The sequence below is a fragment of the Larkinella harenae genome (assembly GCF_054780515.1).
Map to the genome: position 1 here is coordinate 57,672 of NZ_BAAGWE010000008.1, position 57,671 is coordinate 115,342.

52 protein-coding genes, 1 tRNA gene and 1 riboswitch (2 of these 54 cut by a window edge) are annotated in these 57,671 nt (G+C 49.6%); of the genes, 23 read left to right on the forward strand and 30 right to left on the reverse strand.

The window, feature by feature from the left end; translation table 11 throughout:
• Nucleotides 1-1,400, forward strand: partial view of a hypothetical protein gene (locus ACYVH9_RS26225; RefSeq protein ID WP_460639398.1) — the 3' portion only. Its footprint begins 85 nt before the window's first position; only the last 1,400 of its 1,485 coding nucleotides appear in the window; its start codon lies off the left edge, out of view; its stop codon occupies nt 1,398-1,400.
• Here the strand turns inward: ACYVH9_RS26225 and ACYVH9_RS26230 are convergent.
• The 4 genes from ACYVH9_RS26230 to ACYVH9_RS26245 form a co-directional block, all read right to left on the reverse strand.
• Nucleotides 1,397-2,470, reverse strand: coding sequence for a sensor histidine kinase (locus ACYVH9_RS26230; protein ID WP_460639399.1), 1,074 nt, complete (start codon nt 2,468-2,470; stop codon nt 1,397-1,399). The two genes, ACYVH9_RS26225 and ACYVH9_RS26230, sit on opposite strands and share 4 nt — an antisense overlap.
• 200 nt (nt 2,471-2,670) lie before the next feature.
• Nucleotides 2,671-4,956: a GH92 family glycosyl hydrolase gene (locus ACYVH9_RS26235; protein ID WP_460639400.1), complete on the reverse strand. Its 2,286-nt coding sequence runs from the start codon at nt 4,954-4,956 to the stop codon at nt 2,671-2,673.
• Between the two features lie 118 nt (nt 4,957-5,074).
• Nucleotides 5,075-7,495, reverse strand: coding sequence for an ATP-binding protein (locus tag ACYVH9_RS26240; RefSeq protein WP_460639401.1), 2,421 nt, complete (start codon nt 7,493-7,495; stop codon nt 5,075-5,077).
• A 166-nt stretch (nt 7,496-7,661) separates the two neighbouring features.
• The gene (locus ACYVH9_RS26245; RefSeq protein ID WP_460639402.1) at nt 7,662-8,081 is read right to left on the reverse strand and encodes a response regulator; all 420 of its coding nucleotides are present in this window, start codon (nt 8,079-8,081) and stop codon (nt 7,662-7,664) included.
• Nucleotides 8,082-8,584: 503 nt separating this feature from the next.
• Here ACYVH9_RS26245 and gyrA point away from each other — a divergent pair.
• Entirely contained in the window at nt 8,585-11,125 is a 2,541-nt protein-coding gene (gyrA, locus tag ACYVH9_RS26250) for a DNA gyrase subunit A (RefSeq protein ID WP_460639403.1), read from the forward strand.
• An 81-nt stretch (nt 11,126-11,206) separates the two neighbouring features.
• Nucleotides 11,207-12,649: a tetratricopeptide repeat protein gene (locus ACYVH9_RS26255; protein WP_460639404.1), complete on the forward strand. Its 1,443-nt coding sequence runs from the start codon at nt 11,207-11,209 to the stop codon at nt 12,647-12,649.
• A 719-nt stretch (nt 12,650-13,368) separates the two neighbouring features.
• Here the strand turns inward: ACYVH9_RS26255 and ACYVH9_RS26260 are convergent.
• The 4 genes from ACYVH9_RS26260 to ACYVH9_RS26275 form a co-directional block, all read right to left on the reverse strand.
• A complete protein-coding gene (locus tag ACYVH9_RS26260) occupies nt 13,369-14,478 on the reverse strand; it encodes a DUF5074 domain-containing protein (RefSeq protein ID WP_460639405.1) in 1,110 nt (369 codons plus the stop codon).
• Complete coding sequence (locus ACYVH9_RS26265; protein WP_460639406.1) at nt 14,475-16,394, reverse strand: TonB-dependent receptor plug domain-containing protein; 1,920 nt, start codon at nt 16,392-16,394, stop codon at nt 14,475-14,477. Before ACYVH9_RS26265 ends, ACYVH9_RS26260 begins: the two co-directional genes overlap by 4 nt.
• Before the next feature lie 85 nt (nt 16,395-16,479).
• Nucleotides 16,480-16,682, reverse strand: a riboswitch (cobalamin riboswitch).
• A 122-nt stretch (nt 16,683-16,804) separates the two neighbouring features.
• A complete protein-coding gene (locus ACYVH9_RS26270) occupies nt 16,805-17,215 on the reverse strand; it encodes a helix-turn-helix transcriptional regulator (RefSeq protein ID WP_460639407.1) in 411 nt (136 codons plus the stop codon).
• Nucleotides 17,216-17,381: 166 nt separating this feature from the next.
• Nucleotides 17,382-18,200 (reverse strand): 2,3,4,5-tetrahydropyridine-2,6-dicarboxylate N-succinyltransferase, encoded by an 819-nt coding sequence (locus ACYVH9_RS26275; protein ID WP_460639408.1) that lies wholly within the window; start codon nt 18,198-18,200, stop codon nt 17,382-17,384.
• A gap of 1,075 nt (nt 18,201-19,275) precedes the next feature.
• On the opposite strand from ACYVH9_RS26275, the gene gap reads away from it, so the two are divergent.
• On the forward strand, nt 19,276-20,265 hold the full coding sequence (gene gap, locus ACYVH9_RS26280; protein ID WP_460639409.1) for a type I glyceraldehyde-3-phosphate dehydrogenase: 990 nt from the start codon (nt 19,276-19,278) through the stop codon (nt 20,263-20,265).
• 34 nt (nt 20,266-20,299) lie between these two features.
• Here the strand turns inward: gap and trmB are convergent, their stop codons facing one another.
• The 6 genes from trmB to ACYVH9_RS26310 form a co-directional block, all read right to left on the reverse strand.
• Nucleotides 20,300-20,959 (reverse strand): tRNA (guanosine(46)-N7)-methyltransferase TrmB, encoded by a 660-nt coding sequence (gene trmB, locus ACYVH9_RS26285; RefSeq protein WP_460639410.1) that lies wholly within the window; start codon nt 20,957-20,959, stop codon nt 20,300-20,302.
• 5 nt (nt 20,960-20,964) lie between these two features.
• Nucleotides 20,965-22,284, reverse strand: a complete 1,320-nt coding sequence (locus tag ACYVH9_RS26290) for a bifunctional folylpolyglutamate synthase/dihydrofolate synthase (protein ID WP_460639411.1) — start codon at nt 22,282-22,284, stop codon at nt 20,965-20,967.
• A 6-nt stretch (nt 22,285-22,290) separates the two neighbouring features.
• Nucleotides 22,291-23,226 (reverse strand): hypothetical protein, encoded by a 936-nt coding sequence (locus ACYVH9_RS26295; RefSeq protein WP_460639412.1) that lies wholly within the window; start codon nt 23,224-23,226, stop codon nt 22,291-22,293.
• A 151-nt stretch (nt 23,227-23,377) separates the two neighbouring features.
• The gene (locus ACYVH9_RS26300) at nt 23,378-24,457 is read right to left on the reverse strand and encodes an HU domain-containing protein (protein ID WP_460639413.1); all 1,080 of its coding nucleotides are present in this window, start codon (nt 24,455-24,457) and stop codon (nt 23,378-23,380) included.
• Nucleotides 24,458-24,478: 21 nt separating this feature from the next.
• On the reverse strand, nt 24,479-26,182 hold the full coding sequence (locus tag ACYVH9_RS26305; protein WP_460639414.1) for a TonB-dependent receptor: 1,704 nt from the start codon (nt 26,180-26,182) through the stop codon (nt 24,479-24,481).
• A 63-nt stretch (nt 26,183-26,245) separates the two neighbouring features.
• Complete coding sequence (locus ACYVH9_RS26310) at nt 26,246-29,278, reverse strand: tetratricopeptide repeat protein (protein WP_460639415.1); 3,033 nt, start codon at nt 29,276-29,278, stop codon at nt 26,246-26,248.
• Nucleotides 29,279-29,383: 105 nt separating this feature from the next.
• Between ACYVH9_RS26310 and ACYVH9_RS26315 the strand changes: the two genes are divergently transcribed.
• Entirely contained in the window at nt 29,384-31,237 is a 1,854-nt protein-coding gene (locus tag ACYVH9_RS26315) for a M61 family metallopeptidase (protein WP_460639416.1), read from the forward strand.
• Here ACYVH9_RS26315 and ACYVH9_RS26320 read toward each other — a convergent pair.
• The gene (locus ACYVH9_RS26320; protein WP_460639417.1) at nt 31,234-31,482 is read right to left on the reverse strand and encodes a hypothetical protein; all 249 of its coding nucleotides are present in this window, start codon (nt 31,480-31,482) and stop codon (nt 31,234-31,236) included. The two genes, ACYVH9_RS26315 and ACYVH9_RS26320, sit on opposite strands and share 4 nt — an antisense overlap.
• A 55-nt stretch (nt 31,483-31,537) precedes the next feature.
• Between ACYVH9_RS26320 and ACYVH9_RS26325 the strand changes: the two genes are divergently transcribed.
• Nucleotides 31,538-32,584 (forward strand): tetratricopeptide repeat protein, encoded by a 1,047-nt coding sequence (locus tag ACYVH9_RS26325; protein WP_460639418.1) that lies wholly within the window; start codon nt 31,538-31,540, stop codon nt 32,582-32,584.
• Here the strand turns inward: ACYVH9_RS26325 and menD are convergent.
• From menD to ACYVH9_RS26355, 6 genes are all read right to left on the reverse strand, one after another.
• Nucleotides 32,572-34,326 (reverse strand): 2-succinyl-5-enolpyruvyl-6-hydroxy-3-cyclohexene-1-carboxylic-acid synthase, encoded by a 1,755-nt coding sequence (menD, locus tag ACYVH9_RS26330; RefSeq protein WP_460639419.1) that lies wholly within the window; start codon nt 34,324-34,326, stop codon nt 32,572-32,574. The two genes, ACYVH9_RS26325 and menD, sit on opposite strands and share 13 nt — an antisense overlap.
• Before the next feature lie 161 nt (nt 34,327-34,487).
• Nucleotides 34,488-35,351 carry a sigma-70 family RNA polymerase sigma factor gene (locus ACYVH9_RS26335; RefSeq protein WP_038118528.1) on the reverse strand — a complete coding sequence of 288 codons (864 nt, stop codon included), beginning with the start codon at nt 35,349-35,351 and terminating at the stop codon, nt 34,488-34,490.
• A gap of 119 nt (nt 35,352-35,470) precedes the next feature.
• On the reverse strand, nt 35,471-37,612 hold the full coding sequence (gene pnp, locus ACYVH9_RS26340; RefSeq protein WP_460639420.1) for a polyribonucleotide nucleotidyltransferase: 2,142 nt from the start codon (nt 37,610-37,612) through the stop codon (nt 35,471-35,473).
• A gap of 195 nt (nt 37,613-37,807) precedes the next feature.
• Nucleotides 37,808-38,083: a 30S ribosomal protein S15 gene (rpsO, locus tag ACYVH9_RS26345; RefSeq protein ID WP_460639421.1), complete on the reverse strand. Its 276-nt coding sequence runs from the start codon at nt 38,081-38,083 to the stop codon at nt 37,808-37,810.
• A 90-nt stretch (nt 38,084-38,173) separates the two neighbouring features.
• Nucleotides 38,174-39,709, reverse strand: a complete 1,536-nt coding sequence (locus ACYVH9_RS26350) for an LptF/LptG family permease (protein ID WP_460639422.1) — start codon at nt 39,707-39,709, stop codon at nt 38,174-38,176.
• Between the two features lie 6 nt (nt 39,710-39,715).
• Complete coding sequence (locus ACYVH9_RS26355; RefSeq protein WP_460639423.1) at nt 39,716-40,108, reverse strand: START-like domain-containing protein; 393 nt, start codon at nt 40,106-40,108, stop codon at nt 39,716-39,718.
• A 111-nt stretch (nt 40,109-40,219) separates the two neighbouring features.
• Between ACYVH9_RS26355 and ACYVH9_RS26360 the strand changes: the two genes are divergently transcribed.
• A tRNA-Met gene (locus ACYVH9_RS26360) sits at nt 40,220-40,293 on the forward strand.
• A gap of 227 nt (nt 40,294-40,520) precedes the next feature.
• Entirely contained in the window at nt 40,521-41,792 is a 1,272-nt protein-coding gene (locus ACYVH9_RS26365; RefSeq protein ID WP_460639424.1) for a tyrosine-type recombinase/integrase, read from the forward strand.
• A gap of 57 nt (nt 41,793-41,849) precedes the next feature.
• On the opposite strand, the gene ACYVH9_RS26370 is transcribed toward ACYVH9_RS26365, so the two are convergent.
• The 9 genes from ACYVH9_RS26370 to ACYVH9_RS26410 form a co-directional block, all read right to left on the reverse strand.
• Entirely contained in the window at nt 41,850-42,092 is a 243-nt protein-coding gene (locus ACYVH9_RS26370; protein WP_460639425.1) for a hypothetical protein, read from the reverse strand.
• A gap of 89 nt (nt 42,093-42,181) precedes the next feature.
• Nucleotides 42,182-42,844: a PD-(D/E)XK nuclease-like domain-containing protein gene (locus ACYVH9_RS26375; protein WP_460639426.1), complete on the reverse strand. Its 663-nt coding sequence runs from the start codon at nt 42,842-42,844 to the stop codon at nt 42,182-42,184.
• Between the two features lie 2 nt (nt 42,845-42,846).
• Entirely contained in the window at nt 42,847-43,110 is a 264-nt protein-coding gene (locus ACYVH9_RS26380) for a hypothetical protein (protein WP_460639427.1), read from the reverse strand.
• 91 nt (nt 43,111-43,201) lie between these two features.
• The gene (locus ACYVH9_RS26385; RefSeq protein WP_460639428.1) at nt 43,202-44,275 is read right to left on the reverse strand and encodes a hypothetical protein; all 1,074 of its coding nucleotides are present in this window, start codon (nt 44,273-44,275) and stop codon (nt 43,202-43,204) included.
• A gap of 13 nt (nt 44,276-44,288) precedes the next feature.
• Nucleotides 44,289-44,687, reverse strand: a complete 399-nt coding sequence (locus tag ACYVH9_RS26390) for a NinB/YbcN family protein (protein WP_460639429.1) — start codon at nt 44,685-44,687, stop codon at nt 44,289-44,291.
• Nucleotides 44,688-44,693: 6 nt separating this feature from the next.
• A complete protein-coding gene (locus ACYVH9_RS26395; protein WP_460639430.1) occupies nt 44,694-44,963 on the reverse strand; it encodes a hypothetical protein in 270 nt (89 codons plus the stop codon).
• A 59-nt stretch (nt 44,964-45,022) separates the two neighbouring features.
• Nucleotides 45,023-45,673, reverse strand: coding sequence for a hypothetical protein (locus ACYVH9_RS26400; protein WP_460639431.1), 651 nt, complete (start codon nt 45,671-45,673; stop codon nt 45,023-45,025).
• Between the two features lie 230 nt (nt 45,674-45,903).
• Nucleotides 45,904-46,113, reverse strand: coding sequence for a hypothetical protein (locus tag ACYVH9_RS26405; protein WP_460639432.1), 210 nt, complete (start codon nt 46,111-46,113; stop codon nt 45,904-45,906).
• 24 nt (nt 46,114-46,137) lie between these two features.
• Complete coding sequence (locus ACYVH9_RS26410; RefSeq protein WP_460639433.1) at nt 46,138-46,452, reverse strand: SH3 beta-barrel fold-containing protein; 315 nt, start codon at nt 46,450-46,452, stop codon at nt 46,138-46,140.
• Between the two features lie 130 nt (nt 46,453-46,582).
• Here ACYVH9_RS26410 and ACYVH9_RS26415 point away from each other — a divergent pair, with 130 nt between their 5' ends.
• From ACYVH9_RS26415 to ACYVH9_RS26485, 15 genes are all read left to right on the forward strand, one after another.
• A complete protein-coding gene (locus ACYVH9_RS26415) occupies nt 46,583-47,182 on the forward strand; it encodes a terminase small subunit (protein WP_460639434.1) in 600 nt (199 codons plus the stop codon).
• A complete protein-coding gene (locus ACYVH9_RS26420) occupies nt 47,179-48,498 on the forward strand; it encodes a PBSX family phage terminase large subunit (protein WP_460639435.1) in 1,320 nt (439 codons plus the stop codon). Before ACYVH9_RS26415 ends, ACYVH9_RS26420 begins: the two co-directional genes overlap by 4 nt.
• A 102-nt stretch (nt 48,499-48,600) precedes the next feature.
• A complete protein-coding gene (locus ACYVH9_RS26425) occupies nt 48,601-49,266 on the forward strand; it encodes a hypothetical protein (protein ID WP_460639436.1) in 666 nt (221 codons plus the stop codon).
• Nucleotides 49,267-49,269: 3 nt separating this feature from the next.
• Complete coding sequence (locus ACYVH9_RS26430; protein WP_460639437.1) at nt 49,270-49,473, forward strand: hypothetical protein; 204 nt, start codon at nt 49,270-49,272, stop codon at nt 49,471-49,473.
• On the forward strand, nt 49,442-51,259 hold the full coding sequence (locus ACYVH9_RS26435; protein WP_460639438.1) for a hypothetical protein: 1,818 nt from the start codon (nt 49,442-49,444) through the stop codon (nt 51,257-51,259). Before ACYVH9_RS26430 ends, ACYVH9_RS26435 begins: the two co-directional genes overlap by 32 nt.
• Nucleotides 51,150-51,755, forward strand: coding sequence for a hypothetical protein (locus ACYVH9_RS26440; protein WP_460639439.1), 606 nt, complete (start codon nt 51,150-51,152; stop codon nt 51,753-51,755). The genes ACYVH9_RS26435 and ACYVH9_RS26440 overlap by 110 nt, the downstream gene beginning before the upstream one ends.
• A gap of 79 nt (nt 51,756-51,834) precedes the next feature.
• Nucleotides 51,835-52,770: a hypothetical protein gene (locus ACYVH9_RS26445; protein ID WP_460639440.1), complete on the forward strand. Its 936-nt coding sequence runs from the start codon at nt 51,835-51,837 to the stop codon at nt 52,768-52,770.
• Nucleotides 52,771-52,861: 91 nt separating this feature from the next.
• Nucleotides 52,862-53,911 carry a hypothetical protein gene (locus ACYVH9_RS26450; protein ID WP_460639441.1) on the forward strand — a complete coding sequence of 350 codons (1,050 nt, stop codon included), beginning with the start codon at nt 52,862-52,864 and terminating at the stop codon, nt 53,909-53,911.
• A gap of 74 nt (nt 53,912-53,985) precedes the next feature.
• Entirely contained in the window at nt 53,986-54,441 is a 456-nt protein-coding gene (locus ACYVH9_RS26455) for a hypothetical protein (protein WP_460639442.1), read from the forward strand.
• Nucleotides 54,442-54,531: 90 nt separating this feature from the next.
• On the forward strand, nt 54,532-55,092 hold the full coding sequence (locus ACYVH9_RS26460; RefSeq protein ID WP_460639443.1) for a hypothetical protein: 561 nt from the start codon (nt 54,532-54,534) through the stop codon (nt 55,090-55,092).
• Nucleotides 55,089-56,216: a hypothetical protein gene (locus tag ACYVH9_RS26465; protein WP_460639444.1), complete on the forward strand. Its 1,128-nt coding sequence runs from the start codon at nt 55,089-55,091 to the stop codon at nt 56,214-56,216. Before ACYVH9_RS26460 ends, ACYVH9_RS26465 begins: the two co-directional genes overlap by 4 nt.
• The gene (locus ACYVH9_RS26470; protein ID WP_460639445.1) at nt 56,216-56,668 is read left to right on the forward strand and encodes a hypothetical protein; all 453 of its coding nucleotides are present in this window, start codon (nt 56,216-56,218) and stop codon (nt 56,666-56,668) included. Before ACYVH9_RS26465 ends, ACYVH9_RS26470 begins: the two co-directional genes overlap by 1 nt.
• Nucleotides 56,665-57,213, forward strand: a complete 549-nt coding sequence (locus ACYVH9_RS26475) for a hypothetical protein (protein WP_460639446.1) — start codon at nt 56,665-56,667, stop codon at nt 57,211-57,213. Before ACYVH9_RS26470 ends, ACYVH9_RS26475 begins: the two co-directional genes overlap by 4 nt.
• Entirely contained in the window at nt 57,210-57,482 is a 273-nt protein-coding gene (locus ACYVH9_RS26480) for a hypothetical protein (RefSeq protein WP_460639447.1), read from the forward strand. Before ACYVH9_RS26475 ends, ACYVH9_RS26480 begins: the two co-directional genes overlap by 4 nt.
• Nucleotides 57,479-57,671, forward strand: partial view of a hypothetical protein gene (locus ACYVH9_RS26485; protein WP_460639448.1) — the start only. Its footprint extends 236 nt past the window's final position; the window shows 193 of its 429 coding nt (coding positions 1-193); its start codon is at nt 57,479-57,481; its stop codon lies beyond the right edge, outside the window. The genes ACYVH9_RS26480 and ACYVH9_RS26485 overlap by 4 nt, the downstream gene beginning before the upstream one ends.

A 57,671-nucleotide genomic window follows, 5' to 3' on the forward strand; every position in this document is an offset into this window, starting at 1 on the left:
CCGGTTTTCAATTGCATCCTCAAAATCCGCATTATTTTCAGTATCAGAACAAACCGATGGTGCTCGTCGGCTCGGGCGAGCACTACGGTGCGGTCATCAACCTGGATTTCGACTACAAAACGTACTTGCAGGCGACTGCGACCGATGGTATGAATACCACCCGGCTGTTTACGGGGGCCTACATCGAAAAACCCGGGGTTTTTGGTATTTTAAAAAATACCCTTGCCCCGGCGGAGGGCCGGTTGGTGCTTCCCTGGCGTCGGAGCAACGAAACCGGCTTTGCACTGGGGGGCAACCGGTTTGACCTCAATCAGTGGGACCCGGCGTATTTTGACCGGCTGAAAAGTTTCATGATTGAGGCCCGAAAAAACGGCGTCATTGTGGAAATCAATCTGTTTTCGGCGCATTACGGCGATGGGTGGGTCAATTGCGCTTTCCACCACAAAAACAATGTCAACAACACCGACAGCGTTCGTTCACAACTGGTAAACACCCTGGAAAACGGGAATCTGCTGGCGCATCAGGAACGGTATGTCCGAAAGATCGTGCGGGAGCTGAACGGTTTTGATAACCTGTACTTCGAGATACAGAATGAACCCTGGGCCGATCAGACGGAAATTATTCTGAAACGCAACGAATACGGTCCTGACAACGACTGGCGCTCAACCCTGCAAGTGGTTTCCCAACGCTCGAATGCCTGGCATCGGCAGGTGGCCCGCTGGATCAAAGACGAGGAGGGTCAGTTGCCCAACCGGCACCTGATTTCGCAGGATATCAGTAATTTCCACTACCCAATTGCCGATGCCGATCCGAACATTTCCATCTTCACTTTTCACTACGCCCTGCCGGAAGCGGTTTCGGAAAATTACCACCTGAATCGTGTGATCGGTTTCAATGAAACGGGATTTGCCGGTCGGGAGGATGCTACGTACCGGCGGCAGGCCTGGCGGTTTCTGATGGCCGGGGGCGGGCTGTTCAACCAGCTTGATTATTCGTATTCGGTGGGAGCCGAAACCGGGAAGGATACTTCCTATAAAGCACCCGGTGGCGGAAGCCCGGCTCTGCGGGCGCAGTTCAAGACGCTAAAAACCTTTTTCGAATCGCTGAATTTCGTGCCACTCAAACCCGATCCGTCGGTGGTGGCGGTGGCCCCTGGCGCCCGAACGCAGGCACTGAGCAACGGAACGTCGGAATGGGTGATCTATTACGAACCGATGGCCGTCAAACCGTACGAATTGAGTCTCAAGCTGAAAAAAGGAACGTATCGGGCCGAATGGACGGACGTGGTGACGGGCCAGAAACTCAACACCGCAACCGTGAGCAACGGGCGGCTGGTGGTGCCGGACGGAAAAAACGACAAAGTGGTGGTGATCCGGTCGGCGTCGGCCCAAACCCGTTAAGCCTGGGAGACGGTGGCTGGTTTGAGCAGTGGCAAGGTAACCGTGAAATAACCGTCCTGCTCGGCGATGATCGGTTCCGATTCGCCGAGCAGCCGGTATTTGGCTACAATGTTGGTTAGTCCCACGCGGTTGGACACCACCCGGGTCGTTTTGCGCTGGAGGTTGTTGCGAACCTGAAGCCAGTTTTCGGGCGTCAGTTCGATTTGAATTTCCAGCGGTTTTCCGGCCAGAATACGGTTGTGCTTGACGGCATTTTCCACCAGCAGTTGAAGGCTCAGCGGAGGCAGTTGCCGGTCGTGATGAGTGGGCGGAACGTCGAGCGAGAGTGCCACGCCGGTTCCGTGCCGCATTTTCAGCAGGTGGTAGTACGACTGAATAAACGTCAGCTCGTTTTCCAGCGTCGTCAGCGTGTTTTCGTTGGTTTGCAGCAGGTAGCGGTACACTTTCGCCAGCTCATCGACGTATTGCTCGGCCTGTTTCGGTTCTTCACTAATGAGCGACGACAGGGCGTTGAGGCTATTAAACAGAAAATGCGGATTAATCTGGTTCTTCAGCACGTCCAGCTGGTTGAGCAACACCTCGCGTTTGTAGGTTTCGGCCTGCAAACTGTTTTCCTTCCATTTGGTCAGCGAATAAAGGCCTTCGTACAAACCGATAAAAAGAATGATGGTGCAGGCTCCCAGCCAGAGGTTATTGGTCGCCAGTTTTTCCGGGTGAAAATTCAGGAAAGGAATGGCCTGGAAGGTGTAGAAAGGAATCAGGGTAGAAGCGCCGATGGTCGACAGAAACACCAGAAACTCCAGCCCGATCCGCGTTAAGGTCTGCCGGATTTCGGGAAACCGTTTCATGATCCGGAAGATCAGGTTTTCCTGAATCACTAATAACATCATACAAACCACGTAGGCGAAAACCGTGGTGGGAAGCCAGATTCGCCAGTCAGAAAGGTAACGGTTGCCAAACCAGTTGTAGACGCCAATCGGGGCCGACCAGGAAACCAGGCCCACAAAAATCCAGATGCGTCGCTTCGAAAAGCGGAGCAGGGGATGTTGGAAAATCCGGCGAAATGGCATGAACGGTATGACAGAACGAAGAACGACTCGGCCTGCAGCAGGCTGCGTTATTTTACTGGCTAATATAGGTTTTTTGCTTGATGGAAACAAGACGAACCGGTCACAACGACATTTGCTTCACCGAAAAAAACCGTTAAAACCAACGAGAACTAAAAAAGTCGGGCCACCGGAAACGTGGCCCGACTCCCAGTCAGCGCCATTTACCGTTTTTCGTTCGAAAACGAATACGGAAAGGCCGAGGGCTGAGTGCCACGTTGCTGGTTGGGTGTGGGGCGCATCGTAAACTCAACGGTTCCGCCCTGCAAGAGTGCCTGGTGGCTCAGCCAGTTGGCCGCATACGGTTTTCCGTTTACCTTCACCGCATCCACGTACCGGTTTTTCTCCAAGTTGGTGGGTGAATTGATTACCAGCTTTTTGCCGTTTTCGAGCGTAATCGTCGCTTTTTTAAACAACGGAGCGCCCAGCACGTACTGATCGGTTCCGGGGCAGACCGGATAAAAACCCAGTGCCGAAAACACGTACCAGGCCGAAGTCTGGCCGTTGTCTTCGTCGCCACAGTAGCCGTCGGGCGTGGGCAGGTACAGCCGGTTCAGGGTTTCGCGAATCCAGTACTGGGTTTTCCAGGGCGCTCCGGCGTAGTTGTAGAGGTAGATCATGTGCTGAATGGGTTGGTTGCCGTGGGCGTAATTGCCCATATCGGCGATCTGCATTTCCCGAATTTCGTGGATCACGCTGCCGTAGTAGCTTTCATCGAAAACCGGTGGCAGCGTAAAAACCGAGTCCAGCTTGGCGACAAAATTCTTCGGGCCGCCCATCAATCCGATCAGCCCCTGTACATCGTGGAAAACCGACCAGGTGTAGTGCCAGCTGTTGCCCTCCGTAAACGCGTCACCCCATTTAAACGGGTTGAACGGTTTTTGAAACGTACCATCCTGGTTTTTGCCGCGCATCAGGCCCGTGGCCGGGTCGAAGAGGTTGCGGTAATTCTGGCTGCGTTTGGCAAACCGGTCAATTTCGGCCTGCGGGCGTTTGAGGGCTTTGGCCAGTTGGTAAATTGTAAAGTCGGCGTAAGCGTATTCCAGCGTTCGGGCGGCATTTTCGTTGATTTTTACATCGTAGGGTACGTAGCCCAGTTTGTTATAATATTGAACCCCGCGCCGGCCCACGGCATCCAGTGGCCCTTCGTTTTCGGAATTTTTCAAAACCGCTTCGTAGAGCGTGTTGATGTCGTAACCGCGTAAGCCTTTCAGGTAGGCATCCGCCACAATCGAGGCCGAGTTGGAGCCGATCATCGTGTTGCGCAGCCCCGGACTGGCCCACTCGGGCAACCAGCCGCCTTCTTTGTAGGCATTCACCAGCCCTTCCTGCATCTGGGCGTTGAGCGACGGGTACATCAGGTTCAGGAACGGAAACAGCGACCGGAACGTGTCCCAGAAACCGGTGTCGGTAAACAGGTACCCCGGCAGCACCTTGCCGTTGTACGGGCTGTAGTGCACCACCTTTTGGGTTGCGTCGATTTCGTAGAATTTGCGCGGAAACAGCAGTGAGCGGTACAGGCAGGAGTAGAAGGTGCGGGTCTGATCAACCGTGCCGCCCTCAATCCTGATCCGGCCCAGTTCCCTGTTCCAGGCGGCTTTGGCTTTCTGCGCCACGGTTTCAAACGAGTCGGAGCCGATTTCGGCCAGGTTCAGCTCGGCCTGTTCGGGGCTGATGAACGACGAAGCCACCCGAACGTTGACCACCTCGCCCTTCCGGGTTTTGAAGCCCACGATGGCCCCGGCATGATCGGCCTGCACTTCCAGCGCCTGGCTGGTTGCTTTTTTGTTGTCGAAAACCTGGCGGAAGGCAAACGGTTTGTCAAAAATGAGGACGAAATAATTCTTGAAGTTGTCCGGAACGCCCCCGCTGTTTTTGGTCGTGTAGCCGATGATTTTGTTTTCGCTGGGAATGACTTTGATGAACGAACCCTTGTCGAGCGCATCGATGACCACCGAGGCACTGTCGGTTTGCGGGAAGGTGAACCGGAAGCGGGCGGCCCGTTCGGTCGGCGCAATTTCGGTTGTTACGTTATGGTCGGCCAGGTACACCTTGTAGTAATACGGTTTGGCAATCTCGGCCTTGTGCGAAAACCAGCTCGCGCGTTCATTCTCGTCGAAGCGGATTTTGCCGGTGACGGGCATGATGGCAAACTGGCCGTAATCGTTCATCCAGGGCGAGGGCTGGTGCGTTTGTTTGAACCCCCGAATTTTATCGGCTGCGTAGGTGTAGGCCCAGCCGTCGCCCATTTTTCCGGTCTGGGGCATCCAGAAATTCATGCCCCAGGGCAGGGCGATGGCCGGGTAGGTGTTGCCGTTGGAAAGACTCGGTTTCGAGTCCGTTCCCATCAGGACATTGACAAATTCGACGGGGTCCGGGACCTGATTGACGGTCTGGGCCCAAATCGGTTGGGTAAGAAAAAATAAAAGCAGAAAAGGAAGTGTGCGCATGGAATTGGGGTTGATAAAGCGGAAACCACCACAAAGGTAAAAGCCCCTGCCGTCAAATTCCTAGTTTGGTGGCCGGGGTTTTAAGAGCAGACCGCTAACCGGCTCGGGTAATGCTTGATTAGTGGGGAGTGTGGAGGTGCTTCAAAATAATACTGGTCAGACTGCCGGGATTGTACGGTTTGACCAGAATCTCGTCCAGTCCGGCCTGTTGGGCCCGGTCGCCAACTTCCTGCGCGAGGCTGGCGGTGATGGCAATGATGGGCAGGGTTTCCTTGCGTTGCCGCATGATCCGCGTGGCTTCGTAACCGTCCATGATGGGCATTTGCAGGTCCATCAGCACAACCCGGTGCCGGGAAGAATCCAGCATGTCGAGGGCTTCCTGACCATTCGTGGCGGTGTCGACAGTGGCCCCCAGCCGTTCCAGGAGCGTCTTGGCGAGCATAACATTCAGGGCGTTGTCGTCCACCAGCAGAACGCCAATGGCTTCCAGCGGTTTGGCCTTTTGTGGCGTTGGAGGTGTTTCCTGGTTTTCCAGAGAAACCGATTTTGCCGGAAGCGGAGCGATTTTAGGAAATGTCTGCGTGAAGAAAAACCGCGAGCCTTTGCCGGGTTCGCTGTGGAGGTTCAACGTTACGTTCTGGTGCCGCAGGATCTGCCGGGAAATTGCCAGCCCCATTCCTGTACCGCCGTAGCTGCGGGAGTGGGAGGAGTCAACCTGCGTAAACCGGTTAAAAATCTTTTCCTGGTTTTCGGGCGCAATACCGATTCCCGTATCGGTCACTGCAATAGTAACCGTTGCGTGCTGGTCGTTCTGTTCAACAACATCCAGCGATACCTGAATGTGACCCCGTTCGGTAAATTTAATGGCGTTGTGAACCAGGTTGGCAATGACCTGGGCCAGCCGGGTTGGGTCGCCGGTGACAGTAGATTGAAAGCCGGGGTCGGTGACCAGGCGGAGTGTGAGCGATTTCTCCCGGGCCGACGGCTGGTAACTAGCAACCACATTCTGCAGAATGCCGACCAGGTCCAGGGGTTGAAGATCCAGCGTCGTTCGGGCTTCCTCGTTTCGGTTAAAATCCAGGATGTCGTTGACAATGTGCAGCAGGTTGCGGGCTGACAACTGAATTACTTCCAGATGTTGTTTCTGATCGGCGCGGGGGGTGTCCTGGAGCAGCAGATGATTCAGGCCGAGTACGGCATTCAGGGGGGTCCGGATTTCGTGACTGATGGTGCTCAGGAATTCATTTTTCGTCCGTAATCCTTCTTCGGCCTGATCCTTGGCCTGTTGCAGGGTAAACGCAAACCGGAAGGACAGCACGAGTGATTGCAGAAAGAAAAAGGCCAGGTACCCGCTATACAGAATGATGTCTTCCGGGTAGGCAATCTGGAAGTATTTTAAAATAATGATGAAAAACACGGCCAGTAACACCCCGGTGCTCATCAGGGAGTAATTGGCCCCCGGCCGGCCGCGCCGGGCCGCCAGCCAGTAGACGTAAAAGGCGTACCCAATGTAAAAAACCATCAGCACCAGAAATGGATTGATCAGATGGGTGAAAACGATGGGCGGAAAAATAACCGTAATGGCGGCAAAGCTCAGACATACCCAGGCCATTCCATTGACAATGTAGTTGTGGACATCCCGGGGGTACAGCGATTTGGTATACAGCACAAAAACCGCAATGCCGAGAAAAAGCGACAGGTATTCGAGGTGGAGCAGGAGGGACCACTCGACACCGTGGAAGGTGGAGTGAAGTGGATACTGGTCGCTGCCCGCAATGCGGTAGCTGTAGAGTAGGCAGAACAGTGAAAAGTAGAGGATGGAAATTTCGTGCCGCCCGAACAGGAATAAACCTAAAAAAAACAACCCACCCATGAAGAGGCAGCCGGTCAGGAAGAAATTCAACGCTTCTTCCCGGTTGTACTTAAAAAACAGATCGTCCGCTTTTCCCAGGGTTAAGGTTTGGTCAGTGCCTCCTTTGGAATGGGAGAAGTTTGCGATTTGGAGAAGAATACGTAGCGTGTCCGCTTTTTCTGGAATGGGTTTGATCTGTGTTGAGAAAAAAGGCAAGGTGGTTTCCCGGGATGTGCCCGGCAAGCCACTTCGGGCCACTTCCCGGCCGTTCAGAAAGATGCGGCAGGCGGTGTACATGTCAGGGACCTTCAATCCGAGCGGAGGAGCATTGGGCGGAAGTAAAACGGTGAGGGTGTAGGTAGCGTATCCGTACGAAGGCAAAGGCTGGCCGTGCCAGGTGTTTTGGGTCCAGAGTTTGGGAAATGGCGTATACTCAAATGCGGTTTCGGGGGTGCCCGGCTGTAGGAGCGTTTGCCAGTGCCACTTCCAGGTACCGGCCAAAGGGACGGATACCTGCTCAAAGTTGATGGTGCGAAGATCAATGACGCCATTCTGGGCGAGCGGTAGGGGGGCGGTGTGCACCCGAAACCCGCTGAAGGAACAACCCACTGCCAGAAAAGCTATCAGCCCGATGAGGCTATAATAGATAAACAGCTTCGTTTTGTGCGCAAACGGACGGCTTTTCATGTACTCAGACTGCTTCCCGTTTTAAAGAAGCAAACAGGTTAATTGTCAGACAACGGTTTGGGTATTTTTTACGCCACAATTTTTGCTCCAAAATTTTCTGTCCTTAAAAATAATGGCTGGTGGGTTTACCGGCAAGCCGTTGTGAGGTGACTGGAGAAGAATTAATTTACAGAACCGTCGGAATGCGGGCGGTTTCCAGCCAGAACGAACGAATTTGATTGACCAGATGAGTAAGCTCGTGATAGCCAGTGGGCTTGGTTAGGTAGGAGTTGGCCCCCAGCTCATAACAGCGGGTTATGTGTTCGGGGAGCGAAGAGGTCGTGAAAATGATAACCGGTATGGAGCGATAGGCTGGATTGGCGCGTAATTCTTTGAGGGTTGTAAAACCGTCCATGCGCGGCATGTTCAAATCCAGGAAAATCAAAGCGGGGAGCTGGCGGTTTTTTTCCAGCTGATCAAGCAATTCAACCCCATCTCCCGCAAAAACAACCTCGCAATCGGCCCAGCTTGCCCCTAATACGGTTCTAAACAGAAGCCGGTCGTCGTCGTCGTCGTCGGTAATGATAATCCGGTAGGTGTGGGCCATCAATGGGAATGCGTTGTCAATGGAAGGAGTTGTGTATGTTTCAAAGATAAGTAATATCCCTCAAATACAATTTCAGGCTTTCGTAAAGTTAGTTTCTGTTTCATTGGGCTTTCTTTTGTTATATAAACTAACTTTTTGGTGAGAATTGGGAATGAGCTAAAATAAGGCCGCTGTTACATCCATTTGGGAATACGAACCGGGAAGGGTGGCTGGCGAAGAAAAAAGGGGAGGAAGTCCGGTTGATGGGAGGAATACAGGAAAAAAAAGGGGGTGTTGCCAGCCGGGTTATGGGTTGAGGGGTGCCCGTCATTGCGATCGGGGAGAGGATGAGCCGGAAATTGCACTTCTTGCGGCAAATGCTTTTATTTGTGGCGATTTTTTTGCATATTTGTATGATAGGCCTACAGCTCAGGATGCCAGAAGCCAATTGGCCTCTGGCATTGGGCGGTTCCACATTTTAACCATTGCTTTGTTCGAATTATCGGACTGAGAATTGACTTCTTATGGCAGAAGAAACAGAAGAGCAGAACAACTCCACCAACATTATTCCCATCAACATTGAAGACGAAATGCGCGGGGCCTACATCGATTATTCGATGTCGGTTATTATTTCCCGGGCCCTGCCGGATGTTCGTGACGGATTGAAGCCGGTTCACCGCCGGGTTCTGTTCGGGATGGCTGAATTGGGCGTGAATTACAACAAACCATTTAAGAAATCGGCCCGGATTGTGGGCGAGGTGTTGGGGAAATACCACCCACACGGAGACTCGTCCGTTTACAGTACGATGGTACGGATGGCCCAGGACTGGTCATTGCGTTACCCGCTGGTGGATGGTCAGGGAAATTTCGGTTCGATTGATGGGGATGCCCCGGCTGCCATGCGGTACACGGAAGCGCGCCTGAAACGGATTGCCGAAGAGGTTCTGACGGATATTTACAAAGAGACGGTCGATTTTCAGCCTAACTTCGATGATTCGCTGGAAGAACCAAGTGTGATGCCCGCCAAGCTGCCGAACCTGTTGCTCAACGGGTCGTCGGGTATTGCGGTGGGAATGGCGACGAATATGGCGCCCCACAACCTGACAGAGGTCGTCAATGGGATTGTGGCGTATATCGAAAACCAGGATATTACGGTCGATGAGTTGATGGAGTATATCCTGGCTCCGGATTTTCCGACGGGCGCAACGATTTACGGAATGGAAGGGGTTCGTAATGCTTTCCGGACCGGGCAGGGCCGGGTTGTGCTGCGGGCGCATGCAACCATTGAAGAGAATAAAGGAAAGACCCAGATTATTGTTACCGATGTTCCGTACATGGTCAATAAGGCCATGATGCTGGAAAAAACGGCGGAACTGATCAATGACCGGAAGATTGAAGGTATCTCGGCTTTCCGGGATGAGTCGGACCGGGATGGCTTGCGTGTCGTCTACGACCTGAAGCGTGATGCGGTTCCGAACGTGGTGCTGAATAACCTGTATAAATATACCCAGTTACAATCGTCTTTCAACATCAATAACGTCGCGCTGGTGAAAGGCCGGCCGGTGTTGCTGAACCTGAAAGACATGATCCGGTATTACGTGGAGCACCGCCAGGAGGTGATTACCCGCCGGACGCAGTACGAATTGCGGGAGGCCGAGAAGCGGGCGCATATTTTGCAAGGTTTGCTGATTGCTCTGGATAACCTGGACGCTGTGATTGAACTCATCCGGAGCTCGCGTGACCCGGATGTGGCCAAGAACGGTTTGATTGAACGGTTTGAGTTGACGGAGATTCAGGCAAAAGCCATTCTGGAACTGCGGCTCCAACGGCTGACCGGACTGGAGCGCGATAAGATCATTGCTGAATACGAAGAACTGGCGCGGCTGATCGCTGATCTGAAAGATATTCTGGCCAGCGAAGAACGCAAGCTGACGATTGTCCGGGATGAGCTGCTCGAATTGAAAGCTCGCTACGGTGACGAGCGCCGGTCGGAAATTAACATGCTCGGTGATGGCAATATCAGTGATCTGTCGCTGATTGCCGACGAGGAAATGTTGATCACGATTTCGCACGAAGGCTATATCAAACGGACACCGTTGACGGAATACCGGGCGCAGAGCCGGGGAGGGGTTGGCTCGAGAGCGGCCAAAACCAAGGAGGATGATTTTACGGAGCATTTGTTCATGGCCACCATGCACAATACGCTGCTGATCTTTACCCAGAAAGGACGTTTGTACTGGCTGCCGGTTTATGAACTGCCCGAAGGAGCGCGTGATTCAAAAGGTCGGCCGTTGGCCAACTTCATCAACATTGAATCGGACGATAAAGTCCGGGCGGTGATCAACGTGAAAGATCTGAAGAATACCGATTATATTAATAATAATTATATCGTTATGTGTACGGAGCTGGGGACCATCAAGAAAACCCTGCTCGAAGCTTACTCCCGCCCGCGTCAGAATGGTATCATTGCCATTACGATCAACGAAGAAGAAGGCGATCGGTTATTGAACGTGTGTATGACCAACGGTCAGAACGATATCATCATTGCATCGAGCGAAGGGAAAGCCGTTCGGTTCAATGAAAACCGGGTGCGTCCGATGGGCCGCACAGCCGCCGGCGTTCGGGGGATTGATCTGGAACCCGGGGTGAAAGCGGTCGGGATGGTGTGCATCGGTCGGGAAGACGCTCAATTGCTGGTGGTGTCGCAGAAAGGGTTTGGAAAGCGGTCTCCGCTGGAAGAATACCGGGTGACAAACCGCGGAGCCAAAGGGGTTGGTACCCTGAAAGTGACGGATAAAGTCGGAAACCTGGTTGGCATTCTGGAAGTGACGGATTCGGACGATCTGATGATCATTACCAAATCGGGAACGGCCATTCGGATGCACGTTGAAGAGGTGCGGGTCATTGGCCGTAATACCCAGGGTGTTCGTCTGATCAACCTGCGGGACGGTGACGAAATATCGTCGGTAACCCGTATTGCCCGGGAAGAAGATGAGGAAACGGAAGGGAATGATGGGATTACGGAAGGTCTCGTAACGGGGCCCGAGGAGTCGGCCTCTGAGTAAATGGCTTGATAATCCCACAATTTATTCAGTACTTTCCAACGTTAATTCAGAAAACAACGTTTAACCACAAATTTTAGTCATATGAAACGACTCTCGTTTTTTCTACTGGCGGGGTTTTTATCAGTAGGGGCATACGCGCAGCAACAACAGGGGCTCGATGCGCTGACTGAGAAAACTTTCCAGAGCGAGAAAGAAAAAAGCGACAAGGCGATCACGGATGAAAAATCATCTGCAAAAGCCAAAACCTGGATGGATCGTGCGAAAACCTACGAAAACATTGCTACGCAGGCCATTAAGCTGGATTCCAATGCCGCAAACGTCGCATACGAAGCCTATCAGAAGGTTGTCGAATTAGATAAGGACAAAAAGGGTGGACCCGGTAAAATGGCGAAGGAAGCAGAGGAAGCGCTGAAAGGCCAGTCGCTGTTCCAGGCGTTTATGAACTCGGGAATCTACAAATACCAGGCGAAGAACTTCAAGGATGCGGCTACGTTTATGCAGAAAGCCGGTGAGATCAACCCGAAAGATACGACGGCTGCTCTGTACGGTGGTATTTTCCTGCAAAGCTCCGACAATCCGAGCGCGGCTAAAACACAGTTCGAACGCTACATCGCCAATGGTGGGAAGGACGTTTCGGTCTACACAACGCTGGTGAGCTTGTACTATCAGGACAAGGAAATTGAGAAAGCCATTGCCACGATCGATAAAGGCTTGACGATTTTTCCGAACAATAAAGACTTGAACACGCAGCGCACGAGTATTTTGGTTACTTCCGGCAAAACGGATGACGCTATTGCGACTTTGAAAGAGTCGTTGGCGAAAGACCCGAACAACTTGAATAACCTGCTGACACTGGCGAACATTTACGACAATAAAATGCGTGAAGGATCGGACGAGTTGAAAAAGCTGAAGGCTTCGGTAAAAAAAGGTCCGGATGCTGCCAAGCAGTTGGCTGATGAAAAAGTGGTCTTGAAAGAATCACAAAATGAATTAACACGTCTGACGGCTCGCCAGAAGAGAGAGCCGAAAAACGCGGATGTGAAAAACCAGATCGCTCGCGTCAAACAGATGATCACGGATTCACAGTCGAAAATTAGCGGTTTTGAGAAAGCTGTTCAGGAGCAGGCTCAACAAGGGCAGGCTGCCGGAAACCAGGAGCAGAAGCTGGCGGAATTGACCAAAGCCGTCGACAGCGACCGGTCAATGGTGAAAGAGTATTACACCAAAGCCTTGCAGGTTGATCCGAACAACTTCGATGCCAACTTCAACCTGGGTGCCGTTTACTTCAACGAAGCCGTGATCATTCGGGATCAGCTTTCTTCGATGGATATGAAAGAGTATCAGGCAAAGGGTGCGCAAATTGAAGGTCAGGTCTGTGGAAAATTCAAACAGGCATTGCCTTACTTTGAAAAAGCAAAAGCCGCGAAGGATTCGGATCAGGATCTGAATGATAACCTGACTAACCTTCAGAATATTCTGAAGCAGTTTGAAGAAAAGAAAATTGCTTGTGTCGAAAGCAAATAACAAACGGTTTCGATTAATATAGTAGAGGACAGTTTTAAAACTGTCCTCTTTTTTTATGCCTATGTTTTATAGCGTGTAGTGATAAAGCAAAAGCTAAATTCATCTCGGTTAGAATGAGGAGAAATGATTGGGACATGAGAGAGACAAATCCAGTTGTTAATCCGCAAAGCTAGGGCTTACCGAAAATTCCACTAATGCATGGTCGTCATGCGCGATGTTTGTAAGGTTGGTTGGATTGCGTTTCAAATAATCTGCATGTGTTTGTGGATTGAATGGCTTGGTTATTTTTGTAGCCTAGCCTCGAAATTGTTCTGTCTTGGATTTGACCAGTATGTGCAGAGAAAAAAGTAATTATTACCGTTCAATAAAGCCAAGTAAATTGAATACTAAAGAGGGCGGGGAATTGAATAACATATGGCGGGCTCTATGAATTCGAAAACCTTAGTTAACATAATATAAATTATACAACAAATATTTTGTGTAATTTTAGAGCCTGAAAATCATGTGTAACTTATTGGTTATTAGTTCATTGTATAAGATAGTGTAGATCAATAGTTTATGGATTCACGTGGAACAATAGGCTGGTTTATAGCTCTATAATGGCACTAAAGTTACTGCTGCTTTGATTTCGATCAGCTCAGCATCAGGTAGTATCAATAAAAAAGCGATTAAAGACCCAAATCGCTGAAGTCTTTAATCGCTTTTTATTCTGCAGTTATTTATTTGAAATAAAATCCGGATGGACCTATCTCGGCTTTGAGGGAATCAATCAGAGTTCCATTGGGCTGGTAGCGAATCACGTAACCGGCCTGTTTAAGCGACGGTGCAAATCCGGCGTAAATGATGCCACTTTGTGGTTCAACAGCCAGACCACTGAACAAGCGATTGATAAACGGCGTGGTGGCCGGAACGCTGGTGTCGGTTACGGCGAATCGGTACAGTTCTCCTTTTTGCTGGAAACTGCTGTCGTAAAAACTGTTGACAAAATAGAAATATTGTTTGTCGGCACTCAATCGAAAAAGACTTGGTGACTTTGTGTTGTCGTTTCCGATTTTAACGCGCGTCTCCACGGTTTTGCTGCTGGTGTTGAAGCGAATTAATTCGTGCCCGGAGTGCACCCACAATTTGCCATTGGCATCGACGGCTACCGGGTTTGGATTCGGACCCATTTCGATACTGGATTTCAATTGATCCGTTGTCGTGTCGATAATTATTAATTTGGTGGCTTCACCCGCTGATCCAGCAAACACTTCAGTACCGACCAGCAGAAGCGACTCTACTCCTTTTACCGCCGGGATTTTCTTCGTGACGGTATTGGTAGTCAGATCGACAACAGCAATATAACCCGGATCTTTATAAAATGTGCCATTGTTAAAATCGCCGGAGACGTCCCAGCAACTCACGTATACTTTATTGGCACTCACGCGAATGGCTGATCGCGGATTTTCAATTTCCGGTGATCGCAATGTCGCCAACGATTTAAAGGTATTGGCGTCGACGATTTCAATTTTATCCTGTGCTGCCGTTGTGTTGTCTACTAGAATCAGCCCTTTGCCGTCAGCTTCAGTGTAGCCCTGCACCCCGCCAGTAAGCGAACGTTGGTTGACCTGATTAAATATATCGTAAGTGATGGAATTTCCGGTGGGTGGCAAATACGTGATGGAGCCGTTGTTGTCTGTGAAATTTCCCGAGTTGATCACCAGCACGCCCGAACCGTAGGGCAATGCTTCTGGATTATTGTTGTCGTTGTTACACGACCAGGTAAATGCGACCAGAACCCCTAACGCCAGTTTGAGCCGACTAGTCGATAGCATTGTTTTCTTCTTCATTGGTTTTTGGTATTCAGATTACAGATTAATTGAATGGCAACGTACCGCCCCGGCATAGCGTTGCGCTTGATGTTTAGATAAACAGTGTCAAAAACGTTGTTGACCTGCCCCTGAATGCGTGTTTGCACGGGGCCGAGTTTAACTGCGGTTTCAAGCAGAATATTTGTCAGCATAAAACCGCGCAGAAACTGAATGTTGTCGAAGGTGATGTATTGGCGCGAATTAACCTGATTCTGAATAGTCAGACGGTTTTTACCCCAGGCCATGTACGCTGATAACCGCCCCACGTGTTTGGGAACATACACGAGTTGTTTGCCAACAATGTCCTGTGAATAGGCATTATAAGCCCGCTCCTGGCTCGAGCGTGTGAAAGCATACGTCAGATTTAGCCCCGATTGCCAGGCCAATGTCTGGTATGCAAGGGTACTGGTCCATTCCAGACCCCGGGAAACGACGAGTTGCAGATTTTCGACCCGATACCCGTAGTCGGGATTCCAATACGACCAATTGTCAATGCGGTTGCGGAAAACCGTTGCTTCGGTGGTAGCTTTCCAATTTTTGTCCGGTGCCCACTGCACGGCCAAACCTGTTTCCAGGTTGAACCCATTCTCGGGTCGTAGATCAGGATTGCCCAGCTCTTTCCAATAGCGTTCGTTTAACGTAGGAACCCGGTAGCTTCGTCCCGCTGAGGCTTTGGCCGTTAAGCTTACTTTGTCTTTTTGAAAAATAAAGTAGTCGGCGCCAACGGAAGGCGTTATGGGGGGATCGAACCGAGTGACAAAAGCTTGCCGCAGGTTGGCCGACAAAAGCCATTTTGCTAATTGAATTCGTAAGAGGGCAAACAAATCCGCCCTATCTTCCTCAATCTGCGGAGAATCGTAACCATCGACGCGGGTCCAGTAATGTGACCATTCACCCCCTATCCGCAGCGTGGCCAGCCCTGACGAATACGATTTGGATAGTTCTTTTTCAATTCGACTGACTAGTCGATCAGTCATTGAATGGCTGGGGTTTCTGAAATTCCCGCGGGCGTAATCAATTATATCACGCGTGAAACCCAGCCGTGCTGAAAGCGTTTGGTTTTCGTAAGTTGTTACTAAACGGTATGATTGGGAACGGGTTCGCTCCCGTGCTGTGGTGTCATTTGGCGAAATAACCAAATCATTGTCGGTCAGCCACATGTTCAACGCGAGCTGATTTCCTTTCTGATTTCGGAAATACAAATCCTGGATCACACCTTTCTGCCGGGTCGTTGAATGTTCGACAAAGTAGTTGCCCCGTTCCCGGTACGGAAAATCATTGTTGAAGTGGCTGAGGTTGGCGTATGATTTGCCCGAAACCTGCCATTTTTTACCAACCGGACTCACAAACCGGATGCCGCCCTGGGTGCTAAAATTACGAAAGCTGGCGATCTGCTGGCCCATTGAGGCAAACAAACCCGGCTGTTGCCACTGCGGATTATTCATGAGCAGGATGCTACCACCGACGGCGTCGGAACCTACGCTACTGGCCGAGGAACCGTATTGAATAGCTACTTGATCGAATCCGATGACGGGCAAAGTTGAAAAATCGGTGGTGCCCAGGGTTGGTTGGTTGATATTAATACCGTTCCAAAGCACGGCGGTGTGGTTGGCGGATGTGCCCCGAAAAGAGACTGTGGCCAGCTGACCAGCACCGTACACCTTAAAAGCCAGGGGTGTATGGTACGTCAGCATATCCGTTAGGTTTTGAAAACGAAACTGTTCCAAAGCCACGGAATCGATGCGGTGCGTTTTTAGGCCCGCCGAAAACCGTTCCGGAGGAGTCGCCCAAACCGTTATAGCCGGTAAGGTTTGGTCAACATTGCTGGTCTGCCCGTTCGCAATCGAAAACGAACTGATCAGTAAGGACAGGAAAATCCCGTCTCTGTACCGCATACTAAGTTAATTAAGTAAAAAGGATCGTCTCTAGATCTCCAGAGAGATTCACAAGCCGGTTCTTCTACACCCGAAAGCGGCCGGTTGAACAGCTGTTAAAAAGGTAGGTCTCCTGACTTACTCCCTGCTTTCGGCCTTCCCATCCGACCTTAGTTTCGGACAGTGGCAAGAAGAGAAAACAGACTTATTGAGTTTACAGTTGCGGGGACAGTGCCGGTCTTACACCGGCTTCCCTATTAAGCCATTCCTGACATGTGTCAGGTAGCGCCTTTTCTCAGAGGCAAAGGTAACGCATTGCGAAGGATTTTCAATCAAACCTTGTAGAGACCCGGTATAGGGAATCACAAAAAAAGTCCTGGGCAAATGGGGTTTGCCCAGGACCATGGAAAGGGGTGTTCAGAAGTCTGTATCTATGAAGGAGAATACTCGCGGAACGTTCCATCTGTATAGAAGATGAGAATCCGCTCTATGGTTTTTTCTTCTATTTTTTTAGCTGTAGGCAATTGTGAAGGGGCTGAATACTGTGGGGCTTCTGCCACAATTTCAGGTTGTGAAACGGTTTTCCTGACTGGTTGTGGTGGTGCTTCGACCGTTCGCGCGTTCACATTTGTAAATGACGGTTGTTCATCTTCCAGTATCCAATCGTAACCTAGTTCGGGAAACCGGCGGATAATCTTCTGAATGATATCAAAACTTGGGCGGTTTCTACCCGATAAGATGTGTGAGATACTTGAACGTTGTACACCGATTTCATCGGCGAAATAAGAAGGAGTTAAGTTCTTGTCCTTCAGTACCTGTTTAATTTTGTCATTTACATTCATAACAAGCTTTTTTTAACAAAAGTAAATTATTTACAATGATAAACAAGCGCAAATTTATTACAAAAGTAAATTATGACAAATGTAAACAAGTGGAATCAAAAAAAGGCCAGCTTACAAATGTAAACCGGCCTTCATAAGATGTAAATTGATGGAGAAAAACAGTTTGTTAAACTGTCACATTATTTTCGCGTAGCGCGTCATTCAATGACGTTTTCAAATCGGTCGATTCTTTGCGTTGACCAATGATGAGTGCACACGGTACGTGGTAAACGCCTGCAGCAAACTCTTTAGCAATACTCCCCGGAATGACGACTGAATTGTCGGGAACATACCCACGATGTTCAACTGGAGATGCTCCGGTTACATCAATAATTTTAGAGCTGCCAGTAATGGTAACACCTGCTCCTAGTACGGCTTTCTTGCCTATATGAGCGCCTTCAACTACGATGCAACGGGAGCCAATAAAGGCACCGTCTTCCACAATCACAGGCGACGCCTGTGGTGGTTCCAGAACGCCACCGATTCCTACTCCCCCACTCAAATGAACATCCTTACCGATCTGAGCACAACTACCTACCGTAGCCCAGGTATCTACCATCGTCCCTTCATCTACATAAGCTCCGACATTTACATAAGATGGCATCAAGATCGCGCCTGGAGCAATAAAAGATCCGTACCGCGCCACCGCTGGTGGAACCACGCGAACTCCCCTTTTCTGGTAATCAGTCTTTAGAGGGATTTTATCATGAAACTCAAAAATGCCTACTTCCTGAGTTTGCATTGATCGGGAAACAAAATAAAGTAGAATAGCTTTCTTCACCCATTCATTAACTGTCCACTTCTCCCCTGCACTGTCAGGCTCTGCAACGCGCAGGCGCCCATGATCAAGTTCAGCAAGAACTTCCTGGATTACTTTTAAGGTTGCCGAATCGGTCAGCAATGTACGGTCCGACCAACAATTTTCAATAATACTCTTGTACTCCATAGTTCAAAAATTTAATTGCACTGTTAATTTATTTTTATGTATTTAATCTGCTGATAATAAGATTATTACGACTCTGGCAGTTTAAAGATTCTAATTGGATTTGTTATAATTGGCACTATACAATTGGCACTATCCTTTCACTTAAAAGGTTCGATTGATAGGGTGAGAAAAAGTGATCAATGTCGTCCTGTATTTAGTGTATGTTCGTAACATTATAATATAAATGCATTATATCAACTACCCTACTTGATTGCTCTAATACGATGAGCCGCCTTATTAATCTTTTGTTAACTACAATTGTTTTTACGCCTATTATTACTACTTCTACAACGGACCATAGTACCATGCTTCTCATACTATTCGTCTGTATTCATTCAATATTTCTCTTCTCGATATTGGCCGCCCGAACAGCTGCCCGCGTTATAGTGTCCCAACCTTCGAAGATTGCATTATAATGAATCGTACCTGTCACGCAGCGATTCATGGTCTAAGTAATTTTATACCTACGTTGGTGATTTGTAATTGAACCAGTAGAAAAAAATGATGGGGTGACAAAACTCTCTTCTGCCCACTTGAAAAAGTTAGAGGAGTTTCTGTATTCATCGTGCCCAATGAGCAAGAGGATTCCGTGAGAGAAGCTAGAATTGAATTTTGCTTTTTGATATACTTTTGACTGTTAATTTTTCACCATAAACTTTCGTTCAATCTATCAGTGTGAAGGTATTGATAATTCAAATGAATAAAAAAGGATTGCTAATAAAAACATGGTAGTTGTAGAGAATAAGGTAATATTCTAATCGCTAGGCGTAAAAAAAGAAAATGTATACTATTAAAATTAGTAAAATGCAGCACTTGTTTTAGTAATTTGCTAACTAATTAAACATTATATACTAATTTTTATACTATTTGACTAATTTAGATTTGCTAAAATACTAATTATGATGTCCGGCTTTGCAGCATTCTTTTTTATTTATCCCTATGCATACCTATTAGAGATGTTCTCTCCCTACCTTGCCCTTTTTCAAATTGTATTAATATCTTTGTAGCGTTCTTGTAACCAATTCTCAAACACACAATGGGCAAAATTAAAGTCGCCATCAACGGGTTCGGTCGCATAGGCCGATTGTCTTTTAGAAGACTTCTTGAAAAAGAAAATGTAGAAATCGTTGCCATCAACGACCTGACTGATAATGCAACGCTGGCACATTTATTAAAATACGATTCTGTTCATGGCAAATTTCAGGGCGAAATCGCATCTGACAGCGATAGTTTAACCATTAATGGAACACGCATTCATGCCTACGCTGAACGCGATCCTAAAGCATTACCTTGGGCTTCTCTCGGTGTAGATGTAGTTCTTGAATCAACCGGCCGATTCGTTGATGAAGCAGGTGCAGGCCAACATTTAACTGCTGGTGCCAAAAAAGTAGTTATCTCCGCTCCCGCTAAAGGCAACATTCCAACTGTTGTTTTAGGTGTGAATGAAGATACACTGAGTGGCGAGGAAACCATTCTTTCCAATGCTTCGTGTACGACAAACTGTCTAGCACCAATGGCCAAAGTCCTCGACGACGTTTTTGGAATTGAGAAAGGCTACATGACTACGGTACATGCTTATACAGCCGATCAAAATCTGCAGGATGCTCCTCATTCCGATCTGCGCCGGGCTCGGGCAGCTGCTCTGTCCATCGTTCCAACTTCAACCGGTGCTGCTAAAGCTGTTGGTTTAGTATTGCCGCAATTGAAGGGTAAACTGGACGGATATGCACTGCGTGTTCCCATTCCAGACGGTTCTGTAACGGATTTAACAGCAATCCTGAAACGGGAAGTAACAAAAGAAGAAATCAACGAGGCCATGAAAGCCGCAGCCGAAGGACCGCTGAAAGGTATTCTGGAATACTGTGTTGATGAGATCGTATCAACCGACATCGTTGGCAATCCCCACTCCTGCATCTTCGATTCCAAACTGACTTCGGCCAACGGAACGCTGGTTAAAATTGTAGGCTGGTACGACAACGAGTTTGGCTACTCAAGCCGCATTGCCGATCTGATTGCAAAATTGTAATATAAAAAGGCAAGGCAACAAAAAAGGCGGGGTTTTACTCCGCCTTTTTGCATTTTAAGTATTTTATGGAATACCCCTTTCGGTAAAAAATATCTTCATACCGGGTCTTAATACCGTAGTGAAGATCATTCATCTCAGACTGATAAAGATTCCGGGTGGTTACCAAATCCGAAAAACCGTGATCTGTTAGGGTAACTACACTGTAGTCAAAAAAATCATCGTGGTCGGTTTTCAGATGCAGCGTACCTGAAGCAGCCAGCACCTCGTGATACAATGCCAGAAAACGGGGCGCGGTCAGCCGGTTTTTAATTTGACTGATTCGCGGCTGGGGGTCTGGAAAGGTAATCCAGAGTTCATTCACCTCATCTTTTGCAAAGAAATCGAGTAATCGAAATACATCCGTCCGCAAAAACGCAACATTGGTCAGGCCCGCTTCCAGCGCTTGCTGGCTCCCTTGCGCAATTCGATCCCCTTTGCGATCAATTCCAATAAAATTCAGGTCAGGATAGTGTCGGGCCAGGCCCACCGTGTACTCCCCCCGCCCACAGGCTATTTCGACCACAATTGGATTCGTATTCTGGAAATAAACCTGCCGCCAATTTCCTTTAATCGTTTCAAAAAGCTCCTTCCCCGGTTCCAACACATTCGAACTGACGCGATTGTGCTCAAAACGGGCCAATTTATTTCTACTCACTATCGTTATAATTGATTTATTTCTGCAACAACATAGGTACTTCCGGTCACCAGGATACAATCGTCAGCCCCGGCACGTTCCAGCGCACTTTCCAGCGCCTGATTAACGGTTTTAAAAACCGCTCCCACCATACCATACTGACGAAATTCATTCGAGAGCGCTTCTGCATCCAGCGCCCGTGGAATATCAGGCTCACAAAAGTAATAATTTGCCTCTTCCGGAAACAGTTTGATTAGCTTCGACAAATCCTTGTCTTTCACAAATCCCAGCACCAGGTGCAGCGTACGGTATGAAACCGTCCTCAACGATTCGAGCACATTCCGAATTCCGGGTTCGTTATGCGCCGTGTCGCAAATAACGATTGGATTGCGTTGCAAAAACTGCCACCGGCCTTTCAACCCGGTTAATTCAACTACATTGGCAATTCCATACTGAAGCGCTGTAACAGAAACAGGAAATGGTGGAGAAGCACCATTGGTCTGCCAATCAGGCGAGGAAAGCTGATTGAGTGTGGTCAGAACACCGGCAACATTTTTCAGTTGATACGAGCCAAGCAAGCCAAGTTCAAGCGTAAACCCATTGCGATGGCTATCGACAATGGACAGCTGGCGCCGTTCTGCTTTGATTCCCTCATCCAGCACCTGAAAGCTTCCATCCGATGCAAATACAATCCGACTCCCACACTCCGCTGCTTTCAGACTAAACACCTCCTGTGTGTCAGAGTCTCGTTCACTAACCACCACCGGAACACCAGGTTTGATAATGCCGGCTTTCTCAAAGGCAATCTTCTCCAGACTGTCCCCCAAAATATCGCTATGATCCCATCCAATGTTTGTAATCAGGGACACCAAGGGCGTAATAATGTTCGTCGAATCAAGCCTTCCTCCCAACCCTACCTCTATTACCGCAATATCCACGCGCTGACGGGCGAAATAGTCGAAGGCCATAGCAACAGTCACCTCGAAGAAAGAAGGCCGCAAATCCTCGATAAACGCCTTATGATCGAGCACAAAGGCTGCTACCTCCGCTTCCGGGATTGGCAGACCGTCAATGCGGATTCGTTCCGTGAACGATTTTAAGTGGGGAGACGTGTACAGGGCAGTTTTGTACCCGGCGGCTTGCAGAACCGAAGCCAGCATGTGCGAAGAGCTTCCTTTGCCGTTGGTTCCCCCAACGTGGATGCTCCTGAACTGCTCATGTGGATTGCCCAGATAGGCACAAAAATGAAGTATATTATCCAGACCAGGTTTAATGGCCTTCGCTCCTACGCGGTGAAAAACCGGCAATTGCGCGTATAAATAAGCAATCGCTTCCGAATACGTCATTCGGTACTAATTTGATCGAATCTTAATTGTGTAAATTCCAGTAGATCTTGGTGGTGCAGAAGATCCTTTTGCTACTAACTGTAATTTATAAACCTGTTGTTTATAGAATTCTGTTACAGTTGGGCTCAGCTGTGTTTCTTTTAATCTAACATTAATTACATCCCCTCTATCATCCACCGTAATTTCAAATCTGATAACGCCACTTTCGCCGGAATTGTCCTGCGCAATGCGTGAACTGGCCAGTCGCCAACCTGCCATATTCAGCGAAACCCCCGATCCCGTACCGCCCGGCGTTCCGTAAAATTGTTTCGCGTTGATGTTTCCATCCGGATTTCCTTTATCACCGACGCCGGATGCGTCATCACCGTTGTTGTTTCCCCCAATTCCAGACGCTTTTCCCACAGTACCATTGGATCCACCCGAGGGAGACCGTTTATACAACGCATTGGCGTCCACCTTTTTCGGTTCGGCCACCGGTTCCGCTTTAGGCGGTGCAGGTGTTGGTTTTGGCGTAGTCGACTCGGCCTTTTTAGGGTCCGCCTTTTCCGGAACTGTTACCGGGCTTTCTATTTTGCTGGCAATATCCGGCTTCTCGGTAATGACTTTGCTCGGTTTAGCCTCTACAATTTTAGGAACAGGTGCGGTCGGTGTTTTTTCAACCCGCGAAGTGGTAGTCACTTTCGGATTTGGTTTGTCCTCTTCCTTCTTAACGTCTTCGGTATTTTTCGAATCGCTCGCTTTATTGTAGGTCTGGATGGAACCACTCCCCACCAGATCCGTGCCGAAATTGACATCGACGTATTCAATCGGTGGTGGCTCGGGAACCGACTGCCACAAGCGGATGTATAACAGCAGAAAAAAAAGCAGCGCGCACACAGCCGACGCACTGGCCAAAGCCGTTACCCGATATTCCTTCTCATTTTCGAGCGCAAATCGATTCATGCAAATACGTATTTAGGCATTAAACGCACCAACCGGGAGATCGTATTGCGTTCACCGGCAAAAATAAAACGAATTCGGGAATTGTTCAGTTCACACCATACAAAAAGGCAACCACCCAGGCTGCCTTTATCGGTTTATCTGCATAAAATAACTAATCAATCTTACAAACCCAGGCGCGAGCCCCCGCCAGCTTGCTTACTTTTTCGAGCGAAGCCAGAATTTCATCTTTATCGGATGAACCTACAGCGGCTACCTTCACCAGTTCTTTGGTCTTCGTCTGGGGAAGAATATAAGCGGTTTCAAACCCAGCCCGGCGCAATCGGTTCATCAATCGTTTTGCATTCGCTTTGCTGGAAAAACTGCCCGCGATGGCCAGGTAATAGGCCTCTTCCCGCTTCGGTTCAGCCACTACAACCGGTTCTTTCACAACTGGCGTTACCATGACTACAGGAGACGCGACCGGTACAACGGGTACTGTGCGCGTTGCTGCAGGTTCAGCGTCAACAACCGCAGTCCGCACGCTGTTTTTTTCGACGGGTTCGGTAGAAGCCGGAACAGCTTCCTCCTCCTGGGCAAAGAGTTCGAACGGATTCAGGCTACTAACCACCAGCGAAGGTGATTTCTTCACCGAAACAATCACCCCCAGCGAGCAAACCAGCAACACCGCAGCTGCCCAGGCCAAATACTGCCGACGAGTATTCGTTACCGGCATGGCAACAACTCGAGCTGGAACTTCTTCTGCCTCAACCGCAATCGGCGCTTCTTTCGGCAATTTCACTACTTCCTGGGGTACTTCCGTCTTCTCAACGGCGTTCACCAAACGCGCCGACACCGGTTGATACCCGTACGACTCGCCCTGAAAGTTATGCCGAATTTCGGGATCAAACTGAAGCTTTCCTTCCTCGTTTTCCGAGAAAAGCCCTACACCGTCGATGGCAAAGATTTGGCCTTGCCGGAGCGTTTGCTTCATTTCTTCCGCAAACTGCCGAATGGCCTGCCCTGCCGCTTCCCGCGTACAGCCGTCGTGCAGCATCATGTAATTGATCAATAACCCATCGTCCAGCTTAAGCGCTTCATTAAAAGCAATCTTCTTCCGGGGAGGCATATACATCCCGGTTGCTTCGACGAACGTAGCCGGCACATAATGCAGGATGAAGCCACCCAGCTCCGGAACAACGATGCAATCGTACTGAAACAGAAGTTTTTTTAGATAATCCGATACAGATACCATGAGCTTTCTAGTTGGGCATTGTCAAAAGCTGTACGACAATCCTCCGAGAAAGTTAAGCCCTTGTTGCGGATAATACAAATACCGCTGATAATTACCACCTATAATGTTATTTAACGAAACAAAAGCTGAAACCTGTTTTCCTAGGAAATAGTCAATTTTCAGGTTCAGATCCCAAATGGGTTTGAGGGTAAAAACCTGATTGGTAACGAAATTTTTTCCCTTCATACCCTGATAGTGGTACAAATCAACCGTGATAAACAATTTTTTATCCACAATAAACGAGTTGGCCCAGGAACCTGAGACGGTGGGCCGGTGCCAGGCTTCTTCCATTCGGGTTAAACTATAATCGTAGAAATCCGCCCGCAGGGTCGAGCGGAAAATTTCCTTATAGGTATACCCCACCTGCCCCGACACCGTCAGTACATGCGAACGATTGCCATCATACACCACAAAGAATTTGGAGGTATCCGGCCAGGTATTATTGAAGCCGTAGAAATTGCGGTAACGAGCGTACGAAACTTTTCCTTCGTACGAAATCCCGCCCCCAAGTTCTCCCTTGCTTCCCCCGTAGATATCCCAGGTTTTTTCCGTGTTGGCCAGCACCACCTGTGGAGCCAGCCACCGGTTTTCGCCCAGAAAACTCCGCAACGTGTTCCGGTTAATGTCCCCATCAACGCCCACAAAAAAGTGAATATTCCCCGCCGGAACCACATCGAGGTCGATAACGGGAAAAGCGCGCGTCCGGTTGATTGCCAGTCGCTTGTCCGATTCGTTAACAGCGTTAACCCCGAACGTAGCAGTCAGAAAAGAATTTGAATATTTAAAGGTCGGCTTCACACGGAACAGGTTCCGGTTATCAACCGGGCCGTCGGTACGCTGGGTAATGAATGCATCGGCCGCAAACAGCGCTACGAAGTTATCGGAAATCCCGACGGAGCCTTTCAGGTTCGTCGCCCAGTCCAACTCATTCACGTCATAATTGTCGGATAGATTGACAATTCCCGTCTTCAAAGAATAATCAATGGTTTGCTCGGGATTCACATTTTCAATCCCGACCCGAAACTGTGAGGTGGTCAGAACCTGGCGAATGGTCTGCCGGTCGATTTCCTGCGGGCGACGGTAACCGTAGAAATAAAAAGCTTCCCGGTCGTACCCCAGGTTGGCCGAGAGCTTGAATGCATCGGTCTGGTAATTTCCGTTGAGCTTGATCCGGTTTTCGCTCGTCGCCGAATTTTTCCCGTCAACCGGGCCCTGCGCAGACGACAAATGCTTGAACGAACCGTCTACCGAAAGATTTTCCATGACCTGCCCGCTCCCGAAGGCTTCCCCGTAAAAGGAGCCATAGTTACCGGCACCGGCTTTTATGTAATTGTTGAACAGCTCCTGCTGTTCGGCCTGAGCCGCCGGAAGCGGTAAAGCCGATGGCGACAGCTTCGGATCGCCCACCGACAACGACCGGTCATTAAATTCATACATCAACTTCCGCTGGTCCTGCGATGGTTTGATGGACGGTATTTTGTTAAAAAGCCGGTTGGCCGGCGGCATTTCAATTTTCCGGTTCTTCTCAATGGTGATCTCCTGATCATCGATCTCACCCTGCCGAACCGGGGGCGTCGTCGGACGCTGGGGTTGTTGCGCCCGCGCATCGATGGTATTCAGCAATAAGCTGCCCGTTACAATCAAAAGGAAAGCAAAATGATCGATCGATGCTTTTGGTACTGACATGTAGCTATTCGGTTTGGACCGGTGCATATCGGCTTAATGGTGTAAGTAATTACAGAACAACGACTAGTTGCGGTTGTCGAGCGCGGCCAGCTTCTGTTTGGCTTCCGTTATAATCTCCTGGCTTTCTGCGTTTTCAATGATCGAATTCAGAACGGCTTTGGCCTGGGCAATTTCATTCTGGGCAACGTTGTTATCCGCAACCAGAATAAAACCTTTGCCTTTCCAATAATCATATTGCGCAAAATCCGAATTAAACCGCAGCAAGGCATCAATGGACTCCTTGTACTTCTTGGTCCGGTACAACATATCTGCAATCCAGTAGTTGGCCTCCGCTCCCTGCTCATCTTTGGCCAGTGCCATGGTTTTTTCAAACTCCGTCGTAGCCTGCTTGTAATCCCCTTTGGCGTAGGCCACTTTTCCCAGCATCAATTGCGCCCGGTTCTGAGCTCCCGGCACCACGTTGCCCATCGACAGCACCTCGCGGGCCGCTACCTGGGTCGAATCGTAATTGCCCGTCGCATAGTACGTATCCATTAGGCCCAACACCGCCTGCGACCGTTCATTCTTGCTTTTCGACTGGGTTAACACCGCGCGGTAGTTGCGGATGGCCAGCGGGTAGTTTTTCTGTTGCCGTTCGATATCGGCCGCCCGGGCAGCCGCCCGCGTTACAAAGTCAGACTTGTTATCCGCAATGACGGTATAGAAGTACTTCAGGGCATTGGCCAAATCGTTGGAACGGTAGTATGAATCTGCCAGGTAATACCGGGCTTCATACGCCAGCGGACTGTTTGGATTGTCGTTGATAAACTCCAGTAAAGTCGTGATTGCCTGACCGTATTTCTCGTTGAAATATAAGCCTTTAGCATTCTCAAACTCAACCTTTTGTAGATCCGTGCTACCGGGGTTATTTTTCTTGTAGCTGGATAACGTACTGCTGAATTCGTCGGCGCGGCCCGCATCACTCAGGGCATTCTGAAGCCCCAGTAAGGCTCCGGATGCTGACGGGCTTCCACCGTACTGATCCAGAATACGTCGGTAGTCCTGAATAGCCGGTTCATACAGTTGCAGGTTCGTGCTGGCCGTGGCCCGCTTCAGCAAAGCCGCCGGAATCAGATAACTTTTGGGTTTGTCATTAATCAACCGGCTAAAACCGCGAATCGAAGCCTGGTAAGCTCCTTTTTCAAAATCCACATTAGCCGCCTGAAACAGGGCATCGTCAGCGTAGCGTGAATTGGGGAACTGGGTCAGAACTTTCTCAAACTGCGCCTTTGCTTCGGTATCCCGCTCCATGAAAGCCAGAATCATTCCTTTCTGGTAAGCCGCGTAATCCCGGTCAATACGGCCCTGCGCAATGGCATTGTCGTAATACCGCATGGCTTCGTTATAGTTCTTGGTTGCAAAGTAGCTGTCGGCCACCCGAACCGTGGCATCTTCCAACGCCTGCTTGTCCGAGGTTCCGGATTTGGCAATGAAATCCCGGAAATAGGTAACTGCCTGCGCGTAATTTTTCTTGTTGTACGACGCGTACCCTAAAGCATACAGACTTTTGCCCTGCAATTCGGCATTCGCATTGCTGCGCAACACCTGCTGATACAGCGGAATAGCCTCATCGTATTTGCGCTGGGCCGAGAAAGTTTCGGCTTTCCAGAACAGGGCATTATTGCGCAGGTCGGCATCGACGGGATTTTTCAGCGATTTGTCAAAAAGCACCAGCGCCTGATCGTAACGCTCGGCGTTGAAATCATTTACCGCCTGGTTGTACGTGATGCGCTGGTACGACGCGTTGATGCGCGGGGTTCGCCGTTTCAGCCCTTCAATGTATGAAATGGCCGCGCCGTAATTATTGGAGGAAAAGTACGCTTCACTCAACAACTCATTCGACTCGTTTTCGAATTTGCTGTTCGGGTATTTTCGCAGAAATTCCGTAAACTCCTTCACCGCATCGCCCCCGTTGTTCAGATCGAGTTGCAGCTTGGCGTGGTTGAACTGGGATTCTTCCTGAATATCTTTATTGAAGCCCAGACGCGCCGACTGATCGAAGGCATTCAGGGCAAAACTCGGATTGGAGGTTTGCAGGTAGCTAATGCCCATCCGGTAGGCCGAATACTGCGCAATCGTGTCTTTCCCCGCCGACACATTTTTCAGGGCTGCAATCGTTCCCTGGTAATCCCCGGTTTTGAACAGCGCATCGCCGTACCGGAACTGAACCGCCGGCGGCACACTACGCCCTTTCGTATTACTGTATTGTTTATAAAACGGAATAGCTTTCGCGTATTCATCTTTTTTATAAAGCACCTCCGCCGTAAAAAGTGCGACATCGGCCAATTGAGCCGCATTGCCCCGGTTGCGTTGCAGTAAAGGCTGGGCGTAAGCCAGTAATTGATCGTACTGGCCAGCCTTATACATCGACTGCACAATCCAGTTGGGAACCTCATTCTGGTAGGTGGGGTTCTGTTCGATCCGGCGGAAGTCACTGATGGCTTCCCGGTAATTACCCTGCCGGAAGTTGATCACCCCCGCGTAGTACGAAGCCGCCGGAGCCTGTTCCAGGCCGGGGTCCTGTTTGATCTGGTTCAGCAAGGGCAATGCCTGCCGCAAATCCTGCTTCGAATAGTAGGCCATGGCCAGCAGGTACTTGCTTTCGGCCTGTCCATACGCGTTCGAATTATTTTTAATGGCTTTCTCCAGGTACGTAATCGCCCGGTCGTAATCGGCTTTGTCGAAATAATACTTGCCCAGATCCCCGTACAGCAAGCCCGCTTTGGGGTGTTCGCGGTGGTTCTTCACAAACCGGTCTACCTGCACCTCCGCTTCCGGAATGTCCAGGTACAAACCAGATAGGGCGATGTAATATTCCGCCGAAATCGCGTTCTGATCACTGATGTTCGTGATCGGTTTCTTCCGTTCCAGGTACTGCAGGAACTCCTGCCGCGCGGCCGCGTAGTTGTTTTTCTCGAACCACTCCAGTCCGTTCCGGAACAGGGCATCGGGTTCTGTATAACTTAGTGTTCGCTGGGCGGATACCGGAATCGTCAGCACCGAGCAGGTTACTAAGACCGATAATTGAAATGCTTTTCCAAACAGGGTCGGACGCATATGTTGGCGTTAATCTAATTTTCTTTATCGTAATGCCGTTATTACTTTTGTAGGTCGTAAGAACGGTTTTTACCATCTGAAAACGAAAGTACACGCATTTTCCGTATGAAAAAAAATCATTGGCTTTTCTTTTTGCTCGGTTTACCCTTCCAGGTTCTCGGAGCCATTTCGACAGTTCCATCAACAGAAACCCCATCGGTGGCGGCTTCGCCTTCCATTACGTATATTCTTTCCATGCCCGAACCGCAAACGCATTATTTTGAAGTAGAGATGCGGCTGACGGGCGCAGCGCGCGGTTCCCAAAACGGGTCTACGGGCTACATCGATGTAAAAATGCCCGTCTGGACGCCCGGTTCGTACCTGATCCGGGAGTACGCCAAAAATGTGGAAGGCTTTCGAGCCATGACCGGCAACCAACCCGTCCGTTCCGAGAAAATTCGCAAAAATACCTGGCGGATTTATTCCACCGCCGACCAGCTTTCCATTCATTACAAGGTATACGCGTATGAACTTAGCGTACGGACCAGCTTCATCGACGCTTCCCACGGCTACCTGAACGGCGCCAGCATTTTTCTGTACGTTGACCACCTGCGCGCTCAACCCCACCGGCTCGTGATTCAGCCGTATAAAGACTGGAAAAAGATCAGCACCGGCTTAGCCGCCGTTTCGGGCCAGGCCAACACCTACGAAGCCGCCGACTACGATGTGCTGGTGGACAGTCCGGTGGAGATTGGTAATCACCACACCTTTTCGTTTACCGCTGCGGGTGTTCCGCATACCGTGGCCATGTACGGCGATACCATCTACGACGACGCCAAACTGGCCGATGACCTGAAACGGGTGTGCGAGGAAACCTACAACGTCATTGGCGAACACCCTTGTCGGGATTACACCTTTATCATTCACCAGACACCCACGGGCGGGGGCGGCCTGGAACACGCCAATTCGTCGACCTTGCAGATTACCCGCAACGCCTTTCTAAACGGGCAGCTTTACCAGAATTTCCTGAGTCTGGTGGCCCACGAATATTTCCACCTCTGGAACGTCAAACGGATTCGGCCCAAAGCGCTCGGTCCGTTCGATTACGAAAATGAAAATTACACGCATTTGTTGTGGGTGGCCGAAGGCATTACCAGTTTTTACCAGACTGCCATCTTGCAACGCAGCGGTTTTATGACTTCCGAAGCGTATCTACGCTCATTTGCGGGCGAAATTTCCGGAATTGAGAATTTGCCGGGTAACGACGTTCAATCCGTCGCCGAGTCCAGCCTGGATGCCTGGATCAAATACTACCGCCCCAACGAAAATTCGATCAACAGCACGGTTTCGTATTACAGTAAAGGCAGTGTCCTCGGCGGTTTACTCAATCTGGCCATTCTGTCGAGCACCAAGGGACAGAAGAAACTCGATGATGTACTGCGCCTATTATATACTACGTATTATAAGAAAGAAAAACGCGGGTTTACCGACGAAGAATTTCAGGCCGCCGTGGAGAAAGTGGCCGGACAAAAAATGGATGCGTTCTTTCAGAAGTACGTATTCGGCACCGAAAAAATTGATTACAACCGTTTTCTGAATCCAGTGGGCCTGCAGATGCTCGATGCCAGCGCCAGTAAACAGGATGCGTACATCGGAGCCATGACCAAATACGCCGACGGAAAGCTCACGGTCTCGTCGGTCCGGCGCGACTCACCGGCCTGGAAAAGCGGCTTGAACGTTAATGATGAACTGATTTCCGTCAACAACCTACGGGTTGGCAACGACCTCGACAAGCTACTAGACCATTACCATCCGGGCCAAACCATTACGGTTTTGGTCAATCGCGGTGGCCAGCTCAAAACCGTACACCTGGAGCTCATCGGCAATCCGCTGGCGGCTTATCGCATTCAGCCCGTCGCCAGCCCGACCGCCGAGCAAATGAGTTTATACAAACGCTGGTTGATGGTCAACAACAGCTAGTCGAACTCGTGCCGTTCAACGGTGTTCATGAAATCTTCGTGCATCTGGGCAAACCGGTCGTTCACCCGTTGCAGGAAGGTCTCATCCACCAGACGAATCACTTCGTCATCGGAAGTGACGTCCATTTCGCTGATCTTGTACGTTTGTTCGTACAGCCCGGCTTCAATCTTAATGAGGTATTTGTTGTTCCAGGCATACAGGCCAACCCGGAACGCCGGATGCGGAATTTCTTTTAGATAGCGCATTTTGTTACCATTTAACACTGTTAGGTTACTTATTAATTGCCATTTCTCCAAACTAATGAAATACTATTTACTACGTCGGCTTCTCTATGGTTCTTTGTGGTTGGTCGGCGGTTCAGTTTTTTGGGCCTGTTCAGACTCCGGCAACAGCGAGGCTATTGTATTTTTTCAACGGGCAAATTTAGCGCTCAAATCCGGCGAACAGCGTCAGGCCATCAAGTTTTACAACGAGGCTATTGAAAAAAAACCGGACTTTGCCGACGCTTACAACAACCGTGGTTTGGCCAATTACCGGCTCGGAAACTACCAGGAAGCGCTCGCCGATTACACCCAGGCCATCGACAAAGACGGTGAATTCTGGCAGGCGTATTTTAACCGCGCCGAAGTCCGGGCGGACCTGGACGATCTGGCCGGTAGCGCCGAAGACCTGAAAAAGATTCAGACGGTTTACAAAGATTCGTCTTACTACTACGTCCGACTCGGGAATTTACAAGTAAAGCAGCATGCGGAGCCAGCCGCTCAGGCTTCTTATGAAAAAGCCCTGGTGCTGGACCCGAAAAATGCCGAAGCCCTGACCAACCGGGGTGTTTTGTATTTCAATCAGAAACAGTACGAACTGGCCAAAGCCGATTTTCAACAGGCCACCCAACTCAATCCCAAACAGCATTTTGCATTCAATAACCTAGGATTAATTCTGGGTCGGGAACAGAAGTACGCCGAAGCGCTGCAATTGACCGAAAAAGCCCTGGCGCTGCAACCCACACAGCCCTATTACCTCAACAACAAAGGCTACCTACTTCTCCAGTTGAACCGACCGGCGGATGCCCTCAAACTTATTCAGCAATCCTTGAAACTCGACGACCGAAATGGCTGGGCACACCGGAATTTAGGCCTCTACTATTTGGCCCAACAGCAACCCAATCAGGCCGTTACAGCCTTCAAGGAAGCCGAACAGCTTGATCCATCCATCGAACACGTGTATGCCTATCTGGGGCAGGCCTACCAGCAATTGGGCGACCCCGTTCAGGCTTGTGCAGCCTGGAAAATGGGTAGCCGGATTGACGATGAGCTGGCCCGGGAAAACCAAACCCGTTACTGTCGCTGATCCGCCCCGAAGGCGTCCTGAACCAGTTGCTTATACCGTTGAAATTCCCCGGAGTTTATATGCCGATCCGTTTCAATTTCCAGCAGTTTCGGTCGATCGCTCTTCGCAAAAAAATCCGGCAGAACGGTTTTTAGGGCAGCGTACGATGCAACCTTCTCGTAAATCATCCCGGCATCTTTAGCGGTATTCTCCGCCGAAAGCGGCTGACTGGTTTCAAAATAATCTTCCAGTTCCGGCTGACGCGAAGGCCCATCAATAATCCGGAAAATATTCCCCCCGTGGTTGTTGAGCACAATTACCCGCAGATTTTCCGGGATCAGATTATTCCAGAGGGCATTCCGGTCGTAAAAAAACGCCACGTCGCCAATCAGGGCCGTAACGGTTTTCGACGTTGTCAGGGCGGCCCCCACCGCCGTACTCAGGCAGCCATCGATGCCACTGGTTCCGCGGTTGGCAAACACTTCAACCTGCTGATTCTCATCCAGCCCGCACAAATTGACGTACCGAACCGGCATGCTGTTGGCCACGTGCAGCTGGCTTTTGGCCGGTAATCCATCCAGCGATCGCTGCACCACTGCCCATTCGTGAAAAACCGTTTCCTCCTTCAGAAACTGACGGACCAACCGCGCGGCTCGGCGGTCCAGTTTCTGCCAGCTTTCCTGAAAATAATCATCCGCTGTCGTCTCATCATCGTTGCTGACAAACCGCTGGTAATCAATATCCGAAAACAGTTTTTCAAAAAAAGCCGTCGGTTCGGAAGGAATCAACTGCGTCAACGACTGAAACGGGTCGGCCAGACGCATGTGCGGCTGAATCTGCCAGTGCTGACGGGGCGGGTGCGAGCGCAGGAAAATTTTGAACTGCTTGGAAATAAACGACTGCCCGCACGTAATGAGCAGATCGGGGGATAAACCACTGCGCATTCCGTCATCGGTCAGGTTCAGAAAAACGTCCTGGCCGGTGATGAACTCTCCGTTTCGAGGCAGGTTTGCAATTACATCACCCACCACCGGAATTCGCCATTCGTCGCTTATTTTTTTCAGAATTGCCAGCAAAGCCGGATCGTGTGGCCCTTGCCCAACTGCAATCAGTTTTCGCTCCGCCGTTTCCCACTCGTCCTGCAACCGATGCCAGCGTTCCGACGACAAAGCCGGAGTGGCCGGCAGTTGTTCAATCACCCGAACCGGCCCAAACTCAAACCGTTCATCGGCGGTCGGGTACAACGGTTCGCGCAGTGGAATGTTGACATGAACCGGGCCACGCGGTTCGGTACGGGCCAGATCGACTGCTTCGTTCGACACCCGTTCGGCAAACCAGCGGGCATCGGGATGCACAAAATCAGCGGGCAGTTCAAACGACTGTTTGACGTGCCTGCCAAAAATTTCGGTTTGGTAAATGGTTTGTCCGTCGAGTTGGTGCGTCCACTCCTTCGGCCGGTCGGCAGTCAGAATCAGCAACGGTATTTCCAGGAAGTACGCTTCGGCCACAGCGGGGGCCAGATTGTACACCGCGCTGCCCGACGTACACACGACGATAACCGGCTGCCGAATCTGCTGAGCGATTCCGAGCGCGATAAAACCGGCGGATCGTTCATCGGCCACAACGCGGGTTTGAATGTCCGGATGCCGGGCCAGCGCCAGTGTCAACGGAGCGCTGCGCGAACCGGGCGAGATCACCGCCTGTCGGATTCCCTTCCGGACACATAATTCAACGAGGTTGAGGAGATGCTGATGAATAGCCACAACGAAATCAAATTAACATGACGAAGCCGTCCAAAAAACCAAGTCCGCAAATTGAAATTGCATTCCCGGTATTTTCGGACGGCTCAGTTATTTATTACCGTATTATTGGTTTCTGGTTTGGGATTTACCGTTGCCTCGATAAACCCTACCCTAAAAGCCAATTAACCCAAATAAGTCTTCAGCGCTTTCGAACGCGAGGTGTGCCGCAGACGACGGATGGCTTTTTCCTTGATCTGACGAACCCGCTCGCGGGTCAGGTTGAATTTCTCACCAATTTCTTCGAGCGTCATGGCGTGTTCGCCATTCAACCCGAAATACAGCGTGATGACATCGGCTTCCCGCTGGGTCAGCGTCGACAGAGCGCGTTGTACTTCTTTGCGCAGTGAGTCATTGATCAGGCCCGAATCCGGTTTGTCTTCTCCATCGTTTTCCAGTACATCGAGCAGGCTATTTTCCTCACCCTGCACAAACGGCGCATCCATGGAAACGTGCCGACCGGAAATTTTCAACGTGTCCACCACTTCGGCAGCCGAAATCTCGAGTACCGCAGCCAATTCTTCCGGCGACGGTTCCCGCTCAAACTTCTGCTCCAGATCGGAGAACGTTTTCGAAATCTTGTTCAGCGACCCGACCCGGTTGAGCGGCAGACGAACAATCCGCGACTGCTCAGCCAGAGCCTGCAGAATCGACTGACGAATCCACCAAACGGCGTACGAAATAAATTTAAACCCCCGGGTTTCGTCAAACCGTTGAGCAGCTTTGATCAACCCCAGGTTTCCCTCGTTGATCAAATCGCCCAGCGACAATCCCTGGTTCTGGTATTGTTTTGCTACCGAGACGACAAACCGCAGGTTGGCTTTGGTCAGCCGCTCAAGCGATAACTGGTCGCCTTCGCGGATTTTCTGGGCCAACTGTACTTCTTCGTCGGGCGTTAGCAGATCCACTTTACCAATCTCCTGCAAATACTTGTCAAGCGACTGGCTTTCGCGGTTGGTAATCTGTTTGGAAATTTTTAGCTGTCTCATGTACGGAATACCGCCTTCCGGCGGTCCGGTTTTATTACTACTTCATCAGGCTAAATGCCGTCGCAAGTCCAATTGTTAACGAAATCATAAACTGATTCTGTACACTAAAATGTAACAAATCAGGCCGGATTTTTGTTCACGGGCTTGGGCAGCAATACTTTCCGTGATAAACGGTATTTTCCGGTTTTTTTATCAATGTCGATCAACTTCACCCGGACCTCTTCACCCACTTCCAGTACGCCCTCCATGGACTCCAAACGATCCCACTTAATCTCGGAAATATGCAATAAACCATCTTTGCCCGGCAGGAATTCAACAAACGCTCCGAACGGCATGATGGTTTTTACTTTTCCATCGTAAATTTCGCCCACTTCCGGAACGGTGGCAATTCCTTTGATTCGGGAAACAGCCTTATCCATGCTGGTCTGGTTCGTCGCAAAGATATTGACGAAACCAGCATTGTCTTTTTCTTCGATGACGATGGTAGCACCGGATTCTTTCTGAATTTCCTGCACCACTTTACCACCCGGCCCGATAACGGCCCCGATGAATTCGCGATCAATTTTAATGGTGACAGCCCGGGGAGCGTGGGGTTTCAGATCCGGACGGGGAGCCGCCAGCGCTTTGTTCATTTCACCCAGGATATGCAGACGGCCCGCCCGTGCCTGGTGCAGCGCTTCGGTCAGTACTTCATACGACAACCCGTCGACCTTGATATCCATCTGGCAAGCCGTAATACCCGCTTCGGTACCCGTCACTTTGAAGTCCATATCTCCCAGGTGATCTTCATCCCCCAGAATATCGGACAGAACGGCGTATTTGCCGGTATTGTCCGTGATCAATCCCATCGCGATTCCGGCCACCGGTGCCTTGATTTTCACCCCGGCATCCATCAGTGCCAGCGTTCCGGCACAAACCGTTGCCATTGACGATGACCCGTTGGACTCCAGAATATCGGAAACGATCCGAATGGTGTACGGATTGTCAGCATCCGCCGGCATCACTTTTTTCAGCGCCCGGTGCGCCAGGTTTCCGTGGCCGATTTCCCGGCGACCGGCACCCCGGTTCGGTTTCACTTCGCCCGTTGAAAAGCCGGGAAAATTGTAATGCAGCAAAAATTTGGCGTACCCCTGGGTCATTGCCTGATCGACAATCTGCTCGTCCATTTTGGTACCGAGGGTCACCGTCGTCAGCGACTGGGTTTCACCGCGGGTAAAGACGGCTGAACCGTGAGCCGATGGCAGGTAATCAACTTCCGACGTAATGTTCCGGATTTCGTCGAGCTTCCGACCGTCGAGCCGGAAACGTTCGTCGAGCACCAGCCGCCGGGAGGCTTCCCATTGCACATCGTGGAAATACGTTTTGGCCAACGCCAGCTTCGCCGAATCTTCTTCTCCATCCGGGAACAGAATGGTTCTGAATTCTTCAAAAACGGCTTTGAAGGATTCGCTGCGAACTTTTTTGTTGTTATTTGCCTGCCGCGCAACGGCATATACTTTGTCGTAGGTCTGCTGATGCACAAACTGACGCAGTTCTTCATCGTGCGTTTCGTGGCTATACACCCGCTTCTGCTGTTTGCCAACGGCGGCTTCCAGCTCTTTCTGGGCTGCGCACTGCACTTTGATCACTTCGTGTGCTGCTTTCAGAGCCTCCACGACTTCTTCCTCCGAACATTCGTTCATCTGGCCTTCCACCATGCAGATATCTTTGGCAGTGGCCGCCACAATCAGGTCGAGTGTAGCCCGTTCCAGATCGGACGTTTTGGGGTTAATCTGGAATTCGCCGTCGATTTTGGCCACCCGTACTTCCGAAATCGGACCGTTGAACGGAATATCGGAAACGGCCAGGGCCGACGATGCCGCTAAAGCCGCCAGTGCGTCGGGTTGTACCTCCGCATCCGCCGAAATCAGCGTAATCATAACCTGCGTATCAGCGTGGTAGTCTTCCGGGAAAATCGGACGCAATGCCCGGTCTACCAGCCGACTGATTAATATTTCGTGGTCGCCCAACCGACCTTCCCGACGCTGGAAGCTGCCTGGAATCCGGCCGGCCGACGCAAATTTTTCCTGATAATCAACCGAAAGGGGCAGAAAATCTACGCCTTCTTTGGCTTCTTTGGTCGATACCACTGTTGCCAGCAACATGGTATCCCCCAGCCGAACGACAACAGCCCCATCCGCCTGACGAGCCAGCTTGCCCGTTTCAATGGTGATGGTGCGTCCGTCAGGAAGGGGAATGGATTGAGTGATGATTTGTGACATAAACGAGAGAATAATACCCACAACAGCCGCTTTTAAACCGATTGCTTCTACGAAAGCCGCAATAAATAAGCTATACTTACCAACCGCTCGTTCGGGCTATCCGAACGGAAAGAACTTAAAAGAGGTAATCTACTTAATCAGGTTAACATGAAATCAGGGAACCTGTTTGAAAGATTCCCTGATTGTACTGAAGTCTTACTTCCGAATACCTAACTCGGCAATGATAGCCCGGTACCGATTGATGTCTTTTTTAATCAGATAATCCAGCAACCGACGGCGCTTACCGACCAGTTTCAGCAGGCCCAGGCGAGTGCCGTAATCATGTTTGTGTTTTTTCAGATGCTCTGTCAGGTGGTTAATCCGGAATGTGAACAGTGCAATCTGAGATTCGGCCGACCCAGAGTCTTCCGCGGTTCTCTTGAACCCCTGAGCAGCAAAAATTTCTTGCTTTTTTTCGGTGTTAATATACATCGTCAGACAGCTAAAAATAAGAAATAAATTGAATGAAACGCAAAGGTACGATTTTATTTTTCATTCTATGGAAAACCGTATCAGAATATTTTAGGCCATCTTGGGTTGAACGCGGCCCGCCCGCCAGGCGGCATAGCGCTTTTTTGTCCGTTCCCACCAGATCACGTAAACATCCTTATCAAAGAGCCGGGAATCATTCCGGGCCTGTTTCATCAGGTAAAGACCAATCGGCAACAACACCACATTGGCCATCCAGGCCCCCGCCGGTACCCAGACCAAGCCGTCTTTGGCGTATTTATCACCCGTCAGCGTCAGGACGTACAGCAAGATAAAAAAGATAATCGAGACCAGCACCGGCACCCCGAACCCTCCTTTCTTGATAATAGCCCCCAGCGGTGCGCCAATCAGAAACATAATGAAGCACGAAATGGCCTGCGTGAATTTGTGGTGACTTTCGAGTTCGTAGCGATTAACGGTCTTCGCTTTTTCCTTTAAATACGTCTGATTCGATTCGGCGTACGAAAGCATGTTACGAGCCTGCGACAAGGCCATATCCAGCGTTTCGCTCTGAATACGGGGCTCGACGGGGCGGGCCAGCAACGAGTCGATCCATTTTCCCGCCCGGACTACAGGAGGGCCCGCTGGTGTCCCCGTGGTGGAAGCGGGCGTGGTAACCGGAACCGCAGCCGCAGCGGGCTGCTTAAACTGATAGCTATAATATTGTTTTGAAGTCGTGGCCGTCGTGGCCAGACTCGTCTTGAGTTCTTTCTTCAGGGAATCCGTCAGAGTAGCCAGCTCGGCGAGGTTTTTCATGTACTCATGATACTCAAACTGCTGCTCATCGGTTCGTTTCAACCCGTATGATTCCAGGCTGATCCGAAGTTTATAATGCTGAAAACCGTTCCGCAGGAATTTTCCCTGCTGATTCTGGGTGCCCGTACTGGCGTAGGAAACGTTGGAATTGTCCGTGTATTCGGTGTAATCGTTTCCGTTGTATAATTCAAAAATCAGGTATTGTTTGTCGGGAGTCGTAAACATTCGGCCTGAATCCGCCAGAATGATTTCCCGGTTTCCGGTTTCGATCCCGTTTTCCTGGTGTTTGTAAATCACCATACCGCGCAGGATTTCGCCGTCTTTCTTATCGGCCTTGATGCTGTAGCCGGGCAAATCGTTGTAAAAAATCCCTTCCTTAATACTCAGCGTCGCCTTGGATGATTTAATGTCCCACAGCAGACTATACCCTTTGAGGTTGGCCCAGGGCGCTACCTTATTATTAAACCAGAAGGAGAAAATGGCAATACACGTTGCTACAATCAGCAGGGGGCGCATCGCCCGGGTCAGAGAAATGCCGGCGCTTTTCATCGCCGTCAACTCGAAGAATTCACCCAGATTGCCGTAAGTCATCAAAGAGGAAAGCAGAACCGCCAACGGCAGGGCAATGGGGACGGTAATCAGGCTAAAATAAACCAGTATTTTGCCAAAAACCACTAACTCAACATCTTTCGACACAAACTGATCGATGTAAAACATCATCAACCGCATCAGAAAAATAAAAACTACTACACAAAGCGTCAATACGAACGGCCCCCAAAATGACTTTAGTACGAGCTTGTCAATTTTTTTCATCAGCAATCAGCTTCCCACAATTTCTTTCAACTTGTCAATTAAACCGTTCCACAACGATTTAAGTTCGTCGGCATCGGTATTGGACGAGTAATCAGTGACACGCAAAAAGGTGGATTGGGTCAGTTCACTGACGTCGACCCGGAAATCAATGTAATTATGGTCTTCGCTGGCGGTGGTTCCGTTCAAAAACTCAAACCGCACACTTTTATTCTGACGAATGGATACCTGCCGGGCCAGGTGACTTTCGTTATCCCAGAAAAAATCGAATTGGTGGTCGGGTCGCACGTTTACCTTGTTGGCAAACCACTGAGAGAGCCCAGAAGCGGTGCTGATATAAGGAAAAAGGACCTTAGGAGAAGCCCGAAGCTCGTATTCCGCAACAAATTTGTATTTTTCCATATCAGTGATTTTAAATAGGTAACGAGGCAAAGTTAGCAGAAATTAAACACGGTGCTTAAAAAAGTGATTTGGAGTAGAAGTTTTTTTTCTTACTTTTGTGGCACGAAAGACGGCGGGGTAGCTCAGTTGGTTAGAGCACAGGATTCATAACCCTGAGGTCACGAGTTCAACTCTCGTCCCCGCTACGAATCTCCCTCGCCTACGCTGGCAGAAAAACCGCCCCACCCACCGGCGGTTTTTTCTTTTATATCCCCTTGTAACCGCATTGGTCATATGTTAAACATAGAGTTTGACGTATAGGTAAAATTACCGCACTAGTTTGGGTAAACAATTTTCGTACCCATTTTAAAACCACCTCATTGACCCATTTGCTTTAATAGGAAAATATTCCTCACTCTATCCTATTGAAGCAATGAAAAGTACCAGAAAAAAAATGGAACTATCGGTTCGCTTCCGATTACGACCTGAACATCGGGGGCTTGTTGCAAAAAAACAATTGTATATCCGCTTGCGAGTCAATGGCGTTCCCATATCTGACTACCCGTCAGGTATATACGTCAGACCCCGCAAATGGAAACAAAAAGAACAATTGGTAGAAGGCGACAGCCCCGAAGTGAAAGACCGTAATCGCGATTTAGAGGAAATTTGCTTAAAACATGAGAATATTCTCAAAAAACAAAAGAAACGGTTTTTAAAAGGTGTCGGCCCCGAGCCAACCCCGCTGACTGTCAAGACTGAATTTCTAAAAGGCAAGGCGGCTGTTCAGCCTGTCGCTGTCCCCACAGTACCCAATTTACTGACGTACTATCAGGTCTACCTTGATTATGTCGATGAACTGACCGGCACGGAAGACGAGGTAGCGCAGCGTACGATTGAACGTTATTATTTAGGGAAAGAATACCTGAAAAAATATCTAGCGGAAACCAATACGCCAGATATGACCATTGCAGAGGTAAACAAAGCCTGGTGCCGCTCCTGGATGATTTGGCTCCAGGTGGCCAAACCGGGCAAAAAGGGCATGAACAAAGATAGTGCCGCCCGGTACCTCCACCCACTCAAGCAGATGATGGAACTAGCCGTCGATCAGGGATTCTTTCAGGTATCGCCCATCGGCAATTTTTCAATAAAACGCAGCAAGGATAAAGAAGTGTATTTTCTGGAAGAACCGCACCTTAAAAAGCTATGGGCCTTAGAATTATCATCTGGCGAAGGCGCAGCCGCAATCTGGTATATTAAGCTCATGTGTTTTACCGGACTTGATTATGTGGATGCCGTCCGCTATGCGAACGACCGGGAAGAATACGAGCGCGTAACAACGTTTGCGGGCCGTAAAATTGTCATCCACCGCAGCAAGCCCCCCTTTAATATGTGTGAAATTCCGATCCTGGCGGAGGTCGATTATCTATTTTGCAAAAAAGTACCGAAGCCCCCTACCCTTCGCGTGATCAACTACCACATGCACCTGATTGAAGGGCTGGTGAACTTTAAAAAGTCGCTCACCTCGAAAATATGCCGGAAGACGGCGGGCTATGTGTTTTTGCTGAAAGGTCACAGCATTGAGTTCGTGTCTAAACTACTGGGCCATTCCGACATTCGAACCACGCAAAAACACTACGTCAAATTCATTCCCTCGCTGGTGGATTACGAAATGCAGCGCGTTCAGGCTACGCAATTCTTTCAATAGTTCAGTACTTGTTTTCTAAATCAAAAAGCCGCAATCTGATGGACTGCGGCTTTTTATTTAAATGAAAGCTGGAGGTTTATTATCCTCTCTGTCTAGCGCATACTTAATCCTTTCTTCTAAATGCGACTCCAGTTCATTGCCATAAGACTCCCATTTATTTGCTTGTATTTGAAATGAATGGATGCCAGATCCGCTTTGAGCTTTCTCTGCTGCATCAGCATAGCTATTGGCCATATCTGAAGCAAAATTGTACAAGTCAACAATTTCACTGACAGTTAAATCCTTCAATCGTTTTTTCATAGAAATTGGTTTTTGGTTTAGCCTACAATCTAATAAAAATCCCCACACTCAAACGGCGCGGGGATTCGTTACATACTGTCCTACTATAATTATCTTGACCAACTACTGGGACGCCAGCCGTTCGGGTTTTCCAGTTCCCGTTTAGCGACCTTCAATAGCTGTGCGTTTTTGCGTCTGCCCTCATCGATCATTCTACGCCGGTCATCGCTAATCGACATATCAATTACGAAAACATCATAAGGCTTCACTTTTTGAATGCCGATAAATTTGAATTTGTAGCCCTTCACGCTATAAATATCCAGATAAAACGCAGCCTGACGGTCATATCCGTACGTTGTGAAGGTATCGAAAAAATCTTGTGAACTTCTACAGGAGGTAGTTTTTACGTCAGAAATCCAACGGTACTGCTTGTTAAACAAATCCAGCTTTGCTTTTAGTGCAACGCCCGTATTGTCATCTATGGCGTCATCAACTACCATCTCAGTTTCAAATAAGTGCATATTGGCAAACCAATAAGGGTCCCAGCGAAGAAATGAAGAGTGCATTTCCAACAGCTTTGCCCGTTCGGTAACGTGGTGGATATTCCAATCAACCGGCTTTTCTGGCTCCAGAATCATCTGGTGAAACGTTGTGCCAAATTGTAGGGTTTTGGGTTCGGCTTTTTGCAGGGGCTTCCCCGTTTTAATGGCCAGCAGCTCGGTAAGGTCAGAATTGGCGATTCGCTGTAGTCGGCGGTATTCCAGATCAGTCATGATTAGGCTATTTCGAAAAAGTTAACTAAAAACTGAGGATCTGGGCCAAGCCAAGCTATTTGCTTGCCTTTCAGTCCATATAGCCACAAATCACGTTCTTTAACGCCCGACTTTTCCGCAGCAGCCCAAAAATGATCCCATTTACAATAGGCGTGATACTCGTCAGGGTTGTCAAGATCAATTAACTTTTCCCCGTCCCAGTCACTAAACCGGAATTCTAAATACTTTCCATTAAAAGTGATTGAATGTATTGTGTAGATTTTCATGTAATAAAGAGAGAAAACCCCACCGCGCCAGCACATTGGATAAACGGCTAATTTACGGGCCAACGTTGGCTACCGGGCGGTGGGGATGTTTTTAAATGAGTTCGTGAGTAGCTTCCCGTAGCCCAACAATTAGGCTATTTATATCCTTTTGGAAGTTCTCGGCTAGTTGAGCCGCTTCCGTAGAATTGAAAACAAGTCCGAATTGAACCTGTCCGTAGGCGTCGGCCAGCATCTTCAATTTATCCTTATCGGGTGCCAGGGCGAGTTTGCGGGCGGCTTTCTTCTCTTCCGCCAACCGTTTTTCTTCCTCCTTGCGTTTGGCTTCCGCTACTGCTTCCTTTTTCAACCTTTCATCCCGAATCCGTTGCTGCTCTGCGGCAATCCGTGCGTTCTCGGCATCCTGGGCCCGTTTTTTCTCAGCAGCTAGTTCGTCCTGCATTCGTTGAATTTTGGCCCTTTCTTCGTCCAATTTTCGTTGTTCTTCCTGCTGACGGGCGCGTTCAGCCGCCAGCCGTTCTCGTTCAGCTTTCTGTTCAGCAGCAATGCGGTCTGCTTCGGCTTTTCGTTCAGCTTCTATCCGGGCAGCTTCTTCCTCCGCTTTGCGTTTCTCTTCAGCCCGTTTGTCTAAAATTTCCTGATAGATGCCCTCAAACATGAGCATTACCGATTCAAATTCATCATCGGGCAGTCCTGCTACATCTTCCCCCGTAATGAACTCTTCACCCAAAAACCAATGATCCGACGTCGGCGAATGCTCCATTTCCAGCGACAGCATTCGCATCATTCGGTTGTTGAGTCGAATTTGCTTTTGCCGCTCCGCTTCAATCCGAATCCGTTCTTTCTCGGCTTTATAGGCGTCTTCCTGTTCCTGCAAATGTTGCTCAATGGGTTCCAGTAATCTTTTAATACGATTCGCTTCCCCGTTCACCTTCTTCTGGTAGGCTACGGATTCCTCTACCAGCTCCTTGCGCCGGTTCTCCACGTTGATGCGGGAATTTTTAATAACCATCCGGGCATCATGCACCTGGTTAAAACCGGCCCGGTCATCAACACCGGCAATGTGCAGGCTCATAAAATCGTCATAGTACTTTGATATTTGATCGTCGGCAATGGGAAAACCAAGGGCTTTGCCGTCGAGCACGGCGACTTCTTGAACTGCTTCCATAAATGTTGTGAGGTTAAATAGCTTGAATAATCGTTTTTGAAGGTTCTGGCACGTAACACGCCAGCGTTTGCGCGGCCCAGCGAAGAATACGGGTCAGGTAGTGTGCATACTCGGCGGTGTCTAACTCTTCGGTAGATTTGACCACTTTAATCCACTTGCCAGTTAGTTCAATATACTTCCGCTCGGCGTTGAACATGGATTTGAGAATTTCGTGCATCTCTTCAACCTCATAGCCGCAGAAGTCAGCCAGCGTCGGAACGACCACGGCCCAGTAATACCCGCGCTGCGCTTTGGAAACCGAATCGCGTTCCTGCTTGATCGAAATGCGGTACCGAACCGGCTTACAGCCCCGCAGTTGGTCGTATAGCTTCTGTTTTTCTTCCGTTTGCGCGAAATCTACTACCAGCTCCATTTGACCCTATTTAAGATTGTCGTAAAATCCGTTTTGCTTCCGCATTTGAATCATGCAGTAATCGCGTGGCGTTATATTGTGCTTTTTGCAGACTTCATCAACCACATCGCCAGGGAAGAACTTAATGTTCAATTCCTCCCCCAGTATATCTACCAACACATAGTCTGCTATAGCTTCCGGGTGCTTTTTAACAGCCTTTCGGATCATTTTCAATGCGGCTTGCTTATCGCCTAATTCAATATCATTAGGCATAAAAACAGTAGGTTTTGTTCTCATCAGTCAGAAGGTGAAGCCCGGCCACTGTCGCCAGCAGCCGGGCGGGTTGATGAAGTGGGTTATTCGGACAGCCGATTCGTGCCGGGTTCGGTAATATCAATCGTGGTAGTTGGGTGATCAAACGGATTGTAGTAATTGTACGACGTTTGGATATTAGCAATGTCAGTTAATGTCTCCTGACGAAAAATCCGGTTATCCTGCGCGAATGCTTTTAGTTCCTCTGTTTTGGCAGGATCAGCCAGCGCATAGGTGAATGAAGCGATGTAGTATACTCCTTTAGGTTGAATCTTCGTATTTTCCTTCTTTTCAGGCACGCAGGTAATGACCACATCTGCGAGTGTTAAATCATCATAGAACAGGGGTTCGACCAGTTTAAAGATGGCATCAACCGAATAGCCATGAAACAGGATTGCCGAAACGCAGTTCTTTTCATCGATAAAAAACACCTCCGCCCAGTTTTTTGTACCCATATTGAGGATGTTGTCTTTAAAGATTCGCCACGCTATCGGCTGAAAATTCAACTGTTTACCTGCGGGGGTATCGCCGTTGATATTGAAACTTCCGTCTTTGGCATCAAAACGGTATTGGCGCGGGTGACCTTCCAGGTATTTGTATTTGTTCACAAACTCGCCGGTATCGGCATCGGCTTTCATATAGGGCTTTACTTCAACATTGTTAGTCGTCGCTACTGCTTTGTCTTGCTTCGTCATAATTGTAGTTTTAAAAGATTTTGGAAGTGAAAAGGCGGGATTATTGCCGCAAAATTTGGATTATTTAGATGATGAGGTACAGAATGTTATCGCGCATGATATGGAACAGAAATACCAGGTTACACCATTTGCCCACTTACGAATTGGGTGTCCATGTTGTTTTTTTCTGCATTGGTCGCAACAGAAATAGATTGGTATAATTTCGTCAGTACTCTTCATGGATGTGTCGGCTAGTTGATGTATCCAATCACTGTGAGGGTTGCCGGGTCGCAGAACTTGACAATTTCCCGCCCGAAATCATCCTTTCGGGGCGTATAATCAGCATTGATCATGCGAATCAGGGCTTTTCGTTCGGGGGCGCTCTTCTGATCCGCGTAGAGGTAGCGGGCGAGTTTCCCCGCCTGCGTTTTGACCAGCATTCCAGCGTTTGCGCGGTTCATTGTTTACAAAATCACTTACAAGACTTACAAAATCAGATTTTCAACCCGTGCCGAAATCCACGCCCCTTTGATCAAATCGAACATCGGCAGCGTCAAGCCTTCTACTTTCGAATTCTTGGGCAAATGCTCAGCGGGCACATAAGCCAGCGTCCGCGTAACCAACCGCTCGGTTACTTCGCCGTTGACCTTTTTAAACTTCACCCACATACCCCGTTCGTCCGTGTTGGACAAAGACAGTTTCAGTTTCACGACAGCCCACGCCCGTTTCAGCGCGTCAACCATCGACATACCCGACTTGCGAACCAAGTTCCAGGCGAGTTCAAATACGTTCTTTTTCATAAGTCTTATTATTTGTTTGATGTGTACAAATATAACTAAAGCTAAGTATACTTACAAATAAATTGAATTATTTAATAAGCATACTTAGTTTATATTTGAGAGATTTTTTTACCAACCTACCGGACTGGTTATGACAGATGACAATGAAGAATTGCCCGATGAGTCTAGTGCTGCACTCACTGAAGAAAAGCCGTGGGATTTCGGACTAAATGAAAAGCAACGTGCATTTGTAATTCAATGGTGCGAACACCGCAACGGTGCCAAAGCTGCCCGTCTTGCGGGCTATTCTCCCAACTCTGACGATGAGATTGCGTACGAAAACCTCAGAAAACCTCAGATTATCGCTGCCATTAACGCCTACCTGAGTGCTTTTTACATGACGGTGGGCGAAGCAACGTCCCGAATCAGTGATTACGCACGGGGAACGATGGCTCACTTTCTCAAGATAGATGAGTCGAACCGGGTAACAATCAACCTGAATCACCCTGACGCGAAGGAGTACTATCATTTGATCAAGAAGATCAAGCAACGGGTTATCACGCGCACTTCGGAAGAGTCGGTTACGGAAGAGGTTTGGACTGAAATTGAATTGCACGATAGTATGGCGGCTTCCAAACTCATGCTGGAGCTGCACGGTCGGATTATCCAACGCACTGACCATACATCGGGCGGCAAACCGATTCCGACGCAGCACAAGGTTATTTTTGAAGACTATACCGAACAGCAATGAGTAAGCTACCTACGCTGTACGAACAGCAGTTTCGGTTTAATCACATCTACAAGCCGGTTTTTGTTACGTCGGCACGCTACATTGACATTTGGGGCGGTCGGGGTCGGGGTGGTTCCCACTTTGCAACGGCTTACTACCTCTACCTGATTCAGCAGCCGCAGTATTTCCGTGGTTACATTATGCGGGAAGTGTTGAACGATGTACGGGAATCGCTGTTTCGTGATCTTCTTGACCGGATGGATGAAATGGGCCTTGACCGCACCAACAAGGGCCGTTTCCTGATCAACGATCACCATATGAGTATTACGGACCTGGTTACGGGCAACCGGATACTCAGCAAGGGGTTCAAGAAGCAATCCGGCAAACAGACGGCTAAATTGAAGTCGCTGGCGGGCGCTACGCATGTAATCATTGAAGAGTGCGAAGAGGTTGAGGAAGATGAGTTTATGAAGCTCGATGACAGTTTCCGCACGATGAAAGGGAACATTCAAATCATCCGCCTGTTTAACCCGCCGAAAAAGAATCACTGGTTGATTAAAAAGTACTACAACCTGACCGAAGCGGACCTTACCGATGCGGCCGGGTTGCCTGTCGTGGGTTACTATCACGCTTCGGCCAAAACGAACCCTAACCTGTTATCAATTTTCTCCACCTATCACGACAACCTGCGTAATCTGAATCCCACATTTGTTGCCAACCTCGAAAGCTACCTCGAAAGTCGCCCAGACTGGTACTACACCACGGTTTTAGGATTGGTCAGCGAGGGTGCCAAAGGACGCATTTACCGGGGTTGGCGCCCAATGCCCAGTAATGAGTTTAGCCAGTTGCCGTATGATAGCTTCTACGGGCTGGATTTTGGGTATTCAGAAGATCCGGTAGCCCTCATTGAAGTTAAGGCCCATAATCAACAGCGGTGGGTTCGGGAATTGATCTACTCGCCTGGCTTAACAAACCGGATGCTGATTGAGCGCATGAAAACGCTTGATATTCGTGGGCCAATATATGCGGACAGCGCCGAACCGAAATCCATCGCTGAACTGCGCTCTGCTGGCTTCCATGTCATCAATGCGGCCAAAGGTCCAGATTCGGTTTTATGGGGCATCAAGCACGTGCGGACGTTGACAGTCAATTATACGGAGAACAGCCCGCATTTGGAGGAAGAATATCAGGAATACCGCTGGCAGCTTGACGCGGACAAAAACCCCACAGACAAGCCCGAAGATCGAAAGAACCACTTAATGGATGCTCTGCGCTACGCCGACGCCACACGCTACGGGCAGGCCCGGCGTACTTCACGCGGGTTTGATAACTCGTAAATCCGATAAGTATACTTATTTTAGACTAAGTATGCTTGTGTTTTCTAAAAACGTATTTATATTCGCATCAATCTCACTCGACTACCGGACTGTCGGTGACCCATGTTTCACCTCGCCCTTCTGGGCGCTACCGACAGCTCCATTATGCAATTCAAATCCTGTGCGTCCCTAACGGGTGCGCTTACGGCAGTAACCGAGGCCAATTGCGCCACGATTTTACAGCAGGTTCGGCGTGTAGTCCTGCAAAAGAAGCAGGCCAGCCCCTCGTTTAGCAACGCGACGATTGCTACCCAGGCAACCTGGACAACGCCACTTGCGGCCAGCGATGACACCAAGATCGTTGCACCCTCTAATAAGTTGTTCAGCCCTGAGTTCACTGCCACGGAACCCGTTCGGGTGGGCAGCAACGACAACACGACGCCGGACGGTCGCTCGTTCATCGTCGGTCAGTCGGTGCCTATGCTGAATGCGCAGTATATGGGCCTTTCGCCGACGCAGTACAAAGAGTTTGAAGACCTGCTGGCCTTCGCCAACGTGGGGGGCGACATTTCAACGGTCTGGGCCTATTTCTTTTTGGGTGACCGTCAGATTGTCTTCGCGGAAGGCGGCGGCGGCATTGACATCATGAATGCATTCATCAGCGATCCAGCGGGCGGTCAACTGCACAGTTTGACGCTGTTTAATGCAACGTTCGAACTACCCAAAGGCTGGTATCGCAACGCCAAGGTTTTAGACCTTTCATTCAATCACAGCCTGATTAAAAACTAAGGAATGGTAACGCTGCAAGAAATACAGCATCCAGACCAGCCCTACTTCGGGCGAACGATTACCGTAACCAACGAGCACGCCGACCGGCTACTCGATCTGGAAAAGCGGATTGGTGTACAATGCTGGGAAGTCGTACCCACCGTAGCGGCCCCAGATAAAACCGAAGCACAGACGAATGCCACTAACGCCCGTCGATCCAAGGGTTAAGAAAGCCAACGCCCAGCATCTGAACGCTGCCAAAGCCGACGATGAGCGTCACCGGCTCCACGCCGAAGCTGCTACCGATGCGGCTTCGGCTTCTCCTTATTGGAACCGGCTGGTGGATAAGATCATTACGCCATCGATTGTGGGCAAAGGTCAGCGGGAACAGATGCTGCGGCAAATCTTCTTCCCCTTGTGCTCCAATGAGGTTGTCGATGATATTTCGGATGCGTGTTCGGCAGTGCATTACGCCCAGGATCGGAACATTACGGTAGAATGCCGGGACGAGAAGCTACAACGCGACTTTGAACAGTACCTAGAACGAATCAACCTGAACGGCTTTATTTCGAACGAGTGCCACAACGCCCACTTTGAAGCCCCAAACTCGCTGGTCGTTGTGGATTTGCCGGAAGAACAAACAACCGACTTTCCGGAACCTTACCTCTATTTGCTCAATCTCGATCAGGTGATAGCGGTTGAAGCCCAGAAACTGCACCAACAAGCCGGGAAACTGGTTTTTGCCTTTTTCAAGCATGTGCAGGAGGGTCGCAGGATAACCCGCGCCGGGTTGTACGACTCCGAAGCGTACAGCATTTACGTTAAAGAAGACGGCTCTGGCGAATGGAAGCTAAAAAACTCGTTTCCCCACAACCTGGGCCACACACCTGTTTTCAAACTGTGGTCGGACGTTTCGAGTACCAATCCCCTGCTATCAAACACGGTGTTACGCCCCCTGTTGGGCAAGCTCGACAGCTACGTGATTGAAGAGGGTTCGTTTCGGGCGCTTCGCTTATCGTCTTCCAATCCCATTTTCTGGTTTTTAGAAACCTCCGACACCTGCGATTACAGTTTTTACAACGACAACGAGCGCCATTTCTGCCAGAAAGGGGCGATGATGGTAACGATCGATGGCCAATCAGTCGGTACCGGCAAAGCCTGCCCGCGCTGTTCCGCCCGCCGGATTCTGGGACCGGGTTCACGCATTCCCATTCCGGCCCAGCAGACCAAAGAGGATGCCGACTGGCGGGTACCTGCGGACTGGATCAATGTGGATGTAAACGCCCTGAAATTCCATCAGGACTTCATTTCGCTCATGCGGTCGGATATCGTCCGCACAGCAACAGGCTACGACGGTGGGCCGGTTCGTAACGAAGCCATCAACGAGGATCAGATTGGCGCTATCCTGGAACGGGCTCGCCAAATTGGCCAGTACATGGCTACGCACTACGAAAACCTGACCCGCAACCTGATTGACACCATCGGAAAGCTGCGATACGGAACTGAGTACATCGGCTGTAATGTCGATTTCGGACGCCGGTACACGATCCTGACGGGCGATCAGCTTACAACCCTCTACGATGCGGCTAAAAAAGCGGGTATGTCGGATTGGGTGTTGGAGGAAATTGACTCCATGATGCAGGATTTCTACGGTCGTAACGATGCATCCAAGCGCCTGCGCTACAAGATGATCAACGACTTGAATCCGTACCCCTACAAGTCGCCTTCTGAGCTTCGAACAGCGGGCATCAATACGCTTGATCCGTACGGGTACATGGTTTCTACGGGTCTTATGGGCCTTATTGCGCGGTTTGAGCGTGAAAATCGAACATTCATTGAACGCTTTGGCCTGGCTACCGACTACAACAAACGCATTTCCACGATTTACGAAACACTATACAGTTATGTCAAATCAACAATCGAAACCCGGCCAGACCTCGGACTCGAAACAGAATCCGGAAGCCAACAAGGGGGCGGGAAGCCAAAACCCAAACGAGAGCCAGCAAAAGCCTAGTGCTGAACCGGCCCCTGCACCCGATTTCACGAAAACGCCTGAATTCGAAACGGCTGTTGATGCCGCCGTCGAAAAACGCTTTGCGGAGTTTGAGCAGCGCATGGCCGACAAAAAAAAACAGGAGGAAGAGGATGCGCGGGCTGCTGCGGAAGCTGCCCAACTCGAAGAAAAGCGGCTGATTGAAGAGGCCCAGGCCAGAGAAGCGGAGGAAGTTGATATGTCGAAGCCTCTATTCGGAAACAAAGACCGTAAGAAAGAATTTGACTTACGGAAGTTTCTTCCTATCGCCAAACTGCCTGACGATAAGGTGATCATCGTAAAGCGTCAGTATTATACGGACCCGGCTGGTGATGTGAAGGAAACTGAAAAGCTCCGCGAAATCCAGTTTGTCAATCCGCAGGACTTTGAAGCCTGGAGCAAGCCGAACGACAAAAACGGACTGTCGATTTACGAAGCCCTTGGCGTGAACTATACGCTCGTTCACAAACCGGAATAATCCAACGATTTTAAAAATAATCCCGGCTTTTACCGGATCAAATCTACGTTAAACACAAAATCATAACCACCGGACCGTTATGCCAATTGCAGACTACGCCGAACTAGAAACCGAATTTGCGGCAAAACCAGAACTGTTAAACGAGTTTTTCGAGAAGCGTTCCCAGGACGCGGTTAAATACCTGACTGATAAAGGCCACGTAGTTAAGCCCAAAGCTGACTACGATTCAGAGGTAGAAACCAAAGCCACAGAGAAAGCTACCAAACTCAATCAGGAGGCTATCGATAACGAAGGGGCCAAACTGTACCCATCTATCGACAGTATGCTTGCCATTGCGACCGGCAAAACGAAACCCGCAGGCATGAAAACCCGCGATTGGGTGAATGCCCTTGCTGATGAGGATTTGTTACCGTTTACGGATGCCCAGGTAGCCAAAATCAAAGCTGCTTTAAAAGGAAACGGTTCCAATCCGTTGACTGAAGCAATGGTGAACGAGCTGAAAGATAAGCTCGAAAAACTGGAAAAAGGCGACCCGGAAAAGGAAGCTAAAGACCTCGAAAAACAGGCTTCGCGGGTAATTCGTACCGACCTGCGTAACGCTAATGTCGTGCTGGATTCTTCGCTGAAGGATTCCGAAAAGGCAGAGGCCAAGAAAGCGGCTATTGGTGATCTGGAAGTTCTTTTTAAGCAGAAATACGACGCGCATCGGGACGATGACGACGAAATCTATTTCACGAAAAAAGGGCTGAAAGATGCTAAAGATGCACTGGTTAACACAGCAGAGGGCCGTTACATGACTCCGCTGGAAATCATCAAACAAAACCACAAAATGTTTCTGGCCGTCGAAGGACGTCAGCAGCAAGGCGGTGGTGGAGGTGGTGGCAATTCGGGCGGGGGCAATCCTAATACCCTGGACGCTATCTACCGGGCTGCGGCTACCGCTGGGCACCGGTTCGGATCAGCCGAATGGAAGGAGTTTGTAGCCGAGAAAAAGAAGGCTGCAAATATTCAGTAAAGCATTTTTTAATTCAATCAATACAACTTACGAGTAGCTACCGGACTGCCAATCGTGAGGCCATGTTTCACAATTTAACTTCACAAAAATCATGTCTCTAACTGCGCTTACATTACCGGAGGTAATTACAAGTGTCAGCCCTGGCAAGTTCGGTGCTCTTGAAGATCGTTTGAGCCACTACGGGGCTTTAAACTCGTATTATGCCCAAACCCCAGAGTTGTTTTCGCCTTCCCTGCTGGCAAAGATTCGGAAGCTGCCCTACACCCGTACGGTGAAAATTCCGATCCTCAACAAGTATGCTCACACGATCCTGACGGTTCGTTCCTGCTCGATCAGTGGACCGGACATTTCGCCAACATTGAAAACGCTGACCCGGATTCACGTTGCTGTCGATATGACCGTAACCCCGGCGTTGCTGGAAGATAACTACGTTTCGGCGCAGGATGTACTAACTCACCAGTACAAAAACGCCCGTCGGACGTTGTTAGAATACCTTGATACGCTGTGCGCGGCTCACCTGGACACCAACAAGGACACGACCCAAACGCCGGGTTCGTATCCGTTGTATGATGCCATTTCGGGCGCTTACCAAATGCCGAGCAGCAAGCCAGAGGATTTTTACAACAACCTGCCCGCAATCATGGCCGAACTGGACATCAACGGCCCTTACTCCGTGATCGGTTCTACCTACGCGCTGGCTGACCGGAACAAACTGCTGAATCCGGGCGGAGGTGCCATTTTTGATACCAAGGCCATCATGGAAGGCGCTGGTATTGAAAATTTCGAGTGGTCCAACCGGATTGCCCGTGGCTCGAATCGGACGGTCTACTACGTAATGCCGACGGGTTCCGTAGGTATCACGAACATGATCGACTACGATTACCGCAACGCGCCGGTTCTGGGTTCACCTGAATACCTGGATGCCTGGTCCAACTTCAACGACAAATCCGAGCTGACCAACTGGGCGCAAACGCCCGATGACCTGTTCCCGGATTGGAATTGGGGTGTCTTGCAGAAAGTTACCTGCGTAAACGAAGCCCGTCAGCACGACGTAAAACTGTCGTCTGACTTCATGCTGGCTTCTGGTTTCACGTCCACTAGCGGCGAATCGCCGATTAAGCGGATCGAAATCACGCTGTAACCAACGGCCCGGCTCACTACCGGGCTTTCCCTTTGTCATTCTCACGCATTCCGCCACTCTTTATTAATACTCCAATGAAACTGTTTAAATTCTTCGCGCTTACTGTCCTGCTGTTAGTAGCTGGATTGTCGTACGGGCAGAAAACCGGTTCCGCTGCTTTCGCAACGACGGTGATCAGTTCCTCAGCAACGCAAACGATTGAGTTTTTTGATTCAACTGCTGCGTACAATTCCCCGAACTTCAAAAAGACGCTCATTGCCACAAAGCCCGTCATTCTGGAACACAACGGCTATAAAGGCTTGATAACGATTCGGGACAAAAATTCAGGGGAGGTCATCTGGAAAGGAAATGTCAGTCGGTTGAAATTCTCAGGACTGGCAACCGGCCCCGGTGCGTTGCGTGACTCGCTGACCATCGTACGACTTCGAACACATCTTTTTTCTGCTTACGCATTACTGCCATTACTGTTTTTCCGATTTGGTCGGCGCAGACGGGAGGTTGACCCGGATAAGTGGAGACAGACAAGTTAAAAGGTTAAGGGTTTTTGGAACTGAGTTCCGGCAATCGCCAACGTGGTTGCCGGACTTTCTTATAAATCAGCCTATGTAACAACTGTACTTATGAGTCGCTACAAAAACAAAGAAGACCTTATGCGTGCCGCCATCAACAATGCCCGGTACCAGAAGACAAAACAGGGTCGATTATCGATGTTGTACCGAGGGGTCGTTAAACAATGCCGCCGTAAGGGTGTGGCTATACCCTATACGCTTGACACATTCCGCGAATATTTCCAGCATAATAACGAGTTCCTGCTAGCCTTCCGGAAGTGGAAGTCATTTCAGTATGTAAGCGACATGGCGCCAACACTTGAGCGAATCAATATTCAAGGCGGTTTCGAGTTCGAAAACTTGCGAGTCAAGCAACTGGCAGAAAATCGGTGCGTGGTTAAAGGGACTTCTATTTACGGTGAGAATCATTATGAAAGGCTGAGGTTGGGCATCGTCAATCGTTATCGTGCACCTGTGATTGTTTTCAAGGACGGCAAACAGATAGCCCAGTACGATTCTACCAAAGAAGCTGCTCAAGGATTAGGCATACGGCACCCTTCAAACATCACTAACGTGCTGAGGGGTAAAAATAAGTCAGCTTTTGGGTTCACTTTTCAACGGAAAGGCTCATGATCGATCTTGAAAAACTGCGCGAAATCCTGACCGGCACCGTTGGCCTGTATCCGCCCGTTGTGGATGGCACTGACGAGAACTATTCGGATGCCAAACACGCAACGCCAATCGTATACCTGCAAGACGCTCATAAGCTGCTACGGCCGGAAGTACTTGACTCGCTGGGGCCAATTCAACCCGAAGCGAATACCCTGATGAGATGGTACACGCGGATTGAATCAGGAGCCATCAACAAACTGGGCCTACTGGTCGCTGCCAATCCCCCCGCCAAACCGCTGCTGGAATCTACCTCGCTGTACCCCAAGGAAGCAAATTTGCAGGGAGCACTAAACAAAACGGGCCGGTTCCTGGCGCTTCGCTTCACGCTCCCACAGCGTGACATTGCCGTTAAGGTGCCAAAGGTAGGCGTTCAATTATCTGGGCCAGTCGCAAACGTGCCCATGTATCTATTCCATTCGGAGCAGTCAGAACCGATTAAAGTGTATTCGCTCACCTCGACGCTATCAGGGCGCACGGTCTGGGGGGCGGCTACTGAGGATGTGTACATGTACAGCAGCAAGGGCGGCTATTACCTGCTGGGCTATTTTGAAGAGGATTTGCCGTCGGGTGTTTCGGCGATCGGTGCAGAAAGGGGCTGGAACCTGGCTAGCTGCTCTACCTGCGGCAACATCGAAAACGAGTTCATCCGGAGTCGATCTCCCTACCTGTCGATTGAACCGGTTTACGTCGAAAACGCGGTTTCCGGGCCTGTGCTTTCGTGGGCGGAGGAAAAGTCCGTCAACTTGCAATCCTGGGGCATCAATGCAATTATTGAAGTCGAATGTGATGTGACTAGTTTTCTGGTTCAGAACCGGAAAATGTTGGTTAATGCCTTGCTACATGTGCTGGCCTGTGATGTACTGGAAGAGTTGTCCACCTCCGACCGGGTGAACGCAGCGAAAAAAGAACTGTCGAATCAGGCGTACATAGCATTGTACGGGCAGAAGGATTCAGACCACGCACTAGCTTACCACCGTGACAAGGTGATCAAGGAATTGAAAGGGGTTTTGGAGAAAATGCGGCCCTGCTGCGTAACGACTGATGCTGCAAGGCGTACGATTCGATTTGAGAACGTTTTTGACTGATGCCAACCGCCCGTAAATCGCTATCAACGTGTTTTGTTGAGCCGCTTTTAAAGCTCAACGAATCGGTTTTGTATCACCTGATGGCGGAGGTTGTAACCGAGAATGAGGATTATATCAAAAAACTCAATCAGGATCGGCTATTTCAGGGCAAGAACACCGACGGTTCCGAAATTCGGCCCGGCTACAAAGAAAGTACAAAGGGGATTAAACGGAAGAAAAACCAGCCCGACGACCGGGTAACGCTCAGGGACAAGGGCGATGTGTACGAGCGGATTTTTGTGGATGTGTTTTACGCTGCGTTCACTGTGGAAAACTCCGATCCCAAAATAGAATCCCTGCGGACCAAATACGGTGATGAGATACTGGGCATGTCGAAAGAGGACGTAGAACGGCTAGCCCAGCACATCAAACCGCTCTACATCGCTAAAATTAAACACTACATCGGACTATGAGCCAGGCGCTGAAAATACCAACGGAAATCAACCTGTCTGATGTAGGCATAGACCGGGTTTGTAAAATCATCCGGGCTGATCTGGCGAATCTGTCCTGGCTGGAACTCACCAGTTTAGGCCGCATTTACCCGCAGGTGGATGAAGAGGGCAACATTGAGCCCTGGATACACAAAGAAGGCAAAGACTATTACCCGGCGTATCCGAATGATACGCTTGACACGTTTTCGGCCCTGTATCCGCACGATGATGAGAAGGTAATGGGTTTCGGTTATCTGGGCCAACGGACGCTTTCTGTCATTGTTTGGCTTAATCTGGAGCGACTACAGCAATCAACCCCATCCATTGAGAAGTTCAAAGATGAAATCGTTATCCGGCTGCGGGAACTGGCCTGCGTGTCGGAGGTTCACCACACGTTCGACCAGAGCAAAAGCCCTGGCGTGTATCCGGGTTTCAGCTTAAAAGGGCTGATGGATCAGTACAATACCTATCCGTACCGGGCCTTCCGGATTGAAACAACCGTAAACTACTTCATTGACTGCGTATGATTCTGAACCTAATCCTTACGATCCTCTGCGGGTCAGCGGGCGTTATCCTAATGGAAAAGTGGAAGGTTGACAACTTTATGAATACCGACCCGTTTTGGTCGGTCATCTGGCCGGAAAAGCCGTGTATGTTGTGCCGTGGATTCTGGATCGGCTGTATGGTTTTTACGCTATTATGCCTGATACCGAACACGATTTATTTTTTCGTACCGCTGGCAGCTATTCCCATGCAGCTTGCCTTCTGGCAAATCGCTAAAAGTCTGTTGAAATGACAACCCTTACTTTGCCCTCCGGAACAACCCTGACGCTGTTTGATTCCATCCGCCAACTGCCTGAATTCCGACGGGTGGAAGCTGAATGTTATTCTCTGATTGAATCGGGTGTCGGTTCATCGCTCGATGACGTGGATAGGCATTTTGAAAGTCTGCTGGTGCTGGCCAACGCCGACAAGAAGGAAGACT

Bases quoted from the DNA above. Each gene is read 5' to 3' on its own strand.
- ACYVH9_RS26235 (WP_460639400.1), bottom strand. From the start codon at position 4,956: ATGCGCACACTTCCTTTTCTGCTTTTATTTTTTCTTACCCAACCGATT.
- ACYVH9_RS26380 (WP_460639427.1), bottom strand. From the start codon at position 43,110: ATGAAAATCTACACAATACATTCAATCACTTTTAATGGAAAGTATTTA.
- ACYVH9_RS26465 (WP_460639444.1), top strand. From the start codon at position 55,089: ATGATCGATCTTGAAAAACTGCGCGAAATCCTGACCGGCACCGTTGGC.
- ACYVH9_RS26385 (WP_460639428.1), bottom strand. From the start codon at position 44,275: ATGGAAGCAGTTCAAGAAGTCGCCGTGCTCGACGGCAAAGCCCTTGGT.
- ACYVH9_RS26430 (WP_460639437.1), top strand. From the start codon at position 49,270: ATGGTAACGCTGCAAGAAATACAGCATCCAGACCAGCCCTACTTCGGG.
- ACYVH9_RS26445 (WP_460639440.1), top strand. From the start codon at position 51,835: ATGCCAATTGCAGACTACGCCGAACTAGAAACCGAATTTGCGGCAAAA.
- ACYVH9_RS26395 (WP_460639430.1), bottom strand. From the start codon at position 44,963: ATGAGAACAAAACCTACTGTTTTTATGCCTAATGATATTGAATTAGGC.
- ACYVH9_RS26440 (WP_460639439.1), top strand. From the start codon at position 51,150: ATGTCAAATCAACAATCGAAACCCGGCCAGACCTCGGACTCGAAACAG.
- ACYVH9_RS26245 (WP_460639402.1), bottom strand. From the start codon at position 8,081: ATGGCCCACACCTACCGGATTATCATTACCGACGACGACGACGACGAC.
- ACYVH9_RS26255 (WP_460639404.1), top strand. From the start codon at position 11,207: ATGAAACGACTCTCGTTTTTTCTACTGGCGGGGTTTTTATCAGTAGGG.
- ACYVH9_RS26365 (WP_460639424.1), top strand. From the start codon at position 40,521: ATGAAAAGTACCAGAAAAAAAATGGAACTATCGGTTCGCTTCCGATTA.
- ACYVH9_RS26240 (WP_460639401.1), bottom strand. From the start codon at position 7,495: ATGAAAAGCCGTCCGTTTGCGCACAAAACGAAGCTGTTTATCTATTAT.
- ACYVH9_RS26455 (WP_460639442.1), top strand. From the start codon at position 53,986: ATGAAACTGTTTAAATTCTTCGCGCTTACTGTCCTGCTGTTAGTAGCT.
- ACYVH9_RS26400 (WP_460639431.1), bottom strand. From the start codon at position 45,673: ATGACGAAGCAAGACAAAGCAGTAGCGACGACTAACAATGTTGAAGTA.
- ACYVH9_RS26355 (WP_460639423.1), bottom strand. From the start codon at position 40,108: ATGGAAAAATACAAATTTGTTGCGGAATACGAGCTTCGGGCTTCTCCT.
- ACYVH9_RS26480 (WP_460639447.1), top strand. From the start codon at position 57,210: ATGATTCTGAACCTAATCCTTACGATCCTCTGCGGGTCAGCGGGCGTT.
- ACYVH9_RS26460 (WP_460639443.1), top strand. From the start codon at position 54,532: ATGAGTCGCTACAAAAACAAAGAAGACCTTATGCGTGCCGCCATCAAC.
- ACYVH9_RS26290 (WP_460639411.1), bottom strand. From the start codon at position 22,284: ATGACGTATTCGGAAGCGATTGCTTATTTATACGCGCAATTGCCGGTT.
- rpsO (WP_460639421.1), bottom strand. From the start codon at position 38,083: ATGTATATTAACACCGAAAAAAAGCAAGAAATTTTTGCTGCTCAGGGG.
- ACYVH9_RS26420 (WP_460639435.1), top strand. From the start codon at position 47,179: ATGAGTAAGCTACCTACGCTGTACGAACAGCAGTTTCGGTTTAATCAC.
- ACYVH9_RS26300 (WP_460639413.1), bottom strand. From the start codon at position 24,457: ATGGTATCTGTATCGGATTATCTAAAAAAACTTCTGTTTCAGTACGAT.
- ACYVH9_RS26305 (WP_460639414.1), bottom strand. From the start codon at position 26,182: ATGTCAGTACCAAAAGCATCGATCGATCATTTTGCTTTCCTTTTGATT.
- ACYVH9_RS26370 (WP_460639425.1), bottom strand. From the start codon at position 42,092: ATGAAAAAACGATTGAAGGATTTAACTGTCAGTGAAATTGTTGACTTG.
- ACYVH9_RS26295 (WP_460639412.1), bottom strand. From the start codon at position 23,226: ATGAATCGATTTGCGCTCGAAAATGAGAAGGAATATCGGGTAACGGCT.
- ACYVH9_RS26320 (WP_460639417.1), bottom strand. From the start codon at position 31,482: ATGCGCTATCTAAAAGAAATTCCGCATCCGGCGTTCCGGGTTGGCCTG.
- ACYVH9_RS26350 (WP_460639422.1), bottom strand. From the start codon at position 39,709: ATGAAAAAAATTGACAAGCTCGTACTAAAGTCATTTTGGGGGCCGTTC.
- ACYVH9_RS26325 (WP_460639418.1), top strand. From the start codon at position 31,538: ATGAAATACTATTTACTACGTCGGCTTCTCTATGGTTCTTTGTGGTTG.
- ACYVH9_RS26335 (WP_038118528.1), bottom strand. From the start codon at position 35,351: ATGAGACAGCTAAAAATTTCCAAACAGATTACCAACCGCGAAAGCCAG.
- ACYVH9_RS26265 (WP_460639406.1), bottom strand. From the start codon at position 16,394: ATGCGGTACAGAGACGGGATTTTCCTGTCCTTACTGATCAGTTCGTTT.
- ACYVH9_RS26260 (WP_460639405.1), bottom strand. From the start codon at position 14,478: ATGAAGAAGAAAACAATGCTATCGACTAGTCGGCTCAAACTGGCGTTA.
- ACYVH9_RS26275 (WP_460639408.1), bottom strand. From the start codon at position 18,200: ATGGAGTACAAGAGTATTATTGAAAATTGTTGGTCGGACCGTACATTG.
- ACYVH9_RS26310 (WP_460639415.1), bottom strand. From the start codon at position 29,278: ATGCGTCCGACCCTGTTTGGAAAAGCATTTCAATTATCGGTCTTAGTA.
- gap (WP_460639409.1), top strand. From the start codon at position 19,276: ATGGGCAAAATTAAAGTCGCCATCAACGGGTTCGGTCGCATAGGCCGA.
- ACYVH9_RS26475 (WP_460639446.1), top strand. From the start codon at position 56,665: ATGAGCCAGGCGCTGAAAATACCAACGGAAATCAACCTGTCTGATGTA.
- ACYVH9_RS26410 (WP_460639433.1), bottom strand. From the start codon at position 46,452: ATGAAAAAGAACGTATTTGAACTCGCCTGGAACTTGGTTCGCAAGTCG.
- ACYVH9_RS26450 (WP_460639441.1), top strand. From the start codon at position 52,862: ATGTCTCTAACTGCGCTTACATTACCGGAGGTAATTACAAGTGTCAGC.
- ACYVH9_RS26375 (WP_460639426.1), bottom strand. From the start codon at position 42,844: ATGACTGATCTGGAATACCGCCGACTACAGCGAATCGCCAATTCTGAC.
- ACYVH9_RS26435 (WP_460639438.1), top strand. From the start codon at position 49,442: ATGCCACTAACGCCCGTCGATCCAAGGGTTAAGAAAGCCAACGCCCAG.
- ACYVH9_RS26315 (WP_460639416.1), top strand. From the start codon at position 29,384: ATGAAAAAAAATCATTGGCTTTTCTTTTTGCTCGGTTTACCCTTCCAG.
- ACYVH9_RS26230 (WP_460639399.1), bottom strand. From the start codon at position 2,470: ATGCCATTTCGCCGGATTTTCCAACATCCCCTGCTCCGCTTTTCGAAG.
- ACYVH9_RS26270 (WP_460639407.1), bottom strand. From the start codon at position 17,215: ATGAATGTAAATGACAAAATTAAACAGGTACTGAAGGACAAGAACTTA.
- pnp (WP_460639420.1), bottom strand. From the start codon at position 37,612: ATGTCACAAATCATCACTCAATCCATTCCCCTTCCTGACGGACGCACC.
- ACYVH9_RS26390 (WP_460639429.1), bottom strand. From the start codon at position 44,687: ATGGAGCTGGTAGTAGATTTCGCGCAAACGGAAGAAAAACAGAAGCTA.
- ACYVH9_RS26425 (WP_460639436.1), top strand. From the start codon at position 48,601: ATGTTTCACCTCGCCCTTCTGGGCGCTACCGACAGCTCCATTATGCAA.
- gyrA (WP_460639403.1), top strand. From the start codon at position 8,585: ATGGCAGAAGAAACAGAAGAGCAGAACAACTCCACCAACATTATTCCC.
- ACYVH9_RS26415 (WP_460639434.1), top strand. From the start codon at position 46,583: ATGACAGATGACAATGAAGAATTGCCCGATGAGTCTAGTGCTGCACTC.
- ACYVH9_RS26470 (WP_460639445.1), top strand. From the start codon at position 56,216: ATGCCAACCGCCCGTAAATCGCTATCAACGTGTTTTGTTGAGCCGCTT.
- ACYVH9_RS26405 (WP_460639432.1), bottom strand. From the start codon at position 46,113: ATGAACCGCGCAAACGCTGGAATGCTGGTCAAAACGCAGGCGGGGAAA.